The 55,546-nt window shown below is 39.6% G+C and carries 46 protein-coding genes, 1 rRNA gene, 1 pseudogene and 1 riboswitch (1 of these 49 running past the window's edge); of the genes and pseudogenes, 38 read left to right on the top strand and 10 right to left on the bottom strand.

What is annotated here, in order from left to right:
- Positions 1-5: 5 nt before the first annotated feature.
- From rrf to purD, 17 genes are all read left to right on the top strand, one after another.
- Positions 6-121, top strand: a 5S ribosomal RNA gene (gene rrf / locus AAGS61_RS17435).
- Between the two features lie 337 nt (positions 122-458).
- A complete protein-coding gene (locus AAGS61_RS17430; RefSeq protein ID WP_391374812.1) occupies positions 459-1,157 on the top strand; it encodes a response regulator transcription factor in 699 nt (232 codons plus the stop codon).
- Positions 1,154-2,596, top strand: coding sequence for a HAMP domain-containing sensor histidine kinase (locus AAGS61_RS17425; RefSeq protein WP_391374809.1), 1,443 nt, complete (start codon positions 1,154-1,156; stop codon positions 2,594-2,596). Before AAGS61_RS17430 ends, AAGS61_RS17425 begins: the two co-directional genes overlap by 4 nt.
- Positions 2,596-3,648, top strand: a complete 1,053-nt coding sequence (locus AAGS61_RS17420; protein ID WP_391374806.1) for a LolA family protein — start codon at positions 2,596-2,598, stop codon at positions 3,646-3,648. The genes AAGS61_RS17425 and AAGS61_RS17420 overlap by 1 nt, the downstream gene beginning before the upstream one ends.
- A gap of 243 nt (positions 3,649-3,891) precedes the next feature.
- Entirely contained in the window at positions 3,892-4,080 is a 189-nt protein-coding gene (locus AAGS61_RS17415) for an NETI motif-containing protein (RefSeq protein ID WP_391374803.1), read from the top strand.
- 98 nt (positions 4,081-4,178) lie between these two features.
- A riboswitch (purine riboswitch) is annotated at positions 4,179-4,278 on the top strand.
- A 165-nt stretch (positions 4,279-4,443) separates the two neighbouring features.
- Positions 4,444-4,932, top strand: a complete 489-nt coding sequence (purE, locus tag AAGS61_RS17410; RefSeq protein ID WP_391374800.1) for a 5-(carboxyamino)imidazole ribonucleotide mutase — start codon at positions 4,444-4,446, stop codon at positions 4,930-4,932.
- A complete protein-coding gene (gene purK / locus AAGS61_RS17405; RefSeq protein WP_391374798.1) occupies positions 4,929-6,053 on the top strand; it encodes a 5-(carboxyamino)imidazole ribonucleotide synthase in 1,125 nt (374 codons plus the stop codon). Before purE ends, purK begins: the two co-directional genes overlap by 4 nt.
- A 14-nt stretch (positions 6,054-6,067) precedes the next feature.
- Positions 6,068-7,363 carry an adenylosuccinate lyase gene (purB, locus tag AAGS61_RS17400; protein ID WP_391374795.1) on the top strand — a complete coding sequence of 432 codons (1,296 nt, stop codon included), beginning with the start codon at positions 6,068-6,070 and terminating at the stop codon, positions 7,361-7,363.
- A gap of 17 nt (positions 7,364-7,380) precedes the next feature.
- The gene (gene purC / locus AAGS61_RS17395) at positions 7,381-8,091 is read left to right on the top strand and encodes a phosphoribosylaminoimidazolesuccinocarboxamide synthase (protein ID WP_391374792.1); all 711 of its coding nucleotides are present in this window, start codon (positions 7,381-7,383) and stop codon (positions 8,089-8,091) included.
- A gap of 3 nt (positions 8,092-8,094) precedes the next feature.
- Positions 8,095-8,340: a phosphoribosylformylglycinamidine synthase subunit PurS gene (purS, locus tag AAGS61_RS17390; RefSeq protein WP_332645927.1), complete on the top strand. Its 246-nt coding sequence runs from the start codon at positions 8,095-8,097 to the stop codon at positions 8,338-8,340.
- A 4-nt stretch (positions 8,341-8,344) separates the two neighbouring features.
- A complete protein-coding gene (gene purQ / locus AAGS61_RS17385) occupies positions 8,345-9,028 on the top strand; it encodes a phosphoribosylformylglycinamidine synthase subunit PurQ (protein ID WP_391374789.1) in 684 nt (227 codons plus the stop codon).
- On the top strand, positions 9,015-11,249 hold the full coding sequence (purL, locus tag AAGS61_RS17380) for a phosphoribosylformylglycinamidine synthase subunit PurL (protein ID WP_391374787.1): 2,235 nt from the start codon (positions 9,015-9,017) through the stop codon (positions 11,247-11,249). Before purQ ends, purL begins: the two co-directional genes overlap by 14 nt.
- The gene (gene purF / locus AAGS61_RS17375) at positions 11,225-12,643 is read left to right on the top strand and encodes an amidophosphoribosyltransferase (protein WP_391374784.1); all 1,419 of its coding nucleotides are present in this window, start codon (positions 11,225-11,227) and stop codon (positions 12,641-12,643) included. The genes purL and purF overlap by 25 nt, the downstream gene beginning before the upstream one ends.
- A 29-nt stretch (positions 12,644-12,672) precedes the next feature.
- On the top strand, positions 12,673-13,728 hold the full coding sequence (gene purM / locus AAGS61_RS17370; protein ID WP_391374781.1) for a phosphoribosylformylglycinamidine cyclo-ligase: 1,056 nt from the start codon (positions 12,673-12,675) through the stop codon (positions 13,726-13,728).
- Positions 13,728-14,291 carry a phosphoribosylglycinamide formyltransferase gene (gene purN, locus AAGS61_RS17365; protein ID WP_391374778.1) on the top strand — a complete coding sequence of 188 codons (564 nt, stop codon included), beginning with the start codon at positions 13,728-13,730 and terminating at the stop codon, positions 14,289-14,291. The genes purM and purN overlap by 1 nt, the downstream gene beginning before the upstream one ends.
- A gap of 111 nt (positions 14,292-14,402) precedes the next feature.
- Positions 14,403-15,938 (top strand): bifunctional phosphoribosylaminoimidazolecarboxamide formyltransferase/IMP cyclohydrolase, encoded by a 1,536-nt coding sequence (purH, locus tag AAGS61_RS17360; RefSeq protein ID WP_391374775.1) that lies wholly within the window; start codon positions 14,403-14,405, stop codon positions 15,936-15,938.
- Between the two features lie 471 nt (positions 15,939-16,409).
- Positions 16,410-17,660, top strand: a complete 1,251-nt coding sequence (gene purD / locus AAGS61_RS17355) for a phosphoribosylamine--glycine ligase (protein WP_391374772.1) — start codon at positions 16,410-16,412, stop codon at positions 17,658-17,660.
- Between the two features lie 86 nt (positions 17,661-17,746).
- Here the strand turns inward: purD and AAGS61_RS17350 are convergent, their stop codons facing one another.
- A complete protein-coding gene (locus AAGS61_RS17350; protein WP_391374769.1) occupies positions 17,747-17,968 on the bottom strand; it encodes a YgaP-like transmembrane domain in 222 nt (73 codons plus the stop codon).
- Positions 17,969-18,181: 213 nt separating this feature from the next.
- Here AAGS61_RS17350 and AAGS61_RS17345 point away from each other — a divergent pair, with 213 nt between their 5' ends.
- From AAGS61_RS17345 to AAGS61_RS17295, 11 genes are all read left to right on the top strand, one after another.
- On the top strand, positions 18,182-19,912 hold the full coding sequence (locus AAGS61_RS17345) for an adenine deaminase C-terminal domain-containing protein (protein WP_391374766.1): 1,731 nt from the start codon (positions 18,182-18,184) through the stop codon (positions 19,910-19,912).
- Between the two features lie 19 nt (positions 19,913-19,931).
- The gene (locus AAGS61_RS17340) at positions 19,932-20,975 is read left to right on the top strand and encodes a DUF3048 domain-containing protein (protein ID WP_391374763.1); all 1,044 of its coding nucleotides are present in this window, start codon (positions 19,932-19,934) and stop codon (positions 20,973-20,975) included.
- Positions 20,976-20,993: 18 nt separating this feature from the next.
- Positions 20,994-21,314, top strand: a complete 321-nt coding sequence (locus AAGS61_RS17335; RefSeq protein ID WP_391374760.1) for a YerC/YecD family TrpR-related protein — start codon at positions 20,994-20,996, stop codon at positions 21,312-21,314.
- A gap of 221 nt (positions 21,315-21,535) precedes the next feature.
- The gene (locus AAGS61_RS17330) at positions 21,536-22,228 is read left to right on the top strand and encodes a heptaprenylglyceryl phosphate synthase (RefSeq protein ID WP_391374758.1); all 693 of its coding nucleotides are present in this window, start codon (positions 21,536-21,538) and stop codon (positions 22,226-22,228) included.
- A gap of 38 nt (positions 22,229-22,266) precedes the next feature.
- Entirely contained in the window at positions 22,267-24,525 is a 2,259-nt protein-coding gene (gene pcrA, locus AAGS61_RS17325; protein ID WP_391374755.1) for a DNA helicase PcrA, read from the top strand.
- 12 nt (positions 24,526-24,537) lie between these two features.
- A complete protein-coding gene (ligA, locus tag AAGS61_RS17320) occupies positions 24,538-26,538 on the top strand; it encodes an NAD-dependent DNA ligase LigA (protein ID WP_391374752.1) in 2,001 nt (666 codons plus the stop codon).
- A 15-nt stretch (positions 26,539-26,553) separates the two neighbouring features.
- Entirely contained in the window at positions 26,554-27,723 is a 1,170-nt protein-coding gene (locus AAGS61_RS17315) for a CamS family sex pheromone protein (protein ID WP_391374749.1), read from the top strand.
- 309 nt (positions 27,724-28,032) lie between these two features.
- On the top strand, positions 28,033-28,323 hold the full coding sequence (gatC, locus tag AAGS61_RS17310) for an Asp-tRNA(Asn)/Glu-tRNA(Gln) amidotransferase subunit GatC (RefSeq protein WP_391374746.1): 291 nt from the start codon (positions 28,033-28,035) through the stop codon (positions 28,321-28,323).
- Between the two features lie 19 nt (positions 28,324-28,342).
- Positions 28,343-29,806, top strand: coding sequence for an Asp-tRNA(Asn)/Glu-tRNA(Gln) amidotransferase subunit GatA (gene gatA, locus AAGS61_RS17305; RefSeq protein WP_391374743.1), 1,464 nt, complete (start codon positions 28,343-28,345; stop codon positions 29,804-29,806).
- 2 nt (positions 29,807-29,808) lie between these two features.
- On the top strand, positions 29,809-31,254 hold the full coding sequence (gatB, locus tag AAGS61_RS17300) for an Asp-tRNA(Asn)/Glu-tRNA(Gln) amidotransferase subunit GatB (RefSeq protein WP_391374740.1): 1,446 nt from the start codon (positions 29,809-29,811) through the stop codon (positions 31,252-31,254).
- A gap of 96 nt (positions 31,255-31,350) precedes the next feature.
- Positions 31,351-31,908, top strand: a complete 558-nt coding sequence (locus AAGS61_RS17295; protein WP_391374737.1) for a thioredoxin family protein — start codon at positions 31,351-31,353, stop codon at positions 31,906-31,908.
- A 49-nt stretch (positions 31,909-31,957) separates the two neighbouring features.
- Here the strand turns inward: AAGS61_RS17295 and AAGS61_RS17290 are convergent, their stop codons facing one another.
- The 5 genes from AAGS61_RS17290 to AAGS61_RS17270 all read right to left on the bottom strand — a co-directional run bounded on the left by AAGS61_RS17290 (position 31,958) and on the right by AAGS61_RS17270 (position 37,530).
- The gene (locus AAGS61_RS17290) at positions 31,958-32,863 is read right to left on the bottom strand and encodes an ABC transporter ATP-binding protein (RefSeq protein WP_391374734.1); all 906 of its coding nucleotides are present in this window, start codon (positions 32,861-32,863) and stop codon (positions 31,958-31,960) included.
- Entirely contained in the window at positions 32,853-33,905 is a 1,053-nt protein-coding gene (locus tag AAGS61_RS17285) for an ABC transporter ATP-binding protein (RefSeq protein WP_391374731.1), read from the bottom strand. Before AAGS61_RS17285 ends, AAGS61_RS17290 begins: the two co-directional genes overlap by 11 nt.
- A gap of 13 nt (positions 33,906-33,918) precedes the next feature.
- Positions 33,919-34,854 (bottom strand): ABC transporter permease, encoded by a 936-nt coding sequence (locus tag AAGS61_RS17280; RefSeq protein WP_391374728.1) that lies wholly within the window; start codon positions 34,852-34,854, stop codon positions 33,919-33,921.
- The gene (locus tag AAGS61_RS17275) at positions 34,854-35,783 is read right to left on the bottom strand and encodes an ABC transporter permease (protein WP_391374724.1); all 930 of its coding nucleotides are present in this window, start codon (positions 35,781-35,783) and stop codon (positions 34,854-34,856) included. Before AAGS61_RS17275 ends, AAGS61_RS17280 begins: the two co-directional genes overlap by 1 nt.
- 103 nt (positions 35,784-35,886) lie before the next feature.
- A complete protein-coding gene (locus tag AAGS61_RS17270) occupies positions 35,887-37,530 on the bottom strand; it encodes a peptide ABC transporter substrate-binding protein (RefSeq protein ID WP_391374721.1) in 1,644 nt (547 codons plus the stop codon).
- Between the two features lie 275 nt (positions 37,531-37,805).
- On the opposite strand from AAGS61_RS17270, the gene AAGS61_RS17265 reads away from it, so the two are divergent.
- Both AAGS61_RS17265 and rlmD read left to right on the top strand, forming a co-directional pair.
- Positions 37,806-38,720: a diacylglycerol kinase gene (locus AAGS61_RS17265; protein WP_391374719.1), complete on the top strand. Its 915-nt coding sequence runs from the start codon at positions 37,806-37,808 to the stop codon at positions 38,718-38,720.
- 220 nt (positions 38,721-38,940) lie between these two features.
- Positions 38,941-40,305 carry a 23S rRNA (uracil(1939)-C(5))-methyltransferase RlmD gene (gene rlmD / locus AAGS61_RS17260; RefSeq protein WP_391374716.1) on the top strand — a complete coding sequence of 455 codons (1,365 nt, stop codon included), beginning with the start codon at positions 38,941-38,943 and terminating at the stop codon, positions 40,303-40,305.
- Between the two features lie 7 nt (positions 40,306-40,312).
- Here the strand turns inward: rlmD and AAGS61_RS17255 are convergent, their stop codons facing one another.
- Positions 40,313-40,615, bottom strand: a complete 303-nt coding sequence (locus AAGS61_RS17255) for a hypothetical protein (protein WP_391374820.1) — start codon at positions 40,613-40,615, stop codon at positions 40,313-40,315.
- A gap of 180 nt (positions 40,616-40,795) precedes the next feature.
- On the opposite strand from AAGS61_RS17255, the gene AAGS61_RS17250 reads away from it, so the two are divergent.
- The gene (locus AAGS61_RS17250) at positions 40,796-44,266 is read left to right on the top strand and encodes an S-layer homology domain-containing protein (protein ID WP_391374713.1); all 3,471 of its coding nucleotides are present in this window, start codon (positions 40,796-40,798) and stop codon (positions 44,264-44,266) included.
- Between the two features lie 356 nt (positions 44,267-44,622).
- On the top strand, positions 44,623-45,204 hold the full coding sequence (locus AAGS61_RS17245; RefSeq protein ID WP_391374710.1) for a stalk domain-containing protein: 582 nt from the start codon (positions 44,623-44,625) through the stop codon (positions 45,202-45,204).
- A 122-nt stretch (positions 45,205-45,326) separates the two neighbouring features.
- Here AAGS61_RS17245 and AAGS61_RS17240 read toward each other — a convergent pair.
- A pseudogene (locus AAGS61_RS17240) lies at positions 45,327-46,685 on the bottom strand (IS1182 family transposase).
- Positions 46,686-46,830: 145 nt separating this feature from the next.
- On the opposite strand from AAGS61_RS17240, the gene AAGS61_RS17235 reads away from it, so the two are divergent.
- The 3 genes from AAGS61_RS17235 (at position 46,831) to AAGS61_RS17225 (ending at position 48,268) form a co-directional block, all read left to right on the top strand.
- On the top strand, positions 46,831-47,016 hold the full coding sequence (locus AAGS61_RS17235; RefSeq protein WP_391374707.1) for a hypothetical protein: 186 nt from the start codon (positions 46,831-46,833) through the stop codon (positions 47,014-47,016).
- A gap of 198 nt (positions 47,017-47,214) precedes the next feature.
- A complete protein-coding gene (locus AAGS61_RS17230) occupies positions 47,215-47,523 on the top strand; it encodes a hypothetical protein (protein ID WP_391374704.1) in 309 nt (102 codons plus the stop codon).
- A 73-nt stretch (positions 47,524-47,596) separates the two neighbouring features.
- Positions 47,597-48,268, top strand: a complete 672-nt coding sequence (locus AAGS61_RS17225) for a DUF6946 family protein (RefSeq protein WP_391374702.1) — start codon at positions 47,597-47,599, stop codon at positions 48,266-48,268.
- A gap of 290 nt (positions 48,269-48,558) precedes the next feature.
- Here the strand turns inward: AAGS61_RS17225 and AAGS61_RS17220 are convergent, their stop codons facing one another.
- Entirely contained in the window at positions 48,559-49,854 is a 1,296-nt protein-coding gene (locus AAGS61_RS17220) for a Na+/H+ antiporter NhaC family protein (RefSeq protein ID WP_391374700.1), read from the bottom strand.
- Between the two features lie 766 nt (positions 49,855-50,620).
- Positions 50,621-51,844: a DUF418 domain-containing protein gene (locus AAGS61_RS17215; RefSeq protein WP_391374697.1), complete on the bottom strand. Its 1,224-nt coding sequence runs from the start codon at positions 51,842-51,844 to the stop codon at positions 50,621-50,623.
- Between the two features lie 140 nt (positions 51,845-51,984).
- Between AAGS61_RS17215 and AAGS61_RS17210 the strand changes: the two genes are divergently transcribed.
- From AAGS61_RS17210 to AAGS61_RS17200, 3 genes are all read left to right on the top strand, one after another.
- Positions 51,985-52,665 carry a response regulator transcription factor gene (locus AAGS61_RS17210; protein ID WP_391374694.1) on the top strand — a complete coding sequence of 227 codons (681 nt, stop codon included), beginning with the start codon at positions 51,985-51,987 and terminating at the stop codon, positions 52,663-52,665.
- Positions 52,653-54,119, top strand: a complete 1,467-nt coding sequence (locus tag AAGS61_RS17205) for a HAMP domain-containing sensor histidine kinase (protein ID WP_391374691.1) — start codon at positions 52,653-52,655, stop codon at positions 54,117-54,119. Before AAGS61_RS17210 ends, AAGS61_RS17205 begins: the two co-directional genes overlap by 13 nt.
- A gap of 1,081 nt (positions 54,120-55,200) precedes the next feature.
- A protein-coding gene (locus tag AAGS61_RS17200; RefSeq protein ID WP_391374688.1) for a malate synthase crosses the window boundary here: on the top strand, positions 55,201-55,546 show its beginning. The gene runs 509 nt beyond the window's last position; the window shows 346 of its 855 coding nt (coding positions 1-346); its start codon is at positions 55,201-55,203; its stop codon lies off the right edge, out of view.

The following is a 55,546-nucleotide window of genomic DNA, read 5'->3' as shown; positions in this document are numbered from 1 at the left end:
AAAAGTCTAGTGATGATGGCAAAGAGGTCACACCCGTTCCCATACCGAACACGGAAGTTAAGCTCTTTAGCGCCGATGGTAGTTGGGGGCTTCCCCCTGTGAGAGTAGGACATCGCTAGGCACACGAGGATTCGATGAAATCGAATCCTTTTTTTATTTGGCTTTTTTCAATTACTTCATTCATATACAACGATTTCAGCGAATTAGGATATATTCATGACTATCTTAATCAGATGGACTTCATTAAAGCTAGGAGATATTTCGGTTTATCCCGCATTAATGGATAGTCATTTATACGACAATTTTGTCCATGCCTCCATAAAGTACCTTTTCTACATGTGACCTCTTATTTCAAACTTCACGATACCTATATTTTCCTCTATGCTAAAAATAAAGAATTCATAAAGTTTAAAAGATTAGATGAAACACTTGATATAGTAATACTAGGGGGCGACAACATGGAGCAAAACATTCTGTTAGTTGAAGATGATCGTGAAATTGCACGGATTATAAAAGATACATTAACAAAGGAAGGCTACCGGGTAACTTGGGCCACAACAGGTATGGAAGGATTAGCAGATTTTCAAGCTGGCAACTATGACTTACTACTTGTTGATTGGATGATGCCAGAAATGGACGGGTTAACATTGACGGAGCATATACGCCTACAAAGTGATGTACCGATTATTATGATTAGTGCAAGAAACGAAGAAGCTGATAAAGTAGAAGGGCTACAAGGGGCAGATGATTATTTAGCTAAACCATTTTCACTAGGAGAATTAAAAGCGCGTGTTGCTTGTCAGCTAAGACGTTGGCAACGCTACAATAAAATACATGTAGCAGAAGAAATTGCTCAATTTCCATATGGGCTAAAAATTGATTGGAAACGTGAGCAAGTATTCTTACATGACAACGAACTCAATTTAACACAAAAGGAATTTGCCCTCTTAAAAGTATTGGCACAACATCCACGGGAGCTTTTCTCAAAAGAAGCGCTCTATACACATGTATGGCAACAACCTGAATTAGAGGAAACACATACTGTAACTGTTCATATTAAAGCACTGCGAGAGAAGCTACAAGATCCCGTAAAAAACCCTCATTTTATTCAAACTGTTTGGGGAAAGGGCTACCGCTTTGTAGGTGAACTGCTGTGAAAATTAAAACATGGCTGTTACTCACGTATTTACTCGTGATGATTTTGCCGCTTGTCGGTGTTTATGGTTTATATGTATCTATAAATGCCTATTACCAGGACAAAAATGTGGAGGAATATTTTGATAACTGGAATACAATCAATTCCCTAAAACCAGTATTAGCTAATCCAATGATGTATGAAAAAAATGCGAATTTTAGTGAGATGGAGGCATTAACATCGAATGAATTAATGGTGACACTGTATGCACCTAATGGTCGGATTTATTATTCATCGAATCCGTTAACGACTGCTTCTAGTATTTTCAAGGATAGGGAACGTGTGTATAAACATTTATATGAGCTGCAACAAAATTATCAAACCTTTGTGTATAAGGAGCCTGTGTATGAGAAGGGGCAAATAGTTGGTATTTATGAAGTGACATCGATACGTACGGAATGGACGAAGCAGGTCAATACTAAAACGCTTATAGTAGGGATCGGTTTACTTGTGCTACTGTCCTTGTTATATGCAGTAGTTGTGTATTTTTTAAACGTCCGTCTTCATCGGCCAATGAAAGCATTAATGCATCAAATGAATGCTTTTGCGAAGGGAGAACCGACGGAGTGCCTATCTGTTAAAAAGGATGAGCTTGGCGAGGTAACGGCTAGCTTTCAGGCAATGCAGCAAGAAATAGAAGAGACACGTAAAAAGCTTAATGAGCAGCAGCGTCAAAAGGAATTTATGATTGCCAGCCTTTCACATGATTTAAAAACCCCGCTTACATCCATTCAGGCATATACAGAAAGCTTACAATCGGGGAGCTTAAGTGTTCAGGAACAGCAGGACTATTTAGCAGTCATTTCATCGAAGTCTGATTATATGAAGCACCTGCTAGATGATTTGATGATGTATACGCTACTGCAATCGCCTCATTATGCGTTAGAGCTTGTAACCGTAGAGGGAGCTGAGTTTTTTGAGATGCTCCTTGCAGACTATGAGCAAATTAGTCAGGAAAAAGGGTTTTTAGCAAGGACAGACTTATATGTGGATGGGAGATACAAGGTAAATCCAAAGCAGTTGATGCGTGTTGTCGATAATGTTGTATCGAATGCGTGGACATATACAAACGATGGTGGGTTTATTGGGATCGCAGCTTTTGAACTTCCGCATATCCCGCCGTGGTGCGAGCAGTATGTGAAGGCACAACTTATCTGTGAAGACGGTGTCCATATCATTGTACAAAATAGCGGTGATGCATTAACAGTAGAGCAGTGTGAACGCATGTTTGACCCGTTATATCAAGTTGACCAAGCACGTAGTCAAATGGGGCAGCGTGGTGCAGGGTTAGGGTTAAGCATTGCAAAACAAATCATTGAAAAACATCACGGGACGATTCAAGCCGTGTCACAACAAAACAGTACAGCGATTATTTGCTGGCTACCAGGAGGAGAATCCTAATGAAAAAAATCATGTATTCAGCAGCACTTATTTTGTCTTTATCACTTGCAGCATGCAGTGATGCAGAAAACTATTCCCCACAGGAAATTATTGATCAAGTCATGCAGGAAACAACCGAAGTATCTTCGTTTTACGGGGAGTATGTCATGGATATAGGGGATGGGCAGCCGTCGACAATTAAGCAATGGGAAAAGGATGGGAAACGCCGTATCGAAGTTTCAGATGAAAGTGGTGCGAAAGTCATTACAGTAAATGACGGTAAAACCCTTACTTCCTATGATGAACAATCAAAATCAGCGTTTGTCTATCATTTAACAGCAGAAGGTACTGAGCCGCTCATGCAACCATCACCAAAGGAACAGGCGCATATGCTACTGAAAATGGTGGAGAATACACATGAAATTTCAGTTGGTGAGGAAGAAAAGGTTGCTGGCCGTGACACTTACCATCTGATTGCAAAGGCAAAGGAAGAGAATGGTTTAATGGGCGATTTAGAAGTATGGGTCGATAAAAAAACATGGATGACATTAAAATCCGTCAGTCGTAATGGGGATATGGTGTTGACGATTGAATATACAATGTTTGATGTGGATCAAAAAATAGAGGATAGCTTATTTGCCCTCGATTTACCGGCTGACGTAACAGTGGAAACGGAGGAAATGATTTCTCCAGAACAAGTAACGATCGAGGAAGCAAAGGCAGCGCTTGGTGAGTTTTTAGTGATGAAAGAACAAAATGGCATTACATTAGAATCTGTAACGGATATGAAGGTAGAGGAACGACCTGAATTTGTCCTTAACTATTCATTAGATGGTGAACCAGTCTTTGCCCTTTCTGTTTTTGTACCAACTGAAAGCTATACAGAAATTGGGCCAAAGACGGGGGAGACAATTGAAGTGCGTGGTCAACAAGTAGAAAAGATTGACTTGAATGCCTTCCGCTATGTGCAATGGACCGAAAACAATTACCAATACGGTATTATTTTAGAAAACCCAGATGTAACGTTTGAAGAAATTTATGAATATATCGAGCAAATGGAAATGGTGCAATAATATGAAAAGCAATCCGACTCATAATCGGATTGCTTTTTTTAAAAGATAAGGGCAGTCGCGTAAAAATGCGCCGAACCCGCGTAAAACCATAGGAAAGTCGCGTAAAAAACTCCGATATACACAAAAACCATCCTTTGTAAGAATGTGACGAATCGTTCACAATTTTCTTGCGATAATTTGTAACGGTCTTGGGGGAACATGTTATAGTAAGAGCAATATTTACAAACTGGAAGGATGACCATTTTGGGCAAAAAGCAAGTATGGTATGAAGTAGAAGAAAATGAAACAATCGAGCAATGTCTAGACCGAATGAAGCAAGACGGCTATATGCCATGTGGGCGTAAGGAAGAGCCCGTTTTTCAAGAGGTCAATGGGGAACCAACATACCTACGTCAAAAAATACAATTCAAAGGAATATTACTAGAAGAATAATAAAAAAAACGTTAAAATCCGAACGATAATGTTTTACTAAAAAATATTGTTCGCATTTTGTCGTTGATTTTATAGCCAACCCTTGTTAAAATGTGAACAGGAAAAACATTAGATCCCTACATATATGCTGGAGAATATGGCTCCAGTGTTTCTACCCGGTACCGTAAATTCCGGACTATGCAGGGAAAGCAACTTTTGGAACGATTGAAGAAAAGGGTGTGGCTTTAGATGCTTTTATCTGCATATTCTTTCAAATTTAGTCCTCAAGTAGATTGCTTTCTCGCGCTTAGAAAGTAGTTTATTTGGGGACTTTTTTATTGTTCAGATGGGGCAATAAATAGTTGTTAAAAGGAGAGCAAATTCATGAATCCGAAAATTGGCGTTATTATGGGCAGTTCTAGTGACTGGGAAACAATGAAGCATGCATGTGATATTTTAGATGAACTCGCAGTCCCGTATGAAAAGCAAGTTGTATCAGCACACCGCACACCAGACTTAATGTTTGAATATGCAGAAAATGCACGCGGACGTGGCATTCAAGTCATTATTGCTGGTGCTGGAGGCGCTGCACATTTACCAGGTATGGTGGCAGCTAAAACAACATTACCTGTGATCGGTGTACCCGTTCAATCTCGTGCATTAAATGGATTGGACTCACTACTTTCAATTGTGCAAATGCCAGGTGGTGTACCTGTGGCAACAGTAGCGATTGGTAAAGCAGGTGCAACAAATGCAGGGTTACTTGCAGCACAAATTTTATCAACTACTGATGCAGAGTTAGCAACAAAGCTTGACGCTCGCCGTGAAGCGACAAAACAACAGGTGTTAGAAAGCACAGGTGACTTAGTGTGACGAAAATGATTTATCCAGGTCAAACAATCGGTATTATCGGTGGCGGTCAGCTTGGACGAATGATGGCAGTCGCAGCAAAAGAAGCAGGGTTTAAAATTGCGGTGTTAGAGCCGTCAATGGACTCTCCTTGTGGACAAGTCGCAGATATTCGTATTGTGGCGCAATATAACGACGAGGCAGCTTTAGAAGAGCTGGCAGAAGTAAGTGATGTCATTACGTATGAATTCGAAAATATCGATTATGAGGGCTTAAAACGATTAACAGAAATCGCGTATGTGCCTCAAGGCGCTGAATTAGTCCGTATTACGCAAAATCGTGTAACGGAAAAAGCGGCGATTGTTGAAGCCGGCTGTCCTGTTGCACCGTATATTGTGGCAGAGACGTATGAGGAGCTAGTGGCGAAAATTGACGAAATCGGTTTCCCGTGTATTGTCAAAACGGCGCGCGGCGGTTATGACGGCAAAGGGCAACAATTACTAAAAATAAAAGAAGATTTACCGTTAGCAGAAGGGTTATTTGCACATTCTGTATGTATCGCAGAAGGTTTTGTGCCATTTACAAAAGAGATTTCTGTCATTGTACAGCGTAATGGCAATGGCGAAACTTGTTGCTTACCGGTAGGCGAAAACATTCACGTACACCATATTTTACATGAAACGATTGTACCAGCGCGTATTGCAGAGCAGACTGCTACTCAAGCAGAGCAAGAAGCAGCAAAAATTGCAGATCATCTGGAACTCGTTGGTACATTAGCAGTCGAGATGTTTGTACTAGAAGATGGTGGAATCGTGATTAATGAATTAGCACCACGACCACACAATTCTGGTCATTATTCTATTGAGGCTTGTAATATTTCACAATTCACACAGCATATTCGTGCGGTGTGCGGCTGGCCGCTACGTAAGCCAAAGCTATGGTCACCATCTATTATGGTGAACGTACTAGGGCAACATGTAGTACCATTGACAAACTCTATTTCGAAGTATCCTGATTGGTCTGTTCATTTATATGGAAAAGCTGAAGCAAAAGTGAACCGTAAAATGGGTCACGTCACAATTATGACGGATGATTTAAATACAACACTAAAACAAATCAAGGATTCTGGTATCTGGCCAGAGTAGAAGGAGCACATACTATGATCGAACGTTATACACGACCTGAAATGGGTGCTATTTGGACGGAGCAAAACAAATTCCAAGCATGGCTTGAAGTCGAAATTTTAGCATGTGAGGCTTGGGCGGAAATCGGTGACATTCCGAAAGAGGACGTAGCGAAAATTCGCGCAAATGCCTCATTTGATGTCGACCGTATTTACGAGATTGAGCAGGAAACACGCCATGACGTTGTTGCGTTTACACGCGCAGTATCTGAAACGCTAGGTGAGGAGCGCAAATGGGTACACTACGGTTTAACTTCAACAGACGTAGTGGACACGGCGCTGTCATACTTAATCAAACAAGCAAACAATATTCTTCGTAAAGATTTACACAACTTCATCGACATCATTCGTGAAAAAGCTTTAGAGCACAAATACACAGTAATGATGGGACGTACACATGGGGTACACGCTGAGCCGACAACATTTGGCTTAAAGCTTGCCTTATGGTACCAAGAGATGCAGCGTAACTTAGAGCGCTTTGAAGCAGCAGCGAAGACAATTGAAACAGGTAAAATGAGCGGCGCCGTTGGAACATACGCAAACATCAATCCTCGCGTAGAGGCATACGTATGTGAACACTTAGGCTTACAAGCAGCACCAATTTCAACGCAAACACTACAACGTGATCGTCATGCACAGTACTTTAGTACACTGGCATTAATCGCTACATCGATTGAAAAGTTTGCGACAGAAATTCGCGGTCTTCAAAAGTCAGAGACACGCGAAGTCGAGGAAGCGTTCGGTAAAGGTCAAAAAGGCTCTTCTGCGATGCCACATAAACGTAACCCAATTGGATCTGAAAATATGACGGGGATGGCTCGTCTAATCCGAGGTTACATGATGACGGCATATGAAAACGTAGCATTATGGCATGAACGTGATATTTCACATTCATCTGCAGAGCGCGTCATTATTCCAGATGCAACGATTGCGCTAAATTATATGTTAAATCGATTTGGCAACATCGTGAAAAACTTAACTGTATTCCCTGAAAACATGAAGCGTAATATGGATCGTACGTTTGGGCTCATCTACTCCCAACGAATTCTACTTGCGTTAATTGATAAAGGTTTAGTACGTGAAGAAGCGTATGATACTGTGCAGCCACTAACAGCGCGTGCATGGGACGAGCAAACACAATTCCGACCATTAGTAGAGGCGAATGAAAAAATTACGTCGCTCCTATCCAAAGAGGAATTAGACGATTGCTTTGATTACAACTATCACATCCAAAACGTCGATCTCATCTTCGAACGTTGCGGTCTAAACTAATCTAGGGGGAACATGTCATGAATAAAGGTCAACTTTTGTACGAAGGTAAAGCAAAACGATTATATGCTACGGAGAATCCAGAAATCCTCTTTGTGGAATACAAGGACAGTGCAACAGCATTCAATGGTGAAAAGAAGGAAGACATTGTCGGTAAAGGCGTGTTAAATAACCGTATTACAACCCTTATATTCGAAAAATTACAAGCAGCCGGAATTGCGTCACATTTCGTGCAACGTATTTCTGACAATGAGCAGCTTGTCAAAAAAGTCGACATCATTCCAATTGAGCTTGTCGTGCGCAATATTGCGGCAGGTTCACTCGCAAAACGATTAGGGCTAGAAGAGGGGACACCGCTTAAGCGCCCGATTGTAGAGTATTACTATAAAAATGATGATTTAGGTGACCCGCACATTACAACAGAGCATATTGATGTGCTCGGTATTGCGACACCAGAAGAGGTACAAGCACTATACGATGGCGGTCTTCAAGTCAACGAAGTGCTACGTCCGATCTTTTCTGATGTAGGGGTAGAGCTCATCGACTTTAAACTTGAATTTGGGCGCGATGTGAACGGGCACGTATTACTTGCCGATGAAATTTCACCAGATACTTGTCGACTTTGGGATACTAAAACGAAACAAAAGCTTGATAAAGATGTGTTCCGCCGCAATCTTGGCAGTTTAACAGAAGTATATGAAATCATACTTACTAGACTTGGAGGAAAATAGACAATGAAAAAGGTTAAAGTTTACGTAACATTAAAAGAAAGTATTTTAGATCCACAAGGTTCAGCAGTAAAAGGTTCATTAGAGAAAATCGGTTACGGTGAAGTAGCAGATGTACGTATCGGTAAATACTTAGAAGTTACAATCGCTGACACAGACCGCGATATCGATACAATCGTTAAAGAAATGTGTGAAAAAATGTTAACAAACACTGTTATTGAAAACTACCGCTACGAAATTGAGGAGGCATAATACTATGAAATTTGCAGTACTCGTTTTCCCAGGGTCTAACTGTGATATCGACATGTATCATGCGATCAAAGACGAATTAGGTGAAGAAGTAGAATACGTTTGGCATACAGCGGACAGCTTAGAAGGCTTCGACGGTGCTTTAGTACCTGGTGGCTTCTCGTATGGTGACTACTTACGCTGTGGCGCGATGGCGAACCAATCGAACATTATGAAGGCATTAAAGGAATTTGCAGCTGAGGGCAAGCCAGTACTTGGGGTATGTAATGGATTCCAAATTTTAACGGAAGCGGGCTTACTACCAGGGGCGCTTTTACGTAATAAAAACTTAAAATTCATGTGCCGTACAGTACAGTTAAAAGTAGAGAACGACAACACATTATTCTCAAATCAGTACGAGCAAGGTGAAGTCATTAATATTCCAATCGCACACGGCGAAGGGAACTATTACTGTGACGAGGAAACATTAGCAGCTTTAAAAGCAAACAACCAAATCGTGTTCACATACTCAGGTGACAATCCGAATGGTTCTTTAGAAGATATCGCAGGAATTATTAACGAGCAAGGTAACGTACTTGGTATGATGCCACACCCAGAGCGTGCAGCAAACGAAATCGTTGGCGGCGCAGACGGGCTGAAATTATTTAAATCAATTGTGAAGCAGTGGAGGGAACAACATGTCAACAACTAAATTCGAGCCATCATCGGAGCAAATTAAAGAGCAACGTCTTTATGCGGACATGGGTATGACAGATGAAGAATACGATTTAGCGGTAGAGAAATTAGGGGGACGCAAGCCTAATTGGACGGAAATCGGTTTATTCTCAGTAATGTGGTCAGAACACTGCTCATACAAAAAATCAAAGCCAGTATTACGCAAATTCCCAACAAAAGGTCCTCAAGTATTACAAGGTCCTGGTGAAGGTGCTGGTATCGTGGACATCGGTGACGAGCAAGCAGTTGTATTCAAAATGGAATCACACAATCACCCGTCAGCAATCGAACCGTACCAAGGTGCAGCAACAGGTGTTGGTGGGATCATCCGTGACGTATTCTCAATGGGTGCACGCCCAATTGCGATGCTAAACTCTTTACGTTTTGGCGAGTTAAAATCAGCACGTGGTAAATACTTATTTGAAGAAGTAGTTGCAGGTATTGCAGGTTATGGTAACTGTATCGGGATTCCAACAGTAGGTGGCGAAATTCAGTTCGACCCTTGCTACGAAGGGAACCCACTTGTAAACGCCATGTGCGTAGGGTTAATCGACCATAAGGACATCCAAAAAGGTGTAGCTGCTGGTGTAGGTAACACAGTGATGTACGTTGGAGCAAAAACAGGTCGTGACGGCATTCACGGTGCGACATTCTCTTCTGAAGAGTTATCAGATGAAGCAGATGAGAAGCGTTCAGCCGTTCAAGTTGGTGACCCGTTCATGGAGAAGCTATTACTTGAAGCTTGCTTAGAAGTAGTGAAATCGGATGCACTTGTTGGGATTCAAGATATGGGTGCTGCGGGTCTTACATCTTCTTCAGCAGAAATGGCTTCGAAAGCTGGCACTGGTGTAGAGATGAACTTAGACTTAGTTCCTCAACGTGAAACAAATATGACAGCTTACGAGATGATGTTATCTGAGTCTCAAGAGCGTATGCTAATCGTTGTAAAAGCAGGTCGTGAAGAAGAAATTAAAGCGATCTTTGAAAAATATGATTTAGATGCTGTAGCAGTAGGTCGTGTAACGGACGATAAAATGCTTCGCTTATTACACAACGGTGAGGTTGTGGCGGAAGTACCTGCAGATGCACTTGCAGAAGATGCACCAGTTTACTATATGCCAGACGCTGAGCCAGCTTATTTTGCTGAGTTCCAAGCGATGGAAAATGTTGAACCAACTGTAACAGACTATAAAGAAACATTAACAGCACTTTTAAAAGCACCAACTGTGGCTTCGAAAGAGTGGGTTTATGATCAATATGACTATCAAGTACGTACAAACACAGTCGTAGCGCCAGGTTCTGACGCAGCGGTGTTACGTGTACGTGGTACAAATAAAGGGTTAGCGATGACTACTGACTGTAACTCTCGCTACATCTACTTAGATCCAGAAACAGGCGGTAAAATCGCGGTAGCTGAAGCAGCCCGTAACATCGTATGTTCTGGTGGTCAACCACTTGCGATTACAGACTGTTTAAACTTCGGTAACCCAGAGAAACCAGAAATTTTCTGGCAAATCCAAAAGTCAGCTGACGGAATTGCAGCGGCATGTTTAGCATTAGATGCACCAGTTATCGGTGGTAACGTATCGATGTACAACGAGCGTTCAGGTGAAGCGGTTTACCCAACACCAACAATCGGTATGGTTGGTTTAGTAAAAGACTTATCACACGTGACAACACAAGAAGTGAAGCAAGCGGGCGACATCGTGTACTTAGTAGGTGAAACGAAAACAGAATTCGGTGGCTCTGAATTACAAAAATTAATCGAAGGTCAAATTTCAGGTAAAGCACCATCAATTGATTTAGACGTAGAAGCAATTCGTCAAGCAACGATTTTAGAGGCGATTCGTGCAGGTGTTGTACAATCAGCACACGACGTTTCTGAAGGCGGTGTAGCGGTTGCACTTGCAGAAAAAACGTTTGCAGCAAATGGCTTAGGTGTCAATGTCACATTAACAGGTTCTGCTGTCACAGCTTTATTTGCTGAATCACAATCACGCTTTGTTCTTACAGTAAAAGAAGAAAATGCAGCAGCATTTGAAGAAATCGTAAAAGACGCACAAAAAATCGGTGTCGTAACAGAAGAGGCAACATTAACAATTAACGGTGACAACGGTGTGCTTGTAGAAGGTACAGTGGAGGAATTCCGTTCTGCTTGGAAAGGAGCAATCCCATGCTTGCTGAAATCAGAGGCTTAAACGAAGAATGTGGGGTTTTTGGTATTTGGGGACACTCAGATCCAGCACAAATTAGTTACTACGGTTTACATGCACTACAACATCGCGGGCAAGAAGGCGCAGGGATTGTCGTTACAGACGGCTCTACCCTGCGCGCCGTAAAAGGCGAAGGACTTGTCAATGATGTGTTTAACGAAGAAAAGTTAAGCAAAGTGAAAGGAAAAGCAGCGATTGCGCATGTGCGTTATACAACGCAAGGCGGTGCTGGTCCTCAAAATGTACAGCCTTTACTTTTCCATTCATCAACAGGCAGTTTATCGATTGCACATAACGGGAACTTAGTGAATGCGAATCACTTAAAACAGTATTTAGAACGAGGCGGAAGCATTTTCCACTCTTCTTCCGATACAGAAGTATTAGCACACTTAATTAAAAAATCAACGCACTCACCATTCCGTGCAAAAGTGAAAAATGCATTGTCTTTATTAAAAGGGGCATTTTCATTCTTAATTATGACAGAAGAAACAATGATGGTCGCACGTGACATGCATGGTTTACGTCCGTTGTCATTAGGGAAATTAGGTGACGGCTGGGTCGTTGCTTCAGAAACGTGTGCATTTGATTTAATCGGTGCAGAGTATGTACGTGAAGTAGAACCAGGTGAATTAATCATTATTAACGATAAAGGTTTAGAATCGGATCGTTTCGCATCGCAAGATAATCGCGCGATGTGTGCAATGGAATATGTGTATTTAGCACGTCCTGATTCAGATATCGATGGCATTAATGTACACATGGCTCGTAAACGTATGGGAAAACAACTAGCAAAAGAATGTGCCCATATTGAAGCAGATGTTGTAACAGGTGTACCAGATTCAAGTATTTCAGCAGCTATTGGTTTTGCGGAAGAAAGCGGGATCCCGTACGAGCTTGGTTTAATTAAAAACCGCTATGTAGGCCGTACATTTATCCAGCCAACACAAGAGCTACGCGAGCGCGGTGTAAAAATGAAGCTTTCACCTGTGCTACAAGTCGTGAAAGGCAAGCGTGTTGTCATGGTAGATGATTCTATCGTGCGCGGTACAACATCTCGTCGTATCGTCAAAATGTTAAAAGATGCAGGGGCTACAGAGGTGCATGTCGTAATTTCATCGCCGCCAATGACAGATCCATGTTTCTACGGCATTGATACATCGACACACGAAGAGTTGATTGCATCGAGTCATAGTGTGGAAGAAATTTGTGAAACAATCGGTGCAGATACGTTAACATTCCTTTCAGCAGAAGGGATGATTGAAGCAACTGCACGTCCATTTGAAGATGAAAACCGTGGCTTATGTATGGCTTGCTTCTCAGGAAAATATCCAACAGAAATTTTCCCAGATACAGTCTTACCACATGAAAAAGAATGTTAAAAGGTTTATTAAGGAGGAGCTAACGGCTTATGTCAAAAGCATATGAACAAGCAGGGGTAAATATTGAAGCGGGTTATGAAGCAGTGAAACGTATGAAATCACACGTTGAACGTACAAATCGTTTAGGTGTGATGGGAACATTTGGTGGCTTCGGCGGGATGTTTGACCTGTCTACGTTAAACTTAAAGGAACCTGTTCTTATTTCAGGTACAGACGGTGTTGGTACGAAGTTAAAGCTTGCTTTTATGGTAGATAAACACGACACAATCGGTATTGACTGTGTTGCAATGTGTGTCAACGATATCGTTGCACAAGGCGCAGAGCCACTTTATTTCCTTGATTATGTAGCAGTAGGAAAAGCAGAGCCTGCTAAAATCGAGCAAATCGTCAAAGGGGTAGCGGATGGCTGTGTGCAGTCTGGTGCAGCCTTAATCGGTGGCGAAACAGCAGAAATGCCAGGTCTTTATGAGGAAGATGAATACGATTTAGCTGGTTTTGCTGTAGGCGCTTGTGAAAAAGCAGACATCATTACAGGTGAAAAAATTGTAGAAGGCGACGTATTAATCGGTCTTACTTCAAGTGGTGTGCATTCAAATGGTTATTCATTAGTGCGTAAAATCGTATTCGCGGATAATGAGTTCGCAGTCGATCAAGTCGTAGAAGGCTATGAAGACTTAGGTCCAATCGGTGAAGCGTTACTTGTACCGACAAAGCTGTATGCAAAACCAGTCCTTGCGATGCTGAAAGCAGGCGATGTGCATGGTTGTGCACACGTGACAGGTGGTGGCTTCTATGAAAACTTACCACGTATGATGCCAGCAGGACTTGCAACAGAAATCGACTTAGGCTCTTGGCCAGTACTACGCATCTTTGAATTCTTAAAAGACAAAGGCCAGTTAGCAGACAAAGACTTATACAATGTGTTCAACATGGGTGTTGGTTTTGTGGTGGCTGTGCCTGAATCAGATGTAGAAAAAGTAATCGCTGCTGCAGAAGCAAACGGCGAAAAAGCATATAAAATTGGTCGTGTTGTAAAAGGTGAAGGCGTTGTATTCAATGGTGAGCATGATGGGAGCTTAGTGTAATGACGGCGAAAATTGCAGTATTTGCTTCAGGAAGCGGCTCAAACTTCCAAGCCATTCAAGAAGCGATTGAACGTGGAGACCTACAAGCAAGCATCGAGCTTGTTGTAACAGATAAGCCAGGTGCATACGTCGTTACACGTGCAAAGAACTTAAATATCCCAGTGCTAGCGCTTGCACCAAAAACATTCGAATCAAAAGCAGCATATGAAGAGGCAATTATTGCTGAGTTACGTGCGCGTGATGTGGAATGGATTGTACTAGCAGGCTATATGCGTCTCGTCAGTGATGTGTTACTTACTGCCTATCCGAATCGCATTATTAACATTCACCCATCTTTACTTCCTTCATTCCCTGGCAAAGATGCGATCGGGCAAGCGATGGAGCATGGTGTGAAAGTAACAGGTGTGACAGTACACTATGTAGATGCAGGCATGGATACAGGTCCTATCATTGCACAAGCAGCGGTAGAAGTGGTAGACGGAAACCGCGAAGCGACAGAAGAACGCATTCATCAAGTAGAGCATGCACTGTATACAAAAACATTACAACGTTTATTTAGCTAATGATGTACTAGTTTATTAGTATACTAACTTTTAATGGAGTAGCAGGCAGTGCCTGTTGTGAAAATGACAATAAAAGCTTTTACGGCTTATAACATATTGGAGGACGTTATTGTGACTAAACGTGCACTAATCAGTGTTTCGAATAAAGAGGGTATTTTAGATTTTGCAAAAGAGCTTGTGGCATTAGGCTACGAAGTTCTTTCAACTGGCGGCACAAAAAAATTACTTCAAGATAACAACGTACCGGTAACAGCTGTTGACGAAGTAACAAAATTCCCAGAAATTTTAGATGGTCGTGTTAAAACATTAAACCCAATGATTCACGGTGGATTATTAGGGAAATTTGATGAGCCAAGCCACGTAGCACAAATGCAAGAGCACGGCATTGAGCCAATCGAAATCGTTTGTGTAAACTTATACCCATTCGTTGAAACCATTTCAAAGCCAAACGTATCTTGGGACGATGCTATTGAAAACATCGATATCGGCGGCCCAACAATGCTACGTTCAGCGGCGAAAAACCACGATTATGTAACAGTAATTGTAGATGCAAACGACTATGCAGGCGTACTAAAAGAGTTAAAAGCAGACGGTAAGACGACGATTGAAACACGCCGTCGCTTAGCAGCAAAAGTATTCCGTCATACAGCGGCATACGATTCGTACATTTCAAACCACTTAACAGAAGCGATTGGTGAAGAGTTCCCAGAAAACTTAACAGTAACGTATGAGTTAAAACAATCATTACGTTACGGTGAAAACCCTCACCAAAAAGCAGCATTTTATGCAAAACGTCTTGGTTCTGATTTCTCAATCGCATATGCAACACAGTTACACGGGAAAGAGCTTTCTTACAACAACATCCAAGATGCAAACGCTGCACTTCAAATCGTAAAAGAATTCGAAATGCCAGCAGCGGTAGCAGTGAAGCATATGAATCCTTGTGGTGTTGGTACAGGTGTAACAATCGAAGAAGCATTCAATAAAGCATATGAAGCAGATCCAACATCGATTTTCGGTGGGATTATTGCTCTAAATATGGAAGTAGATCAAGCAACAGCTGAAAAGCTTTCTGGTATTTTCTTAGAAATCATCATCGCGCCAAGCTTTACACAAGAAGCGCTTGATATTTTAACAGCTAAGAAAAACATTCGTCTGATGACAATTGATTTTGCACAAGCAAAACAAGACAAATTCAATGTTGTTTCAGTGGAAGGTGGCTTACTTGTACAAGAGCCAGACCGCTTTGGCTTTGCGGATGCAGACATTAAAGTCGTAACAGACCGGGAGCCAACAGAAGCCGAGTGGGAAGCATTAAAACTTGGCTGGGCAGTCGTAAAACATGTGAAATCAAATGCCATCGTTGTATCTGACGCACAAATGACACTTGGCGTTGGTGCTGGTCAAATGAACCGCGTAGGCGCAGCAAAAATCGCTTTCGAACAAGCGGGTGAAAAAGCAAACGGTGCAGCACTTGCATCGGACGCATTCTTCCCAATGGGCGATACAGTAGAAGCAGCAGCAGCAGCGGGTATTAAAGCGATCATCCAACCAGGCGGCTCGATTAAAGACCAAGATTCCATTGATATGGCAAATAAACACGGTATTGCGATGGTGTTTACAGGTGTTCGCCACTTTAAACACTAATCGCGGGTAAATCATCCGAATTCGCGGGTAAACCTCAAAAAATCGCGGGTAAACCATTAAATTTCGCGGGTATTTTGGTAACACTTGCCCCAACAGTAAAAAACAATAGTTTTCTGAAGTAAGTCACGTTATAATAGAATAATGTTTCGCTATTATTCTGGCCGGATAATAGCAGAAGCGTTTGAAATTGTTTCATTTGTTCTTTCTGGCCGGAAGAACATGGAGCAAAGCGCATGGCTTTGGCCGGGCATGACGCTAATTTAAAATAGATCGCTTAGTATGCATCCACTTTGGTCGGGGGATACAGAACGGCAACATTCACACAATAACTTATTCAACATGACTATTTTGGTCGGGTACGATTATTGAAAGGTTACTGTAGAATGCACAAAACGCTCGCCTCATTCTAGATATGGCGAGCGTTTTTTTTAGCGAAAAGTTTAATACAAAAACAGTAGGAGGGTTTTATTCATGAAAGTTCTTGTAATCGGTAGTGGTGGTCGTGAGCATGCAATCGCTAAGCAATTTAGCGAGGCACCATCAGTAGAAAAAGTATTCGTTGCACCAGGTAACGATGGGATGAAGCGTGATGCAGAAGTAGTTGCAATCGACGGGTTAGATTTTGCAGCACTTACTACATTTGCAAAGGAAAATGCCATTGACTTAACATTCGTAGGGCCGGAACAACCACTTGCCGCTGGTATCGTGGATCATTTCCAAGCAGAAGGTTTAACAATCTTTGGTCCAACACAAGCAGCAGCTCAAATTGAAGGTTCTAAATCTTATGCAAAAGAAATTATGAAAAAATACAATATCCCAACAGCTGCTTACGAAACATTTACAGAAGCGGAGCCTGCGATTGCATACATTCAAGCACAAGGTGCCCCAATCGTTGTTAAAGCAGATGGGTTAGCAGCTGGTAAAGGTGTAATTGTCGCGATGACAGAAGAAGAAGCAATCGAGGCAGTCAACGATATGATTGGCAACCAACGTTTCGGTGACTCTTCATCACGTGTGGTAATTGAAGAATTCCTTGACGGGGAAGAGTTTTCATTTATGTCATTTGTACATAAAGGGCAAATTTACCCAATGGTTATCGCGCAAGACCATAAACGTGCATATGACGGCGACCAAGGACCAAATACAGGTGGGATGGGTGCCTATTCACCAGTACCGCAAATTCCACAAGAAATGGTATCACGTGCTTACATCGAAATCGTAGAACCAACAGTTAAAGCGATGGAAGAAGAAGGTGTGTCGTTTACAGGGATTCTGTATGCAGGGTTAATCTTAACATCAAAAGGTCCGAAAGTAATCGAATTTAACGCACGCTTCGGCGACCCTGAAACACAGGTCGTGTTACCACGTATGGCGTCAGACTTCGGTTTATTTATGACAGCATTAATGGAAGAAAAATACTTCGACCTACAATGGCATGACGAAGCGATGTTAGGGGTTGTAGTAGCAGCTGAAGGTTATCCAGGGGATGTCGAAAAAGGCAATCCACTACCGGAGCTTTCAGATATCGCGTTACCTGTATATCATGCAGGGACAAAGCAAGTGGACGGTCAGTTTGTCGGCAATGGTGGCCGTGTGTTATTAGTCGCAGCGAAAGCAGACGATTTAAAAGCAGCACAAGAAAAAGTATACGCGGAGCTAGCGAAGAAAGAATGGACAAACTTCTTCTTCCGTAAAGACATCGGCTGGCGTACGTTTAAATAATAAGAAGCAATAAATATTGCTCAATAAGTGAAGGGGTGTGCCGAAAGTAAAAGCTTTCGGCACACCCCACTTTTTGGCGCATCGGATTAGTAATACATTTCTTCTTCATTTTTATCGGCTACTAATGCCACCACCGGGCAATACTGATAATATCCTTCAGCGACTTTCATCGCACCAGCCATAATCATCACCTTCCCCATGAGGCAATCCGGATTACGAGCGATACGGGCTGTGCCGAAACAGGCAAGGGCAATACCACATGTCATACGCATAAAGGCATTTTGCTCAGAAATGTTTTGTGAAAGCATACAATCACCTCCTTCTCAAACATATAAAATGGTGCCATATGTCTCCTGAAATCTAGAAAAGGTTATATTTTCCTATACCCTAAAATAAACCCTATGAAATACTTTGCTTTATGAAAGTGCTATGTTACGATAAAATCGTATATCCAGTAAAAAGCATTCGTAGTATGTGCTTATCTGTATTGACTATACGCGAGATTGAAAGGGGTGTGCATTATGCCTGAAATTAAGTGGAAGATAAAAAATATTCGTGATCAAGTAGCGGTAATCGATGGTAAATTAGCACCGACTATTGTGTTAAAAAATGCACGTTACTTGCACAGTATGTTTAAACAATGGATGACAGGTAACATTTGGATTTTAAATGATCGCATCGTGTATGTAGGGGAAGAACTGCCATCAAATATGCAAGGCACTGAAATGGTAGATGTTGCAGGGAAAACGATTGTACCGGGATATATTGAGCCGCATGTGCACCCGTACCAGTTATATAATCCACATTCATTTGCAGAATTTGCAGGACAAACAGGAACAACAACGTTTCTTTCAGATAATATGTCATTTGTTTTAATATCACAAAATAAGAAAGCGTTTTCAATGATAGACAAATTAAACCAACTACCTTTCTCGTTTTACTGGTGGAGTCGGTTTGATTCGCAAACAGAGCTAGAGCATGAAGAAGATATTTTCTCGAACGAATCTGTACTAGAGTGGTTAGAGCGTCACGATGTGTTACTTGGTGGGGAGCTAACAGGTTGGCCACGTTTACTGCGCGGAGACGACCAAATGCTCTACTGGATTCAATCAGCCAAACATAAAGGGAAGAAAATCGAAGGGCACTTCCCAGGTGCATCTGAACGTACACTTGTTAAAATGCGTCTTTTCGGGGCAGATGGTGATCATGAGGCGATGACAGCAGATGAAGTCGTTAAACGGATTCAACACGGGATTAAAGTAACGCTCCGTCATTCATCGATTCGTCCAGATTTACCGAATCTATTGAAAGGCATTTTAGAAAAAGAACTCCATATTTTTGATCATTTAATGATGACGACAGACGGCTCGACACCAAGCTTCCACCAAGATGGTGTCATGGATAAATGTATCCAAGTCGCACTGGATGTTGGGGTGAATCCGATTGATGCGTACCAAATGGCAAGTTATAATGTAGCGCGCTACTACAATATGGCGAGTTTACATGGCATGATTGCAACCGGCCGATATGCGACACTCAATATTTTAAAAGACGAATTCACACCGCAGCCAGAGTCGGTCTTATCAAAAGGGGTTTGGCTAAAACGAGACGGCGAGCAAGTGTATACATTCCCTGAAATGGATTGGTCTATACTCGGCGACTTGAATATTCACTTCGATTTACAAGATGATGATTTCCAGTTCTCCATGCCGATTGGAATTGAAATGGTCAATGATGTCATTACAAAACCGTACAGTGCAAAAGTTCCCGCTCATAAAAAGGAATTACCACTAGGTGAGAATGAAAGTTATTTAATGCTTGTGGACCGCAATGGGAAATGGCGTGTCAATACGACGATTAAAGGGTTTGATACACATGTGAAAGGCTTTGCTTCCTCCTACTCTAATACCGGAGATTTGATTTTAATTGGGAAAAGCATTGCTGATATTAAACAAGCATTTTGCGAGCTAAAAAATATGAATGGTGGCATTGTGCTCGTAGAAGATGGAGAAGTTGTCGCAAGTATACCACTCCCAATTGCTGGTACAATGTATAACGGTCCGGTTGAGCACCTAATCGAAAAAGAAATTGCGTTAAAAGAAGCGTTGCGTGCTCGTGGATACAGACATTCCGATGCTATTTATACATTGCTATTTTTACAATCTACACATTTACCATATATTCGCGTTACGCCACGAGGCATTTTTGATGTGATGAAAAATACGGTCATGTTGCCGTCTGTAATGCGCTAACAAAAGGAGATAGAGGGAAATGACTAAAAAGAGAGTGATGTTTGTTGTGTGTGCAGCGCTATTATTAGCTGCTTGTAATAAAGATGAGGTAGAAAACGGTGTACCGGCTTCGGCCGAGCCTGAAGAGGTAGAAGAAGTAGAGGTAGAAGAATTACGATATACAATGCCATTTACAGGGGAAAAGGTGGCAGAAGAGTCATTTCTACGTCCTATTTTAGCAACAATTAATAATCATCCTGATGCACGTCCACAGTCAGGAATTGCATATGCAGATGTGGTATATGAAATGCTAGCAGAAGGCGATGTTACGCGTCTGCTAGCGTTATATCAATCCCAAATTCCAACAACGATTGGGCCCATTCGTAGCGCCCGTTCTTACTTCATCGATATGGCAAAAGGACTCGATGCCTTTTATATTGCACATGGCTATAGTCCAGAAGCAAAGGCGATGTTAACAAGTGGTGTTGTCGATAATGTGAATGGCATGGCGTATGATGGGACTTTATTCCAACGCTCGAATGAACGAAAAGCGCCGCATAATTCCTATATGCCAGGAGAAAATGTAACAGCTGCAGCAGAAAAAGTGGGTGCTTCGTTACTGTATCAAAAAAAAGTATCATATTCATTTTATGAAGAACAAGATAGTGTTAAAATAGGAAAGAATGCTAACGAAGTGAAAATGAATTATAATAACAACGGTTCGTTTAATAGTGTATATACGTACGACGTAGACAAGCAGACGTATACAAGAACAGCAGCGAATACGGTGACAGTAGATCATTTAACAGGTGAGTCGGTAGAGCTATCAAATGTGCTATTCTTTGAGATGGCGCATCGTGTCATTGATAGCGAAGGTAGAAGAGATATAGATATCACATCAGGCGGTAGAGCGTATGTTGCACAACAAGGCATGCTCCGTGAAGTGAACTGGGAAAATAGAGACGGTCTGCTTGTAGCAGTTGAACAGGATGGCAGTGAAGTGCAACTTGTCGCAGGGCAAACATGGGTTCACTTTGTACCAACATCACCAGGGCTGACTTCGAGCGTAACGTATTCCGAATAACTTGGGAAGGGTGAGAGTATGCAAATCGAAAAAATCCGTGGACATCAAACAGATCAATTATTTAAAGCAGTTTTAGAACTAAAAGATTTAGAAGAATGCTATAAGTTCTTTGATGATTTATGCACGATTAGCGAGATTCAGTCGTTATCACAACGTTTTGAAGTAGCACATTTATTGCGCTTAAAGAAAACATATGAAACGATTAAAAAGGAAACAGGTGCTTCAACAGCTACCATTTCTCGTGTGCGTCGTTGCTTTGATTACGGGAACGATACGTATGATGAAATGCTAGGTCGTTTATATCCAGATGAGAAACCGTTTAGCGACCGCAGTAAATAATATTTACTCGTTTAAAAGGATGGGCCTTTGCAGCTCAGTTGTTAGCGAATAGGGGAATATCCGTTTTGAACGAACGCCACATAAGAAAAGACATCAACTCGCGCCCTTATAGCGCGAGTTGTGTTTTTTTAAGCGGCATTTCTAAGTTTCAGACAGATGTATCGTTCGAACTTTTTTCTTTGCTATACTGAAAACAAAATAACGAATGAGGTGGGAATAACATGGAGTATTTACAATGGCGACATGTGTTTAAAATTGATCCGGCAAAGGATATTTCAGATGAGGATTTAGCGCTTGTGTGTGAATCGGGCACCGATGTGATTTTAGTAGGTGGTACAGATGGTATCACGTTAGACAATGTACTCGATATGTTAGTGCGTGTACGCCGTTTTTCGGTACCCGTGGCATTAGAAATCTCCAATGCAGAATGTGTGACACCAGGTTATGATTATTATTTTATTCCGTCTGTGTTAAATAGTGGCGATACGAAGTGGGTAAAAGATTTACACCATGAAGCGATTAAAGAGTATGGGGATATTATGGTTTGGGAAGAGCTTGTAGCGGAAGGATACTGCATCTTAAACCCAGATTGCAAAGTCGCACACGTAACAGATGCGAATACCGAGCTTTCAGAAGAGGATGTCATTGCGTATGCACGGATGGCGGAGAAGTATTTTAAGCTGCCGATTTTTTATATGGAATATAGCGGTGCTTACGGAGATCCACAATTAGTGAGTGCTGTGAAAGATGTACTCGAAGAAACAAAACTATTTTATGGCGGCGGGATCACATCCGAAGCGCAAGCAACAGAGATGGCGCGTGTAGCGGATACAGTCGTTGTCGGTAACATTATTTATGACGACTTAAAAGCCGCTTTGAAAACAGTTGAAGCAGTAAAGTCTGTTGTGTTATAACTAAAATAAGAACAAATGTTTGATTAAGGTGGTGCAGTATGGAACAAATCTCAAGAAATCTTCTTGTAGGGATGAATCCACAGCAACAAGAAGCAGTACAAACAACAGAAGGTCCTTTGCTTATTATGGCAGGGGCCGGCTCAGGGAAAACACGCGTGCTCACACATCGTATTGCTTATTTAGTCGTGGAGAAGGAAGTATACCCATCGAAAATTTTAGCGATTACGTTTACGAATAAAGCAGCGCGCGAAATGCGTGAACGAATTGATGGTATTTTAGGAAATGGTACGTGTGAAAGTATGTGGGTTTCTACATTCCACTCGATGTGTGTACGCATTTTACGTCGCAATATTGACCGACTTGGCTACTCGAAAAGTTTTTCCATTTTAGATTCAAGTGACCAACTCACAGTCGTGAAAAATTTATTAAAAGAATACAATATTGACCCGAAAAAATATGATCCACGGGCGATTTTAAATGTAATTAGTTCCGCTAAAAATGAATGCATGACAGTCGACGGCTTTAAAGCGAATATGAACGAAGGCAATCCATTTGAGCGCATCGTGGCACAGGTGTATGAAGGCTATACAAAGCGTTTAAAGCTCAACTCTTCATTAGATTTCGATGACTTAATTATGATGACGATTCGTCTATTCGAAGAAGCCCCAGATGTACTAGAATACTATCAAAATAAATTCCACTATATCCACGTGGATGAGTATCAAGATACCAATAAATCCCAATACCTACTTGTAAAACTATTAGCCCGCAAATTCCGAAATATTTGCGTTGTAGGGGATTCGGATCAGTCGATTTATCGCTGGCGCGGGGCAGATATCACGAATATTTTATCCTTTGAAAAAGACTATAAAGATGCAAAAGTCATTATGCTTGAGCAAAATTACCGCTCGACAAAGCGCATTTTACAGGCTGCTAACGATATTATCGAAAAAAATACAAGCCGCTATCCAAAACAATTGCGTACGGACAACCCTGAAGGCGAAAAAATTGTATATTACAAATCATATAACGAACAAGAAGAAGCACAATTTGTGGCGGGAACGATTCAACGCTTAATGGAAAAAGAAGGACGTAAGCCAGGCGATTTTGCCGTTCTTTATCGGACAAATGCACAATCACGTGTGATGGAGGAAGTGCTCGTTAAGTCGAATATGAGCTATCAAATCGTCGGTGGCACGAAATTCTATGACCGTAAAGAAATTAAAGACATCCTTGCTTACCTTCGTTTAATTGCTAACAATGACGATGATTTGTCACTGGCACGTATTATTAATGAACCGAAACGTAGTATTGGCGCAACATCGTTTGAAAAAATAGCACGCTATGCCATCGAGCAAGACCGTTCGATTTTCGATGCGATGCGTGAACTTGTATTTATCGGCTTAACCGGGAAAGCGGCTGCGTCTGCAGAGTATTTTTATGCGATGATTAGTGATTTAACAGCGCGCCAACAGGAACTAACGGTAACGGAGCTGGTAGAAGAAGTACTTGAACGAACTGGTTACCGTACGATGTTGAAAAATGAAAAGTCCATCGAAGCCGAAAGCCGTCTTGAAAATATCGAGGAATTTTTAACCGTGACACAAGCGTTTGAGGAGCGCAGTGAGGACCAATCACTGATCGCTTTCCTCACAGATTTAGCACTCATTGCAGACATCGATAAGATAGACGAGGAAGAATTGCAAAATGAAGGTGCCATTATTTTAATGACAATGCATGCTGCGAAAGGGCTTGAATTCCCAGTTGTTTTCATTATCGGGATGGAGGAAAATATTTTCCCGCATTCGCGAACATTAGAAGACCCTGAAGAAATGGAAGAAGAGCGTCGCCTTGCTTATGTCGGCACGACACGAGCAGAAGAGCGTCTGTATTTAACATGTGCACAGTCTCGTACGATTTTTGGGCGTTCAAGCTATAATGCCCCTTCACGGTTTATCAATGAAATTTCATCAGATATTGTAGAACATGTTTCAAAAGCGGGAAGTCGTACGCAAAGCGCAATGCCATTTGGCTCAAGCCGCAATAGTTACGACCGCGCACCATATGCACGTACACAAGGGAATGTACAAAAAACACCACCTGTTACACGTCCAAAGCCAACAGGTGCTGCTGCACTGGATTGGAAAATTGGCGATAAGGTAGCACATAAAGCCTTTGGTACAGGCATGGTTGTTGGCGTGAGTGGTGAAGGGGATGAATTAGAGTTAAAAGTAGCATTCCCGAACGCTGGTATTAAAAAATTACTGGCAAGTTTAGCGCCAATCACAAAGGCATAATGGAGGTATTATATGAACGAAATCGAACAGCGTATTGCGGAGTTAAATCAATTATTGCACGAGTATGGCCATGCCTATTACGTATTAGATAAGCCACTTGTGCCAGATACGACATATGATCAGCTACTACACGAGCTCATCGCATTAGAAGAAGCCAATCCAACCCTTATTTATCCTGATTCGCCCACGCAGCGTGTCGGTGGATCGGTGCTAGAGGGGTTCAAAAAAGTAACACATAATTATCCGATGCTCAGCCTCTCCAATGCATTTAATGAAGCAGATTTGCGCGACTTTGACCGTAAAATTCGTCAAGCAATCGGGGATAATTTTTCGTATGTATGCGAATTGAAAATTGACGGCTTAGCCATCTCCCTTCGCTACGAGGAAGGGCGTTTTGTACAAGGCGCAACACGCGGGGACGGGGTAGTCGGTGAAGACATTACTGCTAATTTAAAAACGATTCAGGCGATTCCCCTTCGTTTAAAAGAGCCTGTCACGATTGAAGTGCGCGGCGAAGCTTATATGCCAAAAAAATCGTTTGAACGTTTAAATGCAGCACGTGCTGAAAAAGGTGAAGAATTATTTGCGAATCCGCGTAATGCGGCAGCTGGTTCACTGCGTCAATTAGACCCTAAAGTTGCAGCAAGTCGTCATTTATCGACATTCATTTATTCGATAGGCGGAGACGGTGAAAGCTACGGCATCGACTCACATGGGGAAATGCTCGATTATTTAGAGCAATTAGGCTTACCATCCAATCGTGAGCGCCAAGCTTGTGCAACAATTGATGACGTCTTAGCGTTTATTAATAAGTGGACGGAAGCAAGACCAAATTTACCATATGAAATTGATGGCATTGTCATTAAAGTAAACCGCTTTGCCCATCAAGATGAACTAGGCTATACAGCGAAAAGTCCGCGCTGGGCGATCGCGTATAAATTCCCTGCCGAAGAAGTAACAACAAAATTAGTCGATATTGATTTAACAGTTGGTCGCACAGGGGTCATTACACCAACGGCCATTTTATCCCCTGTTCAAGTAGCAGGAACGACAGTGAGCCGTGCGTCGCTTCATAATGAAGACTTAATTCGTGAAAAAGACATCCGCATTGGCGATACGGTCATTATTCGAAAAGCAGGCGACATCATTCCAGAAGTAGTCGGTGTCATTTTAACCGAACGCCCAGCAGATGCAGTGCCGTATGAAATGCCGACAGAATGTATTGCTTGTGATAGTGAGCTCATTCGGATGGACGGTGAAGTCGCGCTACGCTGTGTCAATCCAGCCTGTCCAGCCCAAATAGCAGAAGGCATTAAACACTTTGTGTCACGAAATGCGATGAATGTCGATGGTTTAGGGGAAAAGGTTGTAGAACAGCTACTACGTGAAGGCTATATTACGAATGTGGCCGATCTTTATTTACTTCAAGTCGACCAGCTTGTGCAACTTGAGCGGATGGGAACAAAATCAGCGACAAACTTAGTCGAAGCACTAGAAAAATCAAAAGACAATTCATTAGAGCGTTTATTATTTGGCTTAGGCATTCGCCATGTAGGGGAAAAGGCGGCGAAAATTTTAGCCGCTGAATACGAAACGATGGATGCACTTATGAAAGCGGATGTAGTGGATTTAACAAACATTCACGAAATCGGCGATAAAATGGCCCAGTCAATCGTCTCCTATTTTGCCAATGAAGAAGTCCAACTATTAATGGCCCGCCTTAAAGATATCGGTGTCAATATGATGTATAAAGGGAAAAAGGTTGTCGTGGAGGCAGGCACGAACCCGTTTGCGGGGAAAACGATTGTCCTAACAGGGAAACTTGCCCAATTGACACGTAACGAAGCAAAGGCGAAAATAGAGGAGTTAGGCGGCACTGTAGCAGGCTCTGTAAGCAAGAAAACAGACTTGGTCATTGCGGGTGAAGATGCCGGCTCGAAACTTGAAAAAGCACAAAGCCTAGGTATTGAAATTTGGGATGAAAACCGTCTAATCGAAAATTTACAACAGTAAAGGGGTTTACCTATCATGAAGCGATTTCGCTGGATTTCAGCAATCGTAGCAGGCGCAATGCTAGCAGGCTGTACACCATCTATTAATCCAGATGAAGAAGTCGTACAGGAATCCGATCAAGCTGACGTTGAAACAACGATTATCCCAAACCTTCCATTAAGCGATCATTATTATAAAACATTAGTTCCATATAAAGAAAGTGCAAGCCGTGGGTTAGTGGTCTCTAATCTTTATACAAAGTACGATATGAATGAAGTGGAAACCGGGCTTATGCGCCTTTCGCAAAATGAATTTAATACAGATGATTACTATTTCCAAGAGGGACAATACCTTTCAGAAGAAACAGTACGTTACTGGTTAGCAAGGGAAAATCAAACGATGGATAAAGGACCTGAATACCGTGGCTTAAATCCGTCCAGTCTAGATGCGAGTGGCAATGAACTGGATGCCGTTGTCAAAGCCGAAAAAGCACCGGTTTATTTAGCCCATCTAGTTGAGCAAAACTATTTGAAAAAAACAGATGAAAATAAAGTAACGCTTGGCGGGATTTCAATTGGTCTAGCATTAAATTCAATTTATTATTATCAAAAAGAGCAATACGGTGAATACTATGAGCAAACGATTGATGAAAAACAGTTAGAGAAGGTTGGAAAAGAGCTGGCACAAGAAGTAGTCAATCGCTTACGTCAACGCTCAGAGCTCGCAGATGTGCCGATTTTTATCGGATTGTTTAAGCAGGAAGCACGTAATGCGATCGTGCCAGGCACATATTTTGCTTATAACGTAGCAGAGGCTAATTCATCGAAACTAGGAGACTGGACAAGTATTAATGAAAAATACGTGACATTCCCGATGTCTTCACCTCAAGACATTTACCGTGAAACGAATGATGACTTTCAAAAATTTAAACACGATATTGATAAATACTTCTCCAATTTTACAAGTGTAATTGGCACAGGATTCTATCAAAATAATGGATTAGTGAAATTGAATATTGAAGTACCGATTCAGTTTTATGGGACAACAGAAATTATTGGCTTTACGCAATATTTGACAGGCACGATGCTGAAGTATTTACCGAGGGATGTACAAACTACAGTAACGATTACATCATCAAACGGAGCGGAAGCGCTCATTAAAAAAGAAGCAAATGAGGATGAGCCGTTCGTTCATATTTATGATTAATGTGTCGACTAATTGCTCAAAGGAGTTGTCTCATAATCGTGTGAGATGACTCCTTTCGTGCTGTAGTATCACAAATTGACAATTATACGACAGACATTCGTTGTAGTTTGTGGAATTTTGAACAAAATTGTGATTTTTAAAATCAAAAATGGTATCATTATGGGCGTGGTTATCTGATTGAGCCTAACTTTATAAATAAAAGTAATACATGCTTCTGTAATGGAGGCAGTATGTGAAATATTCGCTAAAATAAGATATGTTCCTGGCTGATTTTTAGCGGATATGTTTTCTATATTTGGAGGTGTAAACATGGCAAAATTAACAAAAGAAGAAGTAAAGCACGTAGCGCATTTAGCACGACTAGCAATTACTGAGGAAGAAGCAGAAAAATTTGCTGAACAACTAGGAAAGATTACAGACTTTGCAGAGCAGCTAAATGAGCTAGATACGACAAACGTTGAACCAACATCACACGTGTTACCACTTGTTAACGTACTACGTGAAGACGTAGCTGGCAATGGTCTACCGCGTGAACAAATGATGTTAAACGTAAAAGAGCAAGAAGCTGGTCAAGTCAAAGTACCATCAATTTTAGACTAATCAATAGGAGGCGCACCGCATGACATTATTTGAGCGTTCAGCGAAAGAATTGCAAGAAAGCCTACATAACGGTGAACTAACAATCGCTGAGTTAACAAAAGAAGCATTCGACCGTGTAGAAACATTAGACGGCGATGTACAAGCGTTTTTAGCATTAAATAAAGAGCAAGCAACAGCGATAAGCAAAGAATTAGATCAAGTACCTTTTGAAGAGCGTGGACCACTTTTCGGTCTTCCTATCGGGGTAAAAGATAATATCGTAACAGAAGGCTTAGAAACAACATGTGCTTCTAAAATTTTAGAAGGCTTCATGCCAATTTACGATGCAACGGTTGTGAAAAAACTGCGCGAAGCAGGTATGGTGACAATCGGTAAATTAAACATGGACGAATTTGCGATGGGTTCTTCTAACGAAAACTCAGCATACAAAACAACAAAAAATCCTTGGCATTTAAACCACGTACCAGGCGGTTCTTCAGGTGCATCGGCAGCAGCTGTAGCAGCAGGTGAAGTACCATTCTCACTTGGTTCAGATACAGGTGGTTCAATCCGCCAACCAGCAGCATACTGCGGTGTTGTAGGGATGAAGCCTACATACGGTCGTGTATCTCGTTTTGGTTTAGTCGCATTCGCATCTTCACTGGACCAAATCGGACCAATTACACGCAATGTACGTGACAATGCTTTATTATTAGAAGCGATTTCTGGTGTGGATGAACACGACTCTACTTCAGCAAACGTACCAGTACCAAACTACGCAGCAGCGCTAAACGGCGACATTAAAGGTCTTCGTATCGCTGTACCAAAAGAATTCCTTGGCGAAGGCGTTGGCGAAGCAGCACGTCAGTCTGTGCTAGATGCATTAGAAGTATTAAAATCACTAGGTGCAACAGTAGAAGAAGTATCTCTTCCACACTCAAAATACGCACTAGCTGCTTACTACATTCTTTCATCTTCAGAAGCATCATCAAACCTTTCTCGCTTCGACGGTATCCGTTACGGCTTCCGTGCTGAAGGCGTGAAAAACTTAATGGAGCTTTACAAAGAAACACGTGCACAAGGCTTCGGTGATGAAGTAAAACGTCGTATCATGCTTGGTACATACTCTTTATCAGCAGGGACGTACGATGCATACTACAAAAAAGCACAACAAGTTCGTACATTAATCAAAGCAGATTACGACAAAGTATTTGAAAACTATGACGTGATTATTGGACCAACTGCGCCAACACCAGCATTCCAAATCGGTGAAAACGTAAATGATCCGTTAACAATGTACGCAAACGATATTTTAACAATTCCAATCAACTTAGCAGGTGTACCAGCGATTTCGATTCCATGTGGTTTCGAAAACGGTTTACCACTAGGCTTACAAATTATCGGTAAACACTTCGATGAAGAAACAATTTACCGTGCAGCATATGCTTATGAGCAAGCAACAGACTTCCATAAGCAAACTCCAGCTCTATGGGAGGGGAAATAATCATGAACTTTGAAACAGTCGTTGGTTTAGAAGTACACGTTGAGTTAAAAACAAACTCAAAAATCTTCTCATCTTCACCAAATCACTTTGGTGCTGAGCCAAATACAAACACAACAGTAATCGACCTTGGTTACCCAGGTGTATTACCTGTGTTAAATAAAAACGTTGTAGATTTCGCAATGAAAGCATCTCTTGCTTTAAACATGGAAATCGAGCAAGAAACAAAATTCGATCGTAAAAACTACTTCTATCCAGACAATCCGAAAGCATACCAAATTTCTCAATTTGATAAGCCAATCGGGAAAAACGGCTGGATTGAAATTGAAATTCCAGCTAAAGGTGAAACACCAGGCTACACAAAAAAAATCGGTATTACACGTCTTCACATGGAAGAAGATGCGGGTAAATTAACACATGGTGATGGCTATTCATTAGTAGACTTCAACCGTCAAGGGACACCACTTGTGGAGATCGTTTCAGAGCCAGACATCCGCACACCAGACGAAGCGTATGCATACCTTGAAAAACTAAAATCAATTATCCAATATACAGGCGTTTCTGACTGTAAAATGGAAGAAGGTTCTCTACGTTGTGACGCGAACATTTCTTTACGTCCTTATGGTCAAGAAGAGTTCGGTACAAAAACAGAGCTGAAAAACTTAAACTCATTCAACTTCGTACGTAGAGGCTTAGAGCACGAAGAAATCCGCCAAGCAGAAGTATTAATGGCTGGTGGTGTCATCGAGCAAGAAACACGTCGTTTTGATGAGAAAACAGGTAAAACAATCCTGATGCGTGTAAAAGAAGGAACAGACGATTACCGTTACTTCCCAGAGCCAGATTTAGTACGTCTTTCAATTTCGGATGAGTGGGTTGAACGTATTAAAGCGTCGATTCCAGAACTTCCAGATGCGCGTAAAGCACGCTACGAAGCAGAGCTTGGCTTAACAGCTTACGATGCAGCTGTACTTGTTATTAACAAAGAGATTTCTGATTTCTTCGATGCAATGGTAGTAGCTGGTGCAGATGCGAAACTTTCTGCTAACTGGTTAATGGGTGACGTTTCTGCTTACTTAAACGCAGAGCAAAAAGAAATTAGTGAAACAGCGCTTACGCCAGAAAACCTTGCAGGTATGGTGAAATTAATTTCTAATGGTACAATTTCTTCTAAAATTGCGAAGAAAGTATTCACGGAGTTAGTAACAAACGGTGGCGATGCTGCGAAAATCGTGAAAGAAAAAGGCTTAGTACAAATTTCTGATCCAGAAGTGATCCGTGGTTTCGTTACACAAGCGTTGGATAACGATGAAAAATCAGTAGCAGACTATAAAGACGGCAAAGAGCGTGCATTAAAAGCGCTTCTTGGTCAAATTATGAAAGCTTCCAAAGGTCAAGCAAACCCACAATTAACAAACGAGATTTTATTAGAAGAAATCAACAAACGCTAATGATGAAAGAACAGTGACGAGCAATCGTGACTGTTCTTTTTCTTTCGCTAAAAATGAAAGATTGTTTATAATGAATAACAGTAGGGGGGATTTCACGTGAAAACAGAACAACAATATTTTGAAGAAGCGAGATCGATTGCAAGTTATATGGACAATATGTCGCAATTCAAAGAACAAAGCATGGCGATTTATCAGCAATTTGACGTGCCAAATGACGATTTTATTCAGCGCTTAAAGGAAAAAAATCTGCACATTTTAACGATTACCGAAGATTGGTGCGGCGATGCGATGCTGAATAATCCAATTATCCGAAAAGTAGCAGAAGCAGCAGACATGGAGATGCGTACAGCTCTTCGTGATGCGGATACCGAGTTAATTGATCGTCATTTAACGAATGGTGGACGGGCGATTCCGATTTACTTATTGTTAAATGAAGCAGGGGACATTGTGGCGAAATGGGGGCCACGTGCACCTGAATTACAGCAGATGGTACAAGAGGCGCGAGCAGGTCTACCACAAAAGGATGACCCAACCTTTGAGGAAGCACAAAAGGATTTGTATAAAAATTTACTTCAGCAATATGCAAATGATGGCAAGCTTTGGTCGTATGTTTATGAGGATTTCAAAAAACAAGTGACAGCGGCATTAGTCTAGAAAATGTAAAATCCCCCCATTCACTATTTTCGGTGAATGGGGAATTACTTTAACGCCACTTTTTAATTTGCTCCTCTGCCCCATAAACAAAATGGTGAGGACGAACCTCGTGCATGCTTTCTCTTGCAGTCGTTTCTTCATGCTCATAGGGGATTCGCTGACGACGACTTTCGAATAGTGGATCTGGTTGAGGCACAGCTGATAATAATGATTGCGTATATGGATGAATCGGGCGATGGTAAATTTCCTCTGCAGGACCTAGCTCCACGATTTTTCCTCTATACATAACCGCAATTCGGTCGCTAATGTATTTCACCATCGACAGATCATGGGCAATAAATAAATACGTTAATTTCAGCTCCTTCTGAAGTTGCTTTAATAAATTAACGACTTGTGCTTGAATGGAGACATCTAGTGCTGAAATCGGCTCATCTGCAATAATAAAGCTAGGATTCAAGCTAAGCGCACGGGCAATTCCGATACGCTGCCGCTGCCCACCAGAAAACTCATGCGCATAACGATTCGCATGCTCACGATTTAACCCTACAGCCTCTAACAATGAAGCAATTTTGTTAGCCCGCTCTGCTTTATTTTTATACAGTCCATGAATATCAAATGCCTCGCCTATCACTTCACCTGCTGTCATACGAGGATTTAATGAGGCATAAGGGTCTTGAAAAATCATTTGCATGTCACGGTTAAACTGCCTTAATTCCTTTTTAGATTGAATGGCACTCACGTTTTTCCCCTTAAAAATAATTTCGCCGTCTGTCATATCATAAAGGCGAATAATGGAACGACCTGTTGTTGATTTACCACAACCCGATTCACCAACCAGTCCAAGTGTCTCTCCTTCATACACATCAAAGCTTATCCCATCCACCGCTTTAATCGGCTGTTTCTTTGTGCCGAAGTATAGCTTTAAGTTTTTTACCTCTAAAATTTTATTCGGCATCCTTTTTCGCCTCCTGCAAATAGCCCTCAATACGCCTAGCAACTAGAGGCGGTATTGGAATTTTCGGTGCCTTTGGATGTAATAACCATGTTTTAGCAAAATGCGTATCCGACACTTGAAACATCGGTGGCTCCTGTACATAATCAATGGCAAGTGCAAACTCATTCCGCGGAGCAAAGGCGTCTCCTTCCGGTGGATCAATCAAATTAGGAGGGGAGCCTGGAATGGCGCGTAATAGCTCATCTGAGGCATTATTTAAATCAGGCATGGAACCGAGTAAGCCCCACGTATAGGGATGCTGCGGATTGTAAAATATGTCATTTACGGTGCCGTACTCCACAATTTGCCCAGCATACATCACAGCGACGCGATCTGCTACGTTCGCCACAACGCCTAAATCATGTGTAATAAAAATAATCGACGTATGCTTCTTTTTTTGGATTTCCTTCATGAGTTCTAAAATTTGCGCTTGAATCGTCACATCTAGTGCCGTAGTTGGTTCATCGGCAATTAACAGTTTTGGGTCTGCTGCTAATGCAATCGCAATCACAACACGCTGGCGCATCCCACCACTTAGTTCATGTGGATACTGGCGAAAACGCTTTTCAGGGAGTGGAATGCCGACTTGTGATAATAATTCAATCGCTCGCATTTTCGCAGCACGACGCGAAATTTTTTGATGCTTTAATAGCACCTCTGTAATTTGACGACCGACACGCATTGTAGGATTTAGCGCGGTCATCGGATCCTGGAAAATCATCGCCATGTCTTTTCCACGAATTTTTGACATTTCCTTTTCCGTTAGTTGAACTAAGTTTCGCCCTTGAAACAGTATTTGACCACCTTTATACATCCCAGGAGGCTGTGGAATGAGCTTCATTAAGGCATTACTCGTGACACTTTTGCCAGAACCAGATTCTCCGACAATCGCAAGTGTTTCTCCTTCTTTTAGTTCAAAGTTAACACCGCGTACCGCCTGAACGATGCCGGCAAATGTTTTAAAATGGATGTGTAAGTCTTTTACTTCCAGTAGTTTATTCATTACAACTCCCCCTTTATTTTCGTAATTTCGGATCTAGTGCATCACGAAGACCGTCTCCAACGGCATTAAATGCAAAAATGGTTAACGAAATAAAGAAAGCAGGGAAGAATAACCGCCACGGTGCAGATAGTAAAGCTTTACTTCCTTCTGATGCCATCGTTCCCCAGCTTGCTTTTGGAAGACTAACACCTAAGCCTAAATAGCTTAAAAATGCCTCTGTAAAAATGGCAACAGGCACCGTTAAGGTCATTGTCACTAAAATGGCACCAAGCGCATTTGGAATTAAATGTCGTTTGATTAAATGCCATTTACCTGCACCTAAAGTACGCGAGGCCAATACATATTCTTGGTTTTTAATGGATAACACTTCACCGCGTACAATACGTGCCATATTGATCCAGCCTGTAATCGATAGCGCAATAATCATAGGAACTAACCCTGGCTCCATGATGACTAGTAAAATAATGACAACGAGTAAGTGAGGGACAGCGGTTAACACATCAGCAATACGCATCATCATATTATCGATACGCCCTCCAGCTAGACCTGCAATACTTCCCCATAAAACACCGATAATTAAATCGATAAAGGCAGCAGCTAAGCCTATAAATAAAGAAATGCGAGCCCCATACCAGACACGGACAAACATATCACGAGCTAAATCATCCGTACCGAACCAATGCGTAGCAGAAGGGGCACTATTATAAAGTCCTAATTGATCACTATATTTATAAGGAGAAAAAATAGGAACGAAAATAGCCATTAGCCCAATCAATATTAAAAAGATTAATCCTAAAATGGCGAGTTTATTTTGAGAAAAACGGAGCATGACTTCCTTCCAAAAGGACACCGATTTCTCAGAAAGCTTGTCAGCCTCATGAATGCGGCTACCAACAATGTGAAACATTTCTGGTGAAAAGTGATCGCTATCAGGATTGTGTTTAGCCATTATTTTTTCGCTCCCTTCAGTTTAATTCGGGGGTCGATTACGCTATATAAAATATCAATGATTAATACACAGAAAAGTAGAATGATGGAGTAAAAAACAGTGGTGCCCATAATGACCGTGTAATCACGATTCGTAATACTCGTAACAAAATGACGACCTAAACCGGGAATCGCAAAAATATGTTCGATGATAAAGCTTCCTGTAACGACAGCGGCAGTTAATGGTCCTAAATAGGTGACGACAGGTAATAAAGCGTTACGAAGTGTATGCTTGAAAACGGTGGCCCATTTGCCAATTCCCTTGGCACGTGCGAGCTTTACATAATCACTATGTTTATGTTCGAGCATGCTAGAACGAGTAAGCTTGGCGATAAACCCTGCCTGCGTGAGTGCAATCGCTGTGGCAGGTAAAATACTATACGTAAAACCTTTCCAACCACTTACAGGGAACAAATGAAGTTTAAAAGATAAATAGTATTGTAATAAACCTGCTAAAATAAAGGACGGAACAGAAATGCCTAAAATGGCAATAATCGTTGAAATATAATCAGGTAATTTATTGTGATAAAGTGCAGAAATAATGCCTAATAAAATCCCGAATGATATCGCGAGTAGCATCGCTTCAATACCAAGCATGAACGAAATAGGGAAGCTTTCGAAAATAATGTCATTTGTCGAACGACCTTTATATTTCATCGATTCACCAAAATCGAATGTCAGCGTGGAAATCAAATAATCTTTATATTGGATGTACCAAGGATTATCTAAACCGTATTTCGCATTTAACTTTTCTTCAATAGCGGGGGGAAAGTCACGTTCACTAGCAAAAGGACTACCAGGGGCTAATTTCATTAAAAAGAACGTCGCAGTAATAATTAAAAATAAGGCTAATAAAATATAAACGAGACGCTTCACAATATAATGTAGCATTTTATGACCTCCTCGTTATTTATTTTTATAACATAAGAAAGGCTGCCTGAACCGATTGCTCGATTATTCGCAGCCTTTCTGTATACTTCTGACACGTTAACTATTATTTTGTAATATCAACGTATTTTAAGTTAATATTGCCTAATACATCAGGCTTCATATTTTGTACATAATCTTGTTTTACATAAAGATTAGTATAGTAATAGATTGGTGCTACCGGTAATTCCGCCATGAAAATTTCTTCTGCTTGTAATAAAAGCTCTAAACGTTTGGCAGGGTCCGTTTCCGTTTTAGATTGAGTTAATAATTTTGTGTACTCAGGATTTTCCCAGCCCGTATCATTATTCCCGTTTTTAGCAGAGTCGTATTGCTCTAAAAATGTGTAGGCATCGTTGTAGTCCGCAATCCAACCTAAACGCCCAATTTGATAATCTAAATTCGTCAGCTTATCTAAATACACTTGCCACTCCGCATTATCTAACTTGACTTTAATGCCTAAGTTTTTCGACCAGCCCTCTTGAATGAATTGGGCAATCGCAGAGTGTGCTTCACTTGTATTGAAGGAAAGCGTGATTTCAAGTTCACTTGGATCAGATAAACCAAGCTCCTTTAAGCCTTCCGCTAAAGCAGCCTTTGCCCCTTCAATATCATTATCCTTGTAGTAACCGGCATCATCACCAAATCCTTCAACGGAATTTGGTACTAAGCCAAACGCCGGTACTTGCTCACCTTTTGTAATGTTTTTTAATAAGTTTGTACGGTCAATGGCTAGTGTTAGCGCTTTTCGGATATTTACGTTAGACATAACTTTATCTGTCGTATTGAACTTATACATATAGACGCCTGTATAGTCCACAATCTGTAATGCATCCTCAGATTTTAAACGCTCAATAGCATCTAAAGAAATCGCACCAAAAGAAGAACCTAAGAAATCAATTTCACCAGAATCAAACTTCGTAATTTGCGTTACTTCAGATTCAACCATTTCGATATTGACTGTGGATAACTTGACTGTTGCTGCGTCCCAATATTGCTCATTTTTCTTTAACATCATCGAACCACTATGCTGCCAGTCAGCTAATGTAAATGCACCGTTTGATACATAGCCTTCTGCTTCAGTATACCATTTTGAATTCGCTTCAGCAGTCGCTTTGTGAATAGGATAATACGTTTTGAAAGCAACTAATTCTAAGAAGTAAGGCGTCGGTGCTTCTAACGTAATTTCAATCGTTTTTGGATCAATGACGTTAATGCCAACATCTTCTGCTGTCCCTTGTTCTAAGTTATATGCTTCTGCCCCCTTAATCGGGTAAAGAATCGAGGCATATTCCGATGCGTTTTCAGGATTTAATGCAAACATCCAAGCATAGGCATAATCCTCAGCAGTGACGGGGTCACCATTTGACCATTTTGCGTCACGTAAAGTGAACGTATACGTCAATAAATCATCACTAACTTTGAAATCTTCCGCCCCTGTTAACTCAGGCTCACCATCAACGAGTGTAACTAATCCTTCAAATACATTTTGAAGAATTAACCCTGAAGTTGTATCTGTGGCTAGCTGTGGATGCAGGGATGGTGGTTCTGAAGCAACTAATAAGTTCAACTCTTTTTCGGCCGGTGCTTCTGTTGTTGTCCCATCATCTGTGTCCTTGTCTGTTGTCTCTTCTCCATCAGAGTTACAAGCAACAAGAATAGCAGCAAAGGTTAGTACCATAAACAACAGTAAAAACTTGTTCCATTTCATAGAATGCCCTCCTTAAATTTATAGTTGAATCAATTTTCAGAAAAAAGAATACGGATATATTCGAATTTCTAAAAAAGAGAATCTAGTTTGAAGAGTTTTTATAAAAATGGAAATTCAGTAGGGTATAAAAAATATTTAAAAATACCCATAATAGAAAATTGTATAGTATTAAAATTAATTGTATTACAGTAAAATTAAGATTATGAATAGAGTGCAACTTTTTTTGTAAAATATCGTAAATAGTATAAAGAAAATAAACTTGTGAGATGATGAAAATGAAAAGAGCTAGAATAATTTATAACCCTACATCTGGACGGGAAGCGTTTAAAAAACACTTGCCAGAAGTATTAGAAAAGCTAGAAGTAGCAGGCTATGAAACATCTTGTCATGCTACAACTGGTGAAGGTGATGCGACCAATGCAGCCAAAAGTGCAGTAGAACGTGGTTTTGATATCGTCATTGCTGTTGGTGGTGATGGAACATTAAATGAAGTCGTTGCAGGTATTAGCCAATGTGAGAATCGTCCAAAGGTTGGCCTTATTCCAATGGGGACGACAAATGACTTTGCGCGTGCTGTCCACATTCCACGCAAAATTGATGAGGCTGTCGACATTATACTGGCAGGCGACACGATTCCGGTGGATGTCGGTTTAATGAATAACGAAAAGTATTTTATTAATATCGCAGCAGGTGGTCGCTTAACAGAGCTGACATATGAAGTCACGAGTAAGATGAAAACGATTCTTGGACCGGTTGCCTATTACATTAAAGGCATTGAAATGATCCCGTCCATTAAAGCAACCCATATGCGTCTTGAGCTGGATGATGAGGTGTTCGATGGAAACAAGATGATGTTCTTATGTGCACTCACGAATTCAGTTGGTGGCTTTGAGCGTATTGCCCCTGATGCCTCGATTAATGATGGCTACTTTACAGTGATGGCTTTAGAGGAATGCTCATTACCGGAGTTTGGACGGATTATTACTCTTGCTGCGAGAGGGGAGCATTTAAATGATCCTCGCGTCATTTATCGTAAAGCAAAGCGTGTAAAAGTCACGACAAACGCAGAGATCCATTTAAATTTAGATGGTGAATACGGTGGCGATGCACCAGCCGAATTCGTCAACTTAAAACGCCATATCGAAGTGTTTGTACCAATCAATGAAATTCGCGACATTGATCGTGTCTAACAAAAAAGGCTTGTAAAACATCTATGTTTTGCAAGCTTTTTTGTCGTTGGACGGAGAGATCCGATTCAAAACAGGCGGCTGGAGTAAAATAATCGGTTATCCGAGCAAAAGACCGCTGTATCTGATCAAAACCAACGAAATCACTCCAATTGATTATAAAAATGCACTTTTTCAATGCGCATGCTACAATAGAAGAATTGAAATGAGGGGGCGAATTTTTATGAGCGCACCGGTAAAAAAGAATGACCGTGCAACAGTTTATATAGAAGATTTAACACACGATGGGAATGGTGTAGCGAAAGTCGATGGCTATCCGTTATTCATCCAAGGGGCACTGCCTCAAGAAACGGTAGAAGTGCATGTATTAAAAACATTAAAAAACTACGGCTTTGCCAAAGTAATCAACATAATTGAGCCATCGCCAGACCGAGTAGAAGCACCGTGCGAATACTTCAAGCAATGTGGCGGCTGCCAATTACAGCACCTCTCGTACGAAGGACAACTGAAATGGAAACAAAAGATGGTCGAAAACGTCATGAAACGCCTCGGCAAAATTGACGCAACCGTGCATCCAGTAAAGGGAATGGACAATCCTTGGAGTTACCGCAATAAAGCACAAATTCCATTTGCACAAGGAGAAGAAGCAGCGATTGCAGGCTTTTACAAAACAAAGTCCCATAACATTGTGGATATGGAACGTTGCCTGATTCAAACAGGAGAAGCCGATGCGATTTTAGCGGGACTTAAAAAAGAACTCGCAAAACTAGGCATCCAGCCGTACAATGAGGCATCACATAGTGGTCAACTACGTCATGTCGTGGTACGAAAAGGGCGTGCAACAAATGAAGTAATGGTCGTGCTTGTGACAAAATCACGTAAATTTCCGCAAAAAGAAGTGACAATCGAAGTGATTCAGCGTCTTGTACCAAATGTGACATCTATCGTTCAAAATATAAATGGCGAGAAAACAAATGTAATCTTTGGTGATACAACGATTACATTATGGGGCAAAGAGTCGATTGAAGATCGAATTGGTGATGTCCGTTTTGAAATTTCAGCCCGTTCGTTTTATCAAGTAAACCCTGAACAAACAGAAGTGCTATACAAGCAAGCACTTGACTATGCACAGCTAGAAGGCAATGAGCGTGTCATCGATGCTTACTGCGGGATCGGCTCTATCTCCCTATTTTTAGCGCAAAAAGCAGGCTTTGTCATGGGCGTTGAAATCGTTCCGCAAGCAATTGAGGATGCAAAACGCAACGCCGAACTCAATGGCTTTACGAATACGTATTTTGAAGCCGGCCCGGCTGAAGAAGTCATTCCACGCTGGTACAAGGAAGGCAAGGAAGCAGATGTCCTTGTAGTGGACCCACCACGTAAAGGCTGTGACGAGGCACTACTTAACACGATTATTGAGCAAAAACCAAAGCGTGTCGTCTACGTATCCTGCAATCCAGCCACACTAGCCCGCGACCTTCGCATTCTAGAAGACGGTGGCTACAAAACACAAGAAATTCAACCGGTCGATATGTTCCCGCATACGACGCACGTTGAATGCTGTGCGTGGCTCGAAATAGCTGACTAAACCTAATTTAAGTGTGTTTTTCGACGTATGCTTTGTTAGGATGATTCTTTGGTATACCTAACTTAATATTTGTTGAAACATAAAAAGCAGAAGGTTTAGAAGTGCGATAATGTACTTCTAAACCTTCTGCTTTTACTTTTATTACTTTGATGAAGCGAGCTAAAATTGATGGGGTATGAATGTAGAATAGAATCACCAGTTGGAAATAGAGCTTGGCTTTTCTACCTGTTCGGTGGCGGATATAATTTAATTGGAAATATTCTTTTAAGTAGGTATTCACGCGTTCAACGGCTGTACGTTCTTTGGACAATTTATACCATAATCAAAGAATCTAGATAGTGTAAGCTCTTGAAAAAATCGAGTTATGAAACTGATATATATGCAAAAAAAAGTAAAAATATAAATATATTGACTATATTTAAACGCTGTGGGACTATTGTAATTGTACAACCTATTAATGTATAAAAATAGTAAAAATGGAGGTATTTAGTTGAAAAGAGCGAAGATAATAACAAGTGCTGCCTTAATTGCTTATGCGATTACGCCAACTGCTTATGCGGAAAGTAATACTTCTTCATACAGCACAAAGTTTAAAGATGTTCAACAGTATAAAGAGGAAATTAGTTTTTTAGTTGAAAAAGGCTTAATCAATGGTTACTCTGACGGAACGTTTAAACCAAATAATAATATTACAAGATTACAAGCAATCACAATATTATTACGTGACATTAAACCAGATAACTCTAATATTCCTGATATCAAATATAAGGATGTAAAAAAAGGGGGCTATGGTTATGACTATATTGCTCAAGCAACTGCATTAGGCATTATGTCTGGGAAAACGGATGGAACATTTGATAGTGCGGGTAATTTGACTCGTGCGCAATTCGCGAAAATTTTAGTTGAAACATATAAAATTCCATTAAATAAAGAAAAAGAAATATCATTTATAGACGTTAATGATAATGATTGGTATTCAAGTTACGTGCGTATTTTAGCATCTCATGGAATTATTACAGGTTATGGAGACAAATCATTTAAACCGAATAATAATATTACGAGAGCACATTTCGCAGTAATGCTAAGTCGCTTCTTAAAAAATAAAACTACAATATTAAATGAAGGGAAAGAAGAAATCCCTGAACCAGTAGTACCTGTTCTGGATCCAAAACCGAATCCAACACCGAATCCAACACCGAATCCAACACCGAATCCAACACCGAATCCAACACCGAATCCAACACCGGATCCAACACCTAAACCAGATGTGGATACGGATGGCGATGGATTAACAGATGAAGAAGAAGCAATTCTTAAAACTGACGCGAAAAAGAAGGATACAGACGGTGACGGTTTAGATGATTACTTCGAATATACAAGTAGAATATATTCTCCAATTCTTGCAGATACAGATAATAGTGGTATAAACGATGGGTTAAAAGATGCAGATGAGGATGGTCTGACTAACTTGCAAGAAATTGAAAAAGGAACTAATCCATTTAATAAAGATACTGACGACGACTCATTGCTTGATGGAGAAGAAGTCGCAAATGGTACAAATCCATTAGCAGATGATACAGATAATGATGGTTTACTAGATTCAGAGGAAGATGGTGTTAATTTTAATCCTCTAACCCCTGATACAAATGGTAATGGTATTCTTGATGGTGATGAAATCATTGAAGTTGAAACAAGCCCAGGTACTTACTTAAAGGCCGAACCAACTTATCCAACTGTAACAATTAAAAGCGCAGCAAAAGATTCTACAACAACAGAAGTTCAACCAATTTCAACTTCCCATCCAGTACTAAATAACAGTATTCCAGGATTAATTGGAAATGCTTATTCTTTCAATACTGATATTGATTTTGAGACTGCTGAAATGAGATTTTATTATGATGAATCAGTCATAACTGAAGATTTTGAGCCAACGATTTATTATTATAACGAAGATAAAAAAGCGTTGGAAGAAGTGCCTAATCAAGTACACGATTCAGAAACGAATAGCGTTACTGTAGCCGTTGAACACTTTAGTGACTATGCACTTCTTGATAAGACTATATGGGAACGTGCTTGGGAAGAAGCGGTTGGTATACCAAAAATCGATGACGAAGGTAAGGTACAATTAAATAATGAAGTTGTTTTTGCAGTCGATTCATCAGGTAGTATGTCTTATAATGACCGCTATGATGTTCGTATCACAGCTTCTCAATCATTTGTGTCTAAAATGGGGGATAATGATAAAGGGGCAGTTGTTGATTTTGATGACCGTGCTAAATTACTTACATCAATGACAAATGATAAACAAGTATTACACGACGCTTTATTAAAAATTAATGATAGTGGTGGTACAAATTTGTCAGCTGGTTTTTCTCTTGCTCTTGAACAATATTCTGATGAAGAAGCAAATCGACTAATGATTTTCTTGACAGATGGCGATGGCGCATGGAATAGAGATCTTATTGATGTAGCTATTGAAAAAGATGTTACTGTCTTCACAGTAGGACTTGGTTCCAGTTACGATGCAACCAAATTAGTTGAAATGGCAGTAAATACAGGTGGACTCTATTTCCCTGCTCAAAATGCTAATGATCTTATTAAAATCTTAGATGCTGCAGCGGAAGATTCTGTTTTATTGACGAAAGATTCTGACGGAGATGGCATTCCTGATTATTATGAAACTAATGGACTCGTAACCGGGACTGGTAGTTACATTAAAACAGACCCAAATAATCCAGATACAGATGGCGATGGGATTTCAGATGGCGATGAAATCAAATTTGAGAAAGACCAGGATTATGTGACTCCTGAGTCAGATCCAAATAAAGCGGATTCTGACGGAGATGGTATTATAGATTCAGCCGAAAAACCTGGAGAAGCCCTTGTTTATAATGTAACAGATGAGGCATTGGTAGTATTAGCTGATTTAGCTTATATAGATGTTATGAAACATGCCAATTCAGAGGAGCAAGGAAAAGGTTTGGAGGATTTATCAAAGGATGTAGCACCGATACCGGTTTCTAAAACATCCATTCAAAATGCAATTCGTCTTGATAGTAAGGCGGGTTTAGTGAAAGATTGGGAAATTATTGGCTACGAGGTCGGAGAAATTAGCGGTCACTACGGTATTGTCTTCCGTCATTCTTATTCAAATGCTATTGTCATTGCAGAGCGAGGTACAGACGTACACAATATACAAGGTCAATTAACAGACGGGGCAAATACTGATTTGGATGTACTTGTCGATGGTGATAATCCACAACTTGATAATGCACTAACATTAACAAAAACAGCTATCTATAATAATTTATATAGTGATATTTATGTTACAGGGCATTCGTTGGGGGGCTTCAATGCACAAGTTATCTCATACCATCTTGTAAATAAAACTTTAACGAAAAACAATTTGCTTTCTTCTAAAAAATCTAAAGCTATTTATAAAGCAGTAGAGAACAACTATAAACGAACAGCTACTTTCAACGCTGCTCCGCTATTTAATAAAGACTCTTTACGTGAATTAGGAATCGAGATGGACGTATATTCAAGTCCTGAAATTCCAGAAGAAGAAATCGGTAAGGAAAAATATAAGGATTATATTACAAATTATCGTATAAGTTATGATTTACTTACAATTGCTGGTCAATATTTAAAAGCCGGTTATGTTGGTGAAACTGTTATGTTCAACTATCCAAGCGATAATACAAAAACAGTAAGTGATGCACCATTTAATGAGTTAAAAGAATTAATTGAAGAGTTCAAAAAAAGCGAATATACAGATAAAAAAGGAAATTACGAAGAGCCAATCATTAAAAATCGTGTAGGGCTTGCATTCTTCTTGGCGAAATTCTATGTTTGGGCACAAGACAATAAAAAAGAAGAATTTACAAAAACTTGGGATGCGTTATTTGGTGAACCTGGTGCAGCACATGCCATTTCCAAGTTTGATAATTACGAATTCTAATATATATGAAAAAAACAATTATTGTTATTAGTACACATGTCGTTGTACAAATTATAATTTATTGTATTTTAACTTATTATCATGTATGGGGATTTCTTTTCACACGAATAAAACCTGTTATGCCTGCTGTTAAAGATATGGTGTATATGCATAGCCCAAGTGTATTATTAAGCCTTTTAATTGCAGCCATCTTTATTAGTTTTTGGCGTAATACCAAGCGTTTGAATGTAATTTGCGTTATTGTTAATTTACTAGTTATTATATTTTATAGTGTTTTTATTTGGATGATGTATCAAAGTTAATTTTAATTTACCAATTAAACAATTCAATTGAAAACAAGAAAGGGGAGTTTTTTTTTGAAACGAATATTCATATCTACCTTAATTCCGGCGAGTTTGTTACTTAGTTCATCTATCTCAGCAGAATTGTCAGATGAAACAAATACAAATTTAATCCCAATGGAAGAGGTACATTCCGAAGAAGGCCAAACAGAAGTACCGGTATTAAAGGATGAATCAACATCAGACAAAACGGAATCTTCTGGATCGAAAATTGAAGAGAATGAGAAAGAGATTCTTTCATTTATAGAAGATCCGTCTTTAAGTATCTTAGTTAATGAGGATAAGGTGTCATTTGATCATGTCCCTGTTGTAGCGGGAGATTATACGCTAGTTCCATATGAACTAACATTTTTAATTTTAGGAGCAGAAATTAGTTGGGATGAAATTTCTCAAACCATTACTGCTACTAAAGATGATAAAAAATTAGAATTAACAATTTCATCTCAAACTGCAAAGATTAATGATGAAGAAGTAGAAATATTAGTTCCTGCAACCATAATAGATTCAGAAATTTTAGTACCGATTGAATGGTTAAGTGAGGTTTTTGAAGTTGCACTTTTAAAGAGTGAGAATACAATTAATATAGAGATATATTAATACAGATTGTCGACAAAAGGCCTTCAGAATGGTCTCATTCTGAAGGCCTTTTGTATTTTTAATATTTTTCGGGGTATTTTACAGTCTTATTTTAAGTAAAAGTACTCTTCGAGTATGCTAATTTAGACTATTTCTAGAGCTTGCCATGTCCAATTGGCAAGCTTTTTTAAATTCATGGCAGCAAAAGTAAGCATCGCTTGCATGGACAATTTTTTAATCCCACGTAGGGTTGTCCATCGCATACCATGCTTTTCTTTCGCATCAGCAAAGACCCGTTCAATCGTTTCTTTACGTCTCGCATATATTTGTTTGATATCGTTTTGATGACGAAGATGATCCGCTTCCTCTACATAATGTCCCCAAATATGACGTTCAATTATTTTTCGATGATCCTTACTATTAGTACATTGAGCCAGTAAAGGACAGGTTGCACATTGAGTTGGGTTTGATTTATATTGGCGTTTACCTTCTTTGGTCGTAGTCGAGTATTGAAGGACTTGCCCTTCCGGACAAAGGTAGCAGTCGTAGTACTCGTCGTATACATACTCATGTTTGCGTAAAAATCCTTCCTTTGTTTTCGGGCGTGTATAAGGCAGTGCCGGTTGAATATCTTGGTCGAATAAAAATTTAGTTATCGCAGGTGTTTTGTAAGCAGCATCAGCAGCTACAGCAAGTGGCTTTTTCACTTTTTCTATTATCTTTTCAACAAGTGGTTGAAGCATATGACTATCATGAACATTACCAGGTGTCACAATCGATCCGAGTATAAATCCATATCAATCGGCTGCTGCATGAAATGAGTAAGCAAACTGCTTAGTCCGTTCATCTTTTACATAGTAGCCACTTTCAGGGTCTGTCGTACTTTCTTTAATTTCCTTCATCTCTTCTTTTTCAAATTTATCTGGTGGGAATGGTTTCTTGCCATGATCAATCCGATCTTGATTCAATTCTTCTTGAAGTTTCGCTTCATATGCCCGAGTCTCTTTGCGTACCATTTTCTTTTCGAATTTACGTTTATTCGCACTCTCTTTGACATGAGTTGAATCGATGAAAATATGGTCAGCACTTAGTAAACCTTTATCAGCAATTTCTTTGAGTATGCGATAGAAAATCTGTTCAAAGATATCCGTATCTTGAAAACGACGTTCATAATTTTTACCGAAGGTAGAAAAGTGCGGTACTTCCGAATGAAATCCAAATCCTAAAAACCAACGATATGCCATGTTCGTTTCAATTTCTTTTATAGTTTGACGCATTGAACGAATGCCAAATACGTATTGAATAAATGTCATTTTGATTAATACAACTGGGTCTATACTAGGTCGACCAAGTGTAGAATACAGTGGTTCTACTAGTGGATAGATGAAAGAAAAATCAATGGCTGATTCAAGCTTTCTGACAAGATGGTCCTGTGGCACAAGTTGATCAATAGTGATCATCTCAAGTTGATCTCGTTCATGATTATGGTTTTTCGTCATCATATCTATCACCTCTAGTAGTAAGTGCTAATTTTATTTTCAAGAATATCTTTTAATTTTATTTTATAAAGAAAAAAGACTGTAGACAAACTCGAAATTTTCGAGTTTGTCTACAGTCTGAGGATGGGAACCAAGTTCCCATCCTTTTTTGCATGATGAAAAAGAGAAAAAAGGATGGAAGAAAAGCGAGAAAAAACGTGATGGAGAAAAGCTTGAGGAAAAGCAAGACTGGTTCATAAGAACCCGAAAAAAGAAGGAGAAAGGGAGAGGGAAGGAAAGAGAAAAGCAGGACTTTATTATGAATGATAATAATGTTTTGGCGGAAAAAAATTGAGAAAAGGCCCCATTTGTGCACAACATTATTATGATTACCAACGGTGCAATGTGGGTTCAGGGCATGTTTTTTTGCACTACTTTATTCTCGCTGTACAAGTTTAATAAATAATCGAGAACGGATTCTTAGAGGAATTCGTTCTTTTTTATTGAATTTATTTATTAAAATTTTCGTTATTTTTTGAAGGGAGTAATAATAGTGAATGCTGAAGAGGTTTGGAAAAAATTAATAACAAAAAGTATGAAAAATCCTCTAGTTCTTAAAACGAAAAGAGGTTTAAATTTTAAACTAGTATCAAATGGAGAATGTTTGACTGTTTATAAATCAGAAATTGAACCATCAAGTAAGTTAAAAATACCTCGCTCAATATATAAGAATAATTTTGAGAAAGTCTTTCCTTATTATGAGAGATGGAAAACTGGTGAAAAAGGTTTAAGTAAAGAACTTACTGCACTTACAGTTAACTCAGTTTATATTATGGCAACTATTAAATCGATTAAGAAATAGGCTGTTATACGATTTTTAAATCATAATACAGCATTTAAAAGGTAAAGCCATTCTAAATAAAGGGGTAGTTTAAATGAGTAAATTCTATGTTCCATCACAAGGTCCAGAATCATGGAAAGCTTTCCTTGCAGATCCAGAAAAACAATGGAAAGAGGGATATTCTGCTTACGAATTGGCCCACTGTTGGGAAAGCTCTGCTAACTTACCAATGATTGTTGAAAATGTATTTAAAGAGAGTAAGTTACCGATATTTGATGATGTTGAAATGTTGTACGGGTTCCCTGAATACAAGGTTGCAATACCTGGAGGAAATGCAAGTTCTCAAAATGATCTCTATGTAATTGCAAAGGTTAAAAATGGGCTTTTAACAATAATGGTAGAAGGTAAAGTATCAGAACCATTTGGAGAAACTGTGGACCTATGGTTAGGCAACAACCCGAGTGATGGTAAAAGGAAACGATTGAATTATTTACTTAGTTTACTAAGGTTACACGAGAATCATATAACAAAGATAAGATATCAATTATTGCATAGAACTGCATCTGCATTAATTGAGGCTAAAAAAGTAAATGCAAAGAATTCTCTTATGTTAGTTCATTCTTTCCGTCATGAAGCAAAGTGGTTTAAGGATTATGCAAATTTCGTTAAACTTTTCGATTTAACTCCTTTAGAGAATAATATTGTTGGTCCAATCCAATTAGATGGAATAAACCTTTACTTTGGTTGGGTAACAGAAGTCCGTTAACATAGGAAAAGTAGCTAGAGTTTAGGATGGAACAGTGATTCTACTAAATAAGTATCTAAGTCTTTATATTTAAACCCACCAGCACCAATGTGTTGCCACATACATTCCGCACATTGCGAGGCGGTCGCGTGGTTAGAGTTAGTTTGATTTATTAAATAATATTTTGCTGTGCTGAAAAACCCGATTCTTATTGGGCTTTTCCGCACAGCTTTTTGAATTGTAGTTAATTGTAAGAACTTTTTTGCACTCGGTGCAAGTAATGCTAAAAATCGTAAATGCGAATAGTACATTTACGATCTTTGAATAAGTTTATTTTTAGTTTTCGGATAACCGATGAGGATGGCAATGACTCCGCAGACCCCTACTAAAATGGAGTAATACGAATATTGCATGATTAAAATAGGGGAAATGCCGGCGATACTGGCAGCTGCTAAAAATTGAGCACCGTACGGAATTATACCTTGAACGACACATGAAAAAATGTCGATGATGCTTGCTGATTTACGTGGCTCAATATCGTATTGATTGGCAATTTTTTTTGCTAATGGCCCAGCAATCATAATGGCAATCGTATTATTGGCCGTTGAAAGGTCGGTTAAACCAACTAAACCTGCTATTGCAAATTGGGCATCCTTTTGCGACTTAATTTTACGCGTTGCGATATGTACGATAAAATCAATGCCGCCATTATGCTTAATAATCTCGACCATACCGGCAATTAACATCGCTAAAAACGCCATTTCAAACATATTGCTCATACCGTCACCAATTGCGCTGATAAATGTCATCACCTCATAACTACCATCAATTAGACCAATAGTTCCAGCGAGGATAATCCCACTTGCTAATACTGTAAAGACATTTACTCCAATCAAAGCAAAAACAATGACGAATAAATAAGGAATCAATTTGTACCAATCAAAGCTAGCATGTGTCACTTGGGCTGTGGAATTCAGCGTCAAAAAGGCTAAAATAACACAGGTGATAATTGCTGCTGGTAATACAATGAAAAAGTTAACTTTAAATTTGTCTTTCATTTCTGCGCCTTGTGAGCGGACCGATGCTATAGTTGTATCGGAAATAAATGATAAATTATCGCCAAACATAGCCCCACCAATAACAGTTGCCATTAATAGGGGTATTGAAAGTCCTGTTTGCTCCCCAATCGCTAAACCTATTGGAGCGAGGGCAACAATCGTTCCAACTGAAGTGCCCATTGCTAAAGATATAAAACAGGCAATTATAAATAAGCCAATAACTAATAAGTTTTGTGGCAAAATGGAGAGTGCAAAGTTTACCGTTGCTTCAATAGCGCCCATTCCTTTTGCGGTTTCCGAAAATGCACCGGCAAGTAAGAAAATGATCACCATTAACATGACGTTTGAATTCCCCGCGCCGGTCGTAAAGGTTTCAATTTTTTTTGTCATCGTTTCTTTGCGGTTCATGAAAAGGGCAACAGTACTTGCAATTGAAATGGCAACCATTACAGGAAATGCATAAAAATCATTTAATACAATTCCTGAGCCGATAAACAAAATTAAAAATACAACAATTGGAATTAATGCCCACGGATTTCCTTTTTGCATTTTTTCCTCCTTTAAGTAGTGCGCATCAGTTAACATACAAATAAGGGCCTCTTCTAAAATTAATAAGAAGAGGCACCACATATGCTAGAGTGCGTTTTATTTATCGAGAAAATTTTTGTAGGGCTGAGCATGACATCTACTACTTCATGGTGAAGTGTTCATTATGGTCATCCCACAATAATCATGATAACAACAATTTCATCTTATGAAATAAACCTTAGAATATAAGAAAATTCACGTTAAGTCAATTTGTTTGTTATTTTCGAATAATATAAAAACAAGGTTCCTTTGAGGCTAAAATAGAATTTAATAATTGTATAAGTTAAATTCACAATTCTAATCCTTTTGGTATCGAAGGCTTTCAAATAATAAAAAAGGACGCTCGATATAGAAGAGGGCATAAACACTGCGTTTCAAAAAAATGAGAGAATAGAAATTAGAGTCCCTCGAATTATTGAAGAAAACAATGATGTAAAGGTTACAATTTTTCAAACATATCTAGGTACCCTCTGAAGAGACTACTTTATAGTTTCTAAAAACCCATGCCATGATAAGCAATGCGCAAGCGCTTAATCTAACTGGAGTCAGATTTGAATAGTAAACCTAGCAGCACCATTGTGTTGCCGCATACCCTCGATACATGTTGAAGCGGTTCCGAAGTTGGTTTTGAAGGTGTAAACCCAAAATAAACTTCTGACATATCAAATAAACTTATAGCAAAAAAATTAGGGCACTACATAAATTCATTCGTAGCGCCCATAAATAATTATCTTCTAATCCCCCAATAAGTAATCGTTCTCCAAATATATTCTAAAGGTCCAAAACGGAATTTGGTTAACCACCATTTACTAAAAAATAGTTGGAAGGCATAGATAGCGATGGCAATCCAAATGGCTGTCGTTAAATGCAGTTTTCCGTATACTCCGAATGCAAAAGGACCAAATAAGAATGTGCAAATAATGGATTGACTAATATAGTTTGTGAATGCCATTCTTCCAGGGAAAGTGAACCAATGTAATATTTTCTTTCCTTTTATTGTGTGATAGATGAAGAGAAGGCTAATGGCATAAAAAATTGTGATAAGCGGTGAGCTAACATATTGAATGGTTTGAACCGCGTATTGCTTCTCTACTATAAATGGCAAAGCCCAATTTAAAGTGCCTCCTGTTAGTAAGGTGATAAGCCAAGTGATGAAAAAACCTTTTCTGTGTTGTTTGAAATGGTGCACCCACTTGTTCTTCGCAATTGCTGCCCCAAACATAAAAACTAGTAGAAAAGGAAGATTCGAAAATAAATAGGCAAGTGGCATGCCTGAGTATAGCGCATATAACCCGTTTCTCATCGTATAATATGTTCTTTCTTCGATGTTTGTCTCTATCAATTGTTGGATGTTTCCAGTTTGATGTGCTTCTATTGTTGATTCAATGAGTTTTTGATCTTCTTCTGATAGTTGCGTCAACATAGCAGAGGAGTCGGTTGATAGAGAACCTAATGTGATAAGAATAATTAACAAGCTGTATAAAGTGATACTAATAATTAACAGCGTTTTCGGCTTTAACTTATGCATAAGTAGGAGTAAGAATCCAAGGATTGCGTAGTCTGTTAAAATATCGCCGAACCAGATGAAGTACGCATGGATACTACCGAAAATGAGTAAAGCGATTAATCGTCGAGAATAAATGCCCCAGAAGTTTAGTTGCTTTACACCTGTTCTTTCCTGCATAATGACCATTCCAAAACCAAACAGCATAGAAAAGAGCATGACAAACTTCCCAACAACAAACATATCAAGAACAGACAGTACGGCGTAATCAAATGGACTCCAAAAAGATGTCCATTCATTTTTAAATGAGGGATCTTGTTGCAGGTAAGCAGGATAAAGATACCAAGCAATATTTGCTATAATAATTCCGAGGAGTGCGAAACCCCTAAGCATATCGATTGTTTCTAGGCGATCTTTTCCTGAAATAGGTGAGAGCTTTTGTTCCATTGTTATCCATCCTTTAAAAAATTTGATAATGAAACTGTAAACCATAAATATCAAGAATGGATAAAGTACCGTACTTTATCCATTCTTGATATTTATAAAGTAGATTTAATGAGAGAAGTAAATGAATAGGATGATTAATCATGAAAGAGAAAATCTTAATTGTTGACGATGAAGTAGAAATACTGACTTTTTTGTACGATGCATTAGAAGACGAGGGGTATCAAGTTTTGAAAGCTACGAATGGTGAGGAAGCATTAAGACAATTACAGCATGGACCAGATTTGTTGATCCTTGATGTGATGATGCCAGGGATGAGCGGTTTTGAGTTATGCGAACAAATAAGAAAAAGTGTAGATGTGCCCATTTTATTTCTCAGTGCTAAACAAACAGAAAATGACCGTGTGCAAGGGTTGCTTGTTGGTGGTGATGATTATTTAGTGAAGCCATTTAGCTTAAGGGAATTAAAAATGCGAGTATTTGCCCATTTGCGTCGCGAAGAAAGAAAAAGCAGGAGTCAGCAGAAATGTTTATTTTTTAGGAAGATACACATTGATCTTCAGAGCTGCCAATTATTCTATGATTCTCAAGAAGTGCCTTTAACTATGAGGGAATTTGAAATTATCCGATATTTGGCGATTAATTGTGGACAAGCTCTCACACGTGAGCAAATTTATGAGAAAGTATGGGGATTAGAAGCAACAGGTGATTCGATTACTATAAATGAACATATTAAAAATATTCGTGCAAAGCTACAAAAAGCGGGTGAAAAAGATTCAATAATTTCAACCGTTTGGGGAAGAGGATATCGATGGGAAAAGTGAATCGAAATAATCAGACATTACGGAGGAGATTTATCACTTCATTTCACTTTGTTTTATTTAAGAGTATTGTAGCTACCATTCTAACGTGGTTATTATTAGTTTTTTCTATGAGTATGTTGTTTTCGACGAATAAGCTAAACCCTGCTAACTATTATGAACAGCAACTACCTACTATTGAAAAATATATTGATGAGGTTGGGGAGTCTATACTTTTTTCTAATAGTCAAGATCGATTAGAAAGAGTCATTCCTATAGAGGGGATTGATTATCAAGTGATGGATTTAGACGGTCAGATTATTTATGGTACTTACCAGACTAAGTTGGTAGATAACGGGGAGGAATTAAAGCGAAACATTGCAACAGGTGTCACAACACAAGGTGGAGGTTTTATCAAATTCTATCCCATTCAGAATGAACAAGGAATACTTCAAGGAGCTGTTGTTTTTAAGTATGGACTTAGCTTGCTCACTTCAAATCCTCATAATAAATGGCTGATTCTGTTTTGTAGTATGGTTCTTCTTTTGGTTATCGCACCATTCAAGTTTTTTTATCTTTTTTCTTATTTCTCTGGGAAAAGGCTAAGTCGGGAGTTTGAACGACCGTTTAATGAAATGATTGAAAGTACAAAAAAAATAAAAGAACAGGATTTAGATTTCACTTTACCAGTGATTAATTATTCTGTTGAATTGGAACAACTAGCGCAAGCTTTTGAAGAAATGAGGTCAGCATTGAAAGATTCACTGAACCGTCAACTTCAGCTAGAGAAAGAGCGAAGAGAGATGATAGCAGCTATTTCCCATGATTTACGAAATCCTTTAACGATTATTCAAGGTCATGCGGAAGGGCTATTAGAAAGTAGAAAAAGGCGACAAGAGCGATTAGAGCCATATTTACAAACGATTATTAGAAACACAAATTATGCGAGCCATTTAATAGCGGAGTTAAATGAAATGGCGCTTATTGAGAAGCCGACGTTCACTCTAAATCCGAAACAAACATCGATTAATCAATTTGTGCAAATAAAAGCAGAAGAATATCAACGGCTGTGTGTAAAGAAATGCATCGACTTTCAATATCAAATGGTTAATGAAGATGAAATATATATGAGAGTAATTGATCAAGAGAGAATTTCTCAAGTGCTTGATAATATTGTGACGAATAGTATTCGTTACACACCTGCTAATGGAAAAATTGCATGGATTATTACGATGAATCCAGACCGAAGTATTTTGTTTGACATTTTCGATAATGGCCCTGGTTTTTCTAGTGAAAAGAAACAATATGTGTTCGATAAATATTATCAGGAAGAAAGTAAGAAATCAGGAGTTAATGGACTCTTAGGCTTAGGATTATATATTGCAAAGGAAATTGTAAAGAAGCACGGAGGAGAAATTACCGTCAATAACCGAGAAATTGGTGGAGCGCATGTGAAAGTGAGGATTTGTGAGTTATAACTAAGGGAAGTGTGGAAAAATGAACAATCTGCACCGGTTGCACAATCAAATATTACGATTTATGGAAGTGCATTGAGTAAGCCCTATGTAAGAGAATTTTGTGTAGAGCTTTTTATAGGAATGAATAAATAACCTGCCCAAGGTGCAAATATTGGGTAAAAATGGAAGTCTCTTAATGGCTATAAGTGTTATTACATATTCTTTCGCTGTTAAAAGTGTTTTCACTGATAATAAAGTATATACGAAAATTTCGCTGACGGTAATTTCGATTTAAAAGAAGTATTCAATTGAATGGTTTCTCATGTTAGGCAAAGAGGAGGCGTTCAACGGTCTCATTTATATGGACCGTAATAATAAGCGGACGCACCTCCAAGCTGAACAGATTAGATTATTTGCATGAAATACAGATTTCATATGGAAGAGGGACAAAGAAAGAATTTATTCCTGCATCATCTGTGATGGACTTACAAACAGTTTCACCTGTTTTGTTGGTGAAAGTGCAACCAGTGTTTTCCGCAGATTGGATTGATTCAGTGTTTCGGGTGTTGGGAGTAATTTAAATATATGCTTTTGGTGAATCCACTACATCTCTGTTATAATTTTGTGTCCACAGTGAGCACTCACCACTTTGTGAAGTGGTTGCTTGGCTTGAACTAGCTGACTAAATCTCATTTAAGTGTTTTTGAACAGAGCTTTTATTAAGATGTGTTTTTGTGGAATAGCTAATTTAATATTCGTTGAAATATAAAAAGCAGACGGTTTAGAAGTGCTGGTATCGCACCTCTAATTGGCCGTCTGCTTTTATTATTAAAGTGAGCTAATATGGTTCGTATTATAACTTTACTTCATAGTTAATTTAAAGTTTTATGGAGAATAAAATTTTATTTTACCTCTCTTTGAAATGTGTTGTCAATAATAAATTTGTGAATTTATAAAAAAATGTTATAATAGTCTTAGGATTATTTTTTGAAACGTATTTCGAATTCAGCTGCCTTTTTTACAGATAGAATTTGGATACGTTTTTTTATATCGTTTTTGGGAAAAATAAAAAAATCAAACATTTACAAGGAGGGCTAGAATAATGAATCTAATTAATAAGAAAGTCACACACAAGCTTTTTGGCATGGGGAGTATAGTTAAACAAAATGATTCTATTATTGAAATACATTTTGCATCGGAAAATAAAATGTTTGTTTTCCCGGATGCATTTGAAAAGCATCTGAAACTACAGGATAAAAGTGATGCTAGTTCACTTGATAAGATTATACAAAAGCGGGAAATGGAACGAAAAGAGGTTGAATGGAAGAAGGAAGAGGAAAGAAAACAACAACGAAAAAAACTGGAACTTCGCTTGGAACACGAAAAATTGATGAAACATCATAAACTTCATCCAGAATCACAAATGGTTTTTTGGTGTGACATGGAAG

Origin of the sequence: Lysinibacillus sp. KU-BSD001 (genome assembly GCF_042920265.1) — a bacterium.
In the GTDB taxonomy this organism is placed as follows: Bacteria; Bacillota; Bacilli; order Bacillales_A; family Planococcaceae; genus Lysinibacillus_B.
The sequence above is the reverse complement of the archived record's forward strand: the minus strand, read 5'-3'. Positions and strand labels throughout refer to the sequence as shown.

What these genes read in the sequence shown, in the direction of transcription:
- AAGS61_RS17430 (WP_391374812.1), top strand. Translation starts at nt 459, where the DNA reads ATGGAGCAAAACATTCTGTTAGTTGAAGATGATCGTGAAATTGCACGG.
- AAGS61_RS17420 (WP_391374806.1), top strand. Translation starts at nt 2,596, where the DNA reads ATGAAAAAAATCATGTATTCAGCAGCACTTATTTTGTCTTTATCACTT.
- purE (WP_391374800.1), top strand. Translation starts at nt 4,444, where the DNA reads ATGAATCCGAAAATTGGCGTTATTATGGGCAGTTCTAGTGACTGGGAA.
- purB (WP_391374795.1), top strand. Translation starts at nt 6,068, where the DNA reads ATGATCGAACGTTATACACGACCTGAAATGGGTGCTATTTGGACGGAG.
- purC (WP_391374792.1), top strand. Translation starts at nt 7,381, where the DNA reads ATGAATAAAGGTCAACTTTTGTACGAAGGTAAAGCAAAACGATTATAT.
- purS (WP_332645927.1), top strand. Translation starts at nt 8,095, where the DNA reads ATGAAAAAGGTTAAAGTTTACGTAACATTAAAAGAAAGTATTTTAGAT.
- purQ (WP_391374789.1), top strand. Translation starts at nt 8,345, where the DNA reads ATGAAATTTGCAGTACTCGTTTTCCCAGGGTCTAACTGTGATATCGAC.
- purL (WP_391374787.1), top strand. Translation starts at nt 9,015, where the DNA reads ATGTCAACAACTAAATTCGAGCCATCATCGGAGCAAATTAAAGAGCAA.
- purF (WP_391374784.1), top strand. Translation starts at nt 11,225, where the DNA reads ATGCTTGCTGAAATCAGAGGCTTAAACGAAGAATGTGGGGTTTTTGGT.
- purM (WP_391374781.1), top strand. Translation starts at nt 12,673, where the DNA reads ATGTCAAAAGCATATGAACAAGCAGGGGTAAATATTGAAGCGGGTTAT.
- purN (WP_391374778.1), top strand. Translation starts at nt 13,728, where the DNA reads ATGACGGCGAAAATTGCAGTATTTGCTTCAGGAAGCGGCTCAAACTTC.
- purD (WP_391374772.1), top strand. Translation starts at nt 16,410, where the DNA reads ATGAAAGTTCTTGTAATCGGTAGTGGTGGTCGTGAGCATGCAATCGCT.
- AAGS61_RS17350 (WP_391374769.1), bottom strand. Translation starts at nt 17,968, where the DNA reads ATGCTTTCACAAAACATTTCTGAGCAAAATGCCTTTATGCGTATGACA.
- AAGS61_RS17345 (WP_391374766.1), top strand. Translation starts at nt 18,182, where the DNA reads ATGCCTGAAATTAAGTGGAAGATAAAAAATATTCGTGATCAAGTAGCG.
- AAGS61_RS17340 (WP_391374763.1), top strand. Translation starts at nt 19,932, where the DNA reads ATGACTAAAAAGAGAGTGATGTTTGTTGTGTGTGCAGCGCTATTATTA.
- AAGS61_RS17335 (WP_391374760.1), top strand. Translation starts at nt 20,994, where the DNA reads ATGCAAATCGAAAAAATCCGTGGACATCAAACAGATCAATTATTTAAA.
- AAGS61_RS17330 (WP_391374758.1), top strand. Translation starts at nt 21,536, where the DNA reads ATGGAGTATTTACAATGGCGACATGTGTTTAAAATTGATCCGGCAAAG.
- pcrA (WP_391374755.1), top strand. Translation starts at nt 22,267, where the DNA reads ATGGAACAAATCTCAAGAAATCTTCTTGTAGGGATGAATCCACAGCAA.
- ligA (WP_391374752.1), top strand. Translation starts at nt 24,538, where the DNA reads ATGAACGAAATCGAACAGCGTATTGCGGAGTTAAATCAATTATTGCAC.
- AAGS61_RS17315 (WP_391374749.1), top strand. Translation starts at nt 26,554, where the DNA reads ATGAAGCGATTTCGCTGGATTTCAGCAATCGTAGCAGGCGCAATGCTA.
- gatC (WP_391374746.1), top strand. Translation starts at nt 28,033, where the DNA reads ATGGCAAAATTAACAAAAGAAGAAGTAAAGCACGTAGCGCATTTAGCA.
- gatA (WP_391374743.1), top strand. Translation starts at nt 28,343, where the DNA reads ATGACATTATTTGAGCGTTCAGCGAAAGAATTGCAAGAAAGCCTACAT.
- gatB (WP_391374740.1), top strand. Translation starts at nt 29,809, where the DNA reads ATGAACTTTGAAACAGTCGTTGGTTTAGAAGTACACGTTGAGTTAAAA.
- AAGS61_RS17290 (WP_391374734.1), bottom strand. Translation starts at nt 32,863, where the DNA reads ATGCCGAATAAAATTTTAGAGGTAAAAAACTTAAAGCTATACTTCGGC.
- AAGS61_RS17285 (WP_391374731.1), bottom strand. Translation starts at nt 33,905, where the DNA reads ATGAATAAACTACTGGAAGTAAAAGACTTACACATCCATTTTAAAACA.
- AAGS61_RS17280 (WP_391374728.1), bottom strand. Translation starts at nt 34,854, where the DNA reads ATGGCTAAACACAATCCTGATAGCGATCACTTTTCACCAGAAATGTTT.
- AAGS61_RS17275 (WP_391374724.1), bottom strand. Translation starts at nt 35,783, where the DNA reads ATGCTACATTATATTGTGAAGCGTCTCGTTTATATTTTATTAGCCTTA.
- AAGS61_RS17270 (WP_391374721.1), bottom strand. Translation starts at nt 37,530, where the DNA reads ATGAAATGGAACAAGTTTTTACTGTTGTTTATGGTACTAACCTTTGCT.
- AAGS61_RS17265 (WP_391374719.1), top strand. Translation starts at nt 37,806, where the DNA reads ATGAAAAGAGCTAGAATAATTTATAACCCTACATCTGGACGGGAAGCG.
- rlmD (WP_391374716.1), top strand. Translation starts at nt 38,941, where the DNA reads ATGAGCGCACCGGTAAAAAAGAATGACCGTGCAACAGTTTATATAGAA.
- AAGS61_RS17225 (WP_391374702.1), top strand. Translation starts at nt 47,597, where the DNA reads ATGAGTAAATTCTATGTTCCATCACAAGGTCCAGAATCATGGAAAGCT.
- AAGS61_RS17220 (WP_391374700.1), bottom strand. Translation starts at nt 49,854, where the DNA reads ATGCAAAAAGGAAATCCGTGGGCATTAATTCCAATTGTTGTATTTTTA.
- AAGS61_RS17215 (WP_391374697.1), bottom strand. Translation starts at nt 51,844, where the DNA reads ATGGAACAAAAGCTCTCACCTATTTCAGGAAAAGATCGCCTAGAAACA.
- AAGS61_RS17210 (WP_391374694.1), top strand. Translation starts at nt 51,985, where the DNA reads ATGAAAGAGAAAATCTTAATTGTTGACGATGAAGTAGAAATACTGACT.
- AAGS61_RS17205 (WP_391374691.1), top strand. Translation starts at nt 52,653, where the DNA reads ATGGGAAAAGTGAATCGAAATAATCAGACATTACGGAGGAGATTTATC.